Here is a 56,421-nt window from a genome sequence, read left to right on the forward strand (position 1 = left end):
CGTGCCCTGTCGGACGTTGCGGAGGGTCGCCTTGCGGTGGGCGGCGGTGCGCTTCTGTGCCGCGTTGGCGGCGGCGGGACCGTTCTCGGTCGTGGTGACGGCGGAGGTGACCGCGAGGAGGCCGAAGGCGAGGGCCGAGACGACGACCAGGCGGGTGGTGAGGTTCCCCAGGGCGCGCAGCGCCGAGGGCATGGCAGCAAGCTTCAAGACGTGAGTCCCTTCCACGCCTGTGAGGTGAGCTGTCGGGTTCGGGCGGAAAGGTGCCCGGCCGTGCACGCACGGCTTCACCCCGAGCGGTAGCCCGGTTCGTCGGGACCGCGATAGGTGGGTCCCCCACTCCTGCCCTGGTGGTGCTCGGCCGGCCGCGACGGGCCGGGTACGTGGACCGGTCGACAGGCGGGGCAAGGACTCGGCGTTCGCCCGTGGACCGGTGGTGCTCTTCGTTGCGATGTGTCCCGAGGACCGTAGGCAGGCTCCCTGAAGGGAACCCAAACCATCACGGGGGTTCTCACGTCTTCCTCACAGCCGGTTGCGGGGAAGACGGGGGCATCGCTGTGCATCCGTGCTGGTGAGAGCACTTCTGCACGATGCAGATGTGACTCCACGCACTTTTACCGAAGAGACCTTTCTTCACACGACTGCCGTGCGCTAGAGGCACGTCATGCGGACGGCCACGCCCGCCATCTGCGAACAGGGTGTGCTCGACCTCTTACGGACCGTCCACGTCCGCCGAGCGGACGCCCTTGCCGGCGTCCCCGCGCCCCGGGGGCTCGTAGGCGGTCTCCTGGCCCGTGAGGCGACGGACGATCGGCTCCACGTCCCCCAGCTCCACCCCGGCCCAGTGGCGGTGCATGCGCTCGGCCACCGCGAAGGTCGTGCCGCTGCCCCCGAACGGGTCCAGGACGAGGTCGCCGGGCTCGCTGGAGATCGTCAGCACCCGCTCCAGCAGTCGCTCGGAGAGCTGGTTCGCACCCCGGTTCTTGGTGCCGCGGTGCCGGACGGGGGTGATGTCGGTCCACACGTCGGAGAGGTTGATGCCGTCGGGGTGGATCTTGTCGCGGTGGCCGCCGTAGTCCTTCACGTCGCCACCGCAGTGCCGGCACGTCTCCACGGGCAGCCGTGGGCGCTCGAAGCGTGCCGGCTTGCCGCGCGTGTAGTAGAGGAGCGAGTAGTGGGAGGGGTAGAGGCGCCCCTGGATCGGCAGGCTCATCTTCAGGTCCACCGCGACCCAGTGGCGGAAGGTCAGGCCGAGGGTGTTGAGGACGTGGCCGAGCTCGATGTTCCAGCGCGGCACGTGGTAGAGCCACAGCGCGCCGCCGGGCTTGAGCACCCGGGCGCACTCGCGCAGCCACTGCTCGCACCAGGCGAGGTAGTCGGCGTCGTCCAGGCGGTCGGTGACGCCGGCGCCGTAGTCCTTGTCGAGGTTGAAGGGCGGGTCGGCGAAGACCACGTCGACGCTGGCGTCGGCGACCGTCGGCAGCCAGGCCAGGCAGTCGCCCTGGTGGAGGGTGCCGAGGTCCGTGGTGAGCACCGCGCGGGTCTCCCCGCGGGTCGGGCCGCTCACCGGATCGACGCCCGCCGGCGCGCCGCAGCCCGGTCGTGCTCGATCCACTCCTGCTCGGTGCGCCGCTGCACGTTCTCCAGGCGCTGCACGGCCCAGGCGTTGTACTCGGGCTCGAGCTCGCAGGCCAGCCACCGCCGCCCGAGCTGCTCGGCGACGACGGCGGTGGTGCCCGACCCGGAGAAGGGGTCGAGGACGAGGCCGCCCGCCGGGCTCGAGGCGAGCACGAACTTGCGCACGAGCTCCTCGGGCTTCTGCGTCGGGTGCGGGGTCTTCTCCCCCATGCCGTTGCAGGTGGTCGGGACCTCGATGACGTCCTTGGGCTTGGCGCCGAGCGGGTGCGGCTGCCAGGCCTCGGCCCGCTGCTCGCGCCCCTGGCTGAAGGCGCTGGTCTCGGCCTGGGCGCGGCCGGGGTACTTCAGGGTGTGCGCGCCGTAGGGGATGCGCACCGGGTCCTGGTCGATCCGCGTCGCGCGGGACTTGCGGAAGTGCAGGATCGCCTCGTGGCTGCGGCCCCAGTCGCTCCCCAGGTTCGCCTTGTTCCTGTAGTGCCACACCAGCCACCGCACGGAGTGGAAGTGCCGCATCGCGGGGTGCTTGAGGTCGGCCAGCACCTCGGGGAACCCGCACACGTACAGGCTGCCGGTGGGCGTGAGGACGCGGGACGCCTCGACCATCCACTCCATCGACCAGGAGATGTAGGCCTCGGCGGACTCGAACGAGTCCCACGCCGCCTTCTTGATGTTGTACGGCGGGTCGGCGAAGACGAGGTCGACGCTGCTGTCCGGCAACGTGCGCAGCCAGGCGATCGAGTCGCCCTCGAACAGGGCGCTCTCCCCGGTGCGGTGGACCTCGCGCGGGGCGGGCAGCGGTTCTGCCGGGGCGCTCATGCCCGCTCCTCCCGCTCCCGCTCGTCGGCTCTCGACGGCGCGGGCATCCTACGGTGCGCCCGCCTCAGCCGTCCGTGGTGGTGGACGCCGAGCCCTCCGCCGCGACCGTCGCCTCGCCGGGTCCGCCCGGCACCGTCAGCGGCAGGTCCAGCGGCGCGCGCAACCGCACCAGGACGGTGTCACCACTGACCGAGACCTCCGCGCTCAGACCCGGGTACTCCGACGTCGCCCCCACCTGGTCCAGGTAGGACGCCACACCCGCCCGCGCCGCGTCCGCGTCCACCGGCAACGCACCCTCCGGAACCCCCTCGGTGTACAGCGACGTGCCGGCCGCCCCCGCGTCCGCCCCGTACAGCGCCGCCCCGTCGGCCAGCGTCGAGAGCCCCGAGCGCTGCAGGTAGGCCGCGCTGGCGTCGGTCACGATCGCCACCGCCCCCAGCAGCACCACCAGGAACCCCACCACCAGCACCGTGGTCTGGCCGGCGTCGTCCTTCCTCCTCGCCCGAGGCTCGCCCACCGTGCTCACCCCACTGACAGAGTTCACCGGGTCACCTCCTGGTAGCGGCCCACCGGCACCGCGTGCGTGGCCGCCACCGCGAACGTGGGCCCGACACCGAACAGGTCGGGGAAGGGCAGGTCGACCCGGCTCTCCACCACCACCGTCACCACCGCGGTGCCCGAGTGGCAGTCGGCGTAGCCGCCGCAGTCGAAGGACACGTCCGCGCTGTTCTCCACGCCCTGGTCGGCCAGGGCCCGGACGGCGGCCGCCCGCCCCGCCTCGGCACCGGCCGCGTCGTCGCCCGCGAGCACGTAGGCGCGCGCCGACGAGCGCGCCGCGGACTCGACCGCGAACGCGCCGCGCTGCACCTCGAAGACCGAGAGCAGGAACCAGATGAGCGGCACCAGCAGCAGGATCACCAGCCAGGTCAGCTCGATGACGGCACTGCCGCGGTCGCCGCGGCCTCGACGCTCCCCGCGGGCGGTCACTGCTCCGTCTCCTGCACGGCGCTGCCCGAGACCTCGAAGGCCACGGCCGGCCCACCGATGCCCAGCGCGGGCACCTCGGCCCGCACGGTGACCACGACGGTGGGTGCGCCGTCGACGGACACGACGTCCGCGCTCACGTCGTCGGCGAACCGACCCGAGACCACCGACGACGCCTGGCTCACCGTCCGGGCGCGCGCGTCCTCGGGCCCGCGCCCCACCACGGCCCCGTAGCGGGCACCGTCGGAGGCGGCCGAGGCGAGCGTGTTGCGCACGAACAGCGTCAGCGCCAGCTGGAGGATGCCGAGCACGAGCGGGAGCACCACCGCGAGGACCAGCACGAAGTCGACGACGGCGGAGCCACGCTGGCCGCGCCGCCTCCTCGACGTGGCCCGGTCTCGGGCAGGGCGCCGGTCGTGCGGTGCGCTCACTGCACCGAGTCGAGCGCCGCCCGCACCATGTCGGCCATGACCGGGCCGGCGAAGGCGCTGATCGCTGCGACGATGCCGGCGGTCATGACCGTGACCATGACCCAGCCGGGCACGTCACCGCGGTCGTCGCGGCGGGCGCCGCCGTCGGAGGCTGCGGCCAGGACCAGCAGGCCGGCCAGGGCGACCCGCAGGCTGGTGAGGAACGCCGCGGAGCGGCGAGGGGCGGTGCGGTCGTCGTGCATGGGGGTGTTCCTTTCCCGAGAGACGCCCCGCGAGCGGGGCCGGACACAGGGAGCCAGGTCAGGTGACGCTGAGGCTCAGGCCGATGAGGCCGGGGTAGAAGGCGAAGAGCACCGTGACGGGCAGGACGAGGAAGACGACCGGCACCATCATCAGCACCTCGCGGCGTGCGGCTGACTCGATGAGGGTGCGGCGCCCGGACTCCCGCACGTCGGCGGCCTGGGCGTGCAGCACGTCGGCCAGCGGCGTGCCGCGCTCGACCGCGGTGGCGATGCCCTGGGCGAACCGGGCCACGGCCGGCAGCCCGGTGCGGGCGGCGAGCCGGTCGAAGGCCTGGGCGACGGGCGCGCCGGTGCGGATCTCGCCGAGCACCACGGCGAGGTCCTCGGAGAAGGCGCCGCGGGAGCGGGCCACCACGCGGGACAGTGCGCCGACGGGGCTCTCCCCCGCCGCGACCGCGAGCGAGAGCAGCTCGGCCAGCGTCGGCAGCTCCGCGAGCACCAGTCGCTCGCGCTTGGTGACCTGCTGCCCCAACCACCAGTCGCGGCCGAGCACGCCGAGGGCCAGCGCGACGGCGCACAGGGCCACCGCACCGAGCACCGAGCCGGGGTCCGCCAGGGTCCGCACGAGCCCGACGCCGGCCGCGACGGTGAACGCGGCCAGGCCCCACAGCACCTGCTCGACGCGGAAGTCGTGCACGCTCTGCTCCAGGCCCGCCCGGTCCAGGCGCCGCCGGACGGACGCGCTGCCACCGAGCACCCGCTCGACCAGCGCGGCCGCGGAGCGCACCGGCGGCCCGAAGACACCGACCAGGGCCGACGTCCGGGACGCCGGGGCGACGCCGGGCAACGGCGCGCGGCCGACCTGCGGCAGGTCGCGGACGTAGGGCAGCACCCGCACGGAGAGCTGCGGGCGGCGCAACGCGCGCACCCGGCCCACGGCGAGGATGACGCCGGCGGCGGCCGTGCCGCCGAGCAGGCCCCCGACGACGGCCGGGTCGAGCACCACCAGCGGAGCCAGCAGCGGGACCAGGAGGGAGTCGGTCATGCCAGCACCCGCTTCTCCCGGGCAGCCGGCCCACGCGCATCATCACGCGGTAGGCGAGCACGCAGGCGCCCGCCCCGACCGCCAGGATGATCGCGCCGGTCGGCGTGGAGTAGGCGCGCATGAGGTCGGGGTTGCCCGACATCAGCAGCAGCACCAGCCACGGCGCCGCGACCGCGAGGCGGGCGCCGTTGACCGTCCAGGCCTGGCGGGACTCCAGCTCGGACCGGGTCCGGGCGTCCTCGCGCAGGAAGGTCGAGAGATTGCGCAGCAGGCGACCCAGGTCGCCGCCACCCACCTCGCGGGCGACGCGCAGGCCCTCGAGCACCCGGTCGCCGACGGGGTCGGCGAGGTCGGCCTTCAGCCGGTCGAGGCAGTCCCCGAAGCGTCCGGAGACCTGGTAGTCGAGCGCGAAGGAGGTGAACGCGGGGCGCAGGGCCTCGGGCCCGCGGACGCCGAGCGCGCCGAGGGCGTCGGGCAGCGACATGCCCGCGCGGACGGCGGAGGACAGGTCGTCCACCGCCTCGGGCCAGACCTCGGCCAGCTCGCGCTGGCGGCGGGTCGCGCGCCCCGAGACGATGCCGACCGGCAGGTAGGAGGCCAGGGCGCCGAAGGCCAGCGCCACGGGCGGGGTGAGGGTGACGACCCAGACGACCAGGGCGACGACCAGGCCGAGCCCGGCGCACAACGCCACGAACCCGCGGGGCGAGACCTCCCGCAGGCCGGCGGAGGCCAGGAGCCGCTCGACGCGCCCCGGGCCCGGCGGCTCGCTCGGCTTCTCCGCGCGCGGCACGGCGAACGCCGACCAGACGAGCAGCAGACCCAGGCCGACCCCGAGACCGACGAGGGCGCCCATCAGCGACCACCCGCCAGCAGCGCGTGCACGTCGATGCCCAGCCGCTCGAAGCGCTCCGGACGCGGCGGGGTGCCGTGCGCCCGCACGAGCTGCCCGCCACGGCGGGTGAAGATCGGCTCGGTCTCGATCACGTCGCCCTCGGCACGGCCCGGCACCGCGACGATCTCGTTGACGTGCCGTCGTCCGCGGGGGTCGAGGCCGAGGTGGACGACGAGGTCCACCGACGTGGCGACCGTGGGGACCACGAACCGGCTGGAGATGTTCTCGCCGGCCAGCAGGGGCAGCGTGCACATCTTCAGCAGCGCCTCGCGGGCGGAGTTGGCGTGCAGGGTGCACATGCCGGGCAGCCCGGCGTTGAGCGCCAGCACGAGGTCGAGGCACTCGGCGGCGCGCACCTCGCCGACGATGAGTCGGTTGGGGCGCATTCGCAGCGCTTCCTTCACCAGGTCGCGCAGGGTCACCTCGCCGGTGCCCTCGAGCCCCGCCTGGCGGGTCTGCATCGCCACCCAGTCCGGGTGCGCGAACCGCAGCTCGAAAACCTCCTCGGCGGTGATGACGCGCTCCCCTCCCGGGATCGCGGCGCTCAGGGCGTTGAGCATCGTGGTCTTGCCTGCCTGGGTTCCGCCGGCCACCAGGACGTTCAGCCCCGCGCGCACGGACGCCTCGAGGAAGGCGGCGGCCTCGCTGGTGAGGCTGCCCAGCTCGACCAGGTCGGCGGTGCGCGCCGCGCGGAGCACGAACTTGCGGATGTTCACCGCCGAGAACCCGCGGCTGATGCCCTCCAGCACCACGTGCAGCCGGTGCCCCTCGGGCAGCATCGCGTCCACGAAGGGCCGGGACAGGTCGATCCGGCGCCCGGAGCTCTTCAGCATCCGCTCGACCAGCTCGTCGACCTGCCCGCGGGTCAGCCGCAGGTTGGTCAGCTCGTGGCGCCCCCGGCGGGCCACGAACACCCGGGAGGGGTCGTTGATCCAGACCTCCTCGACCTCCGGGTCGTCCAGCAGCGGCTGCAGCGGACCGAACCCGCTGACCCGCGCGACCAGCTCGGCCACCAGCGCCTCGACGTCGTCGACCGGCGCCACCGCTCCCGTCAGTGAACGCTCGTCGTGGGCACGCACCAGCGAGGTCGCGAGGCGCCGCACCACGGCGGACTCCACCTGCGGGTCCACGCCCTCACGGCGCACCAGCACCCGCAGCTCGGCGTCCAGCTGCTCCACCAGCGCCGCGTCCGTGCGCGCAGGGGCAGCCGCGGAGGAGGTGAGGTCGGTCGTGGTCGAGGGGGTCATGCGGCTCCGTCCCGAAAGGAGTCGTCGGTCGCCCCGTCAGGAACAGGGCGACGCCGTGCCCGACCCTTCTACCCCGGGTAAAGAACGCCTACACACCCGATCCCCAGGCCTGGGGACAACCCGCTCCGCAGGGATCGCGGAGCCCGGCACGCACCTGGTGCGTCCCGGGCTCCGCGATGACCACCTCAGTACTTCTCGGACTGCCCGCCGTCGACCGGGATGGTGGTGGCGTTGATGAACGCCGCGTCCTCGGAGAGCAGGAACGCCACCACGGAGGCGACCTCCTCGGGCTGGCCCCAGCGCTGCTTCGGGTTCACCTGCACGAAGGCCTTGCCGGCCTCCTCGGGGTTCTCCGGGTCGAGCTGGCGGAAGGACGCCTCAACCATCGGCGTGAGGATGACGCCGGGGGCGATCGCGTTCACGTTGACGCCGAACGCGCCGTACTCGACGCCCGAGTTGCGGGTCAGGCCGACCACGCCGTGCTTGGCGGCCGCGTAGCCCGACTGGTTGCCCACGCCGCGGATGCCGCCGACCGAGGCGGTGTTGAGCACCATGCCGGAGCCCTGCTTCTTCATCTGGGCGAGCACGTGCTTGAGGCCGAGGAAGACGCCGCGCAGGTTGATGGAGACGACCTTGTCGAAGACGTCGACGCCGAAGTCCTCGGTGAGGTCCTGCTTGCCCTCGATGCCGGCGTTGTTGAAGAAGCCGTCGATGCTGCCGAGCTCGGCGACGGTGCGGTCGACGTAGGCCTTGACCTGCTCCTCGTCGGAGACGTCGGCGGTGATCGTCAGGACCGTGGCGTCCGGGGCCACCTTGGCGACGGCCGCGGCGGTCTCGGCCAGGCCCTTCTCGCTGACGTCGACGAGGGCGAGCGAGGCGCCCTCCTCGGCCAGCCGGACGGCGGCCGCGCGGCCGAGGCCGGAGCCGCCACCGGTGATGAGGACGGCCTTGTGGGTGAAGCGCTGCATCGCTGGAACCTCCTGGGAAGACGGGCTCGTCACCGTGACGGGCCCCACACGGAGATATTAACGATACAGTCAGTCTCGATATTCCGGAGGTCCGGACCAGCGGCCGCCGGCACAGCGAGCGCCTAGGCTGACGTGCGATGCAGACACCACCCAGCGCCCGGCCCGGTCGAGGACGTCCCCGTGACGCCGCGCTCGACGAGAAGGTGCTGGAGGCGACCCGCACGCTCGTGCGCGACCTCGGCTACCACGCGGTGACCATGGACCGGATCGCCGCCGCCGCCGGGGTCGGCAAGGCGTCCCTCTACCGGCGCTGGCCCCACCGGGCGGCCGTCATCACCGCCGCGTTCACCCCGGAGCTGACCACGGTGCCCGCCATCGACACCGGCGACGTGGACGGGGACCTGCTGGCCCACCTGCACGACACCCTGGGCATGCTCCTGCTGCTCGGCGACCCCTCGGTGGTCGCGAGCGCGATCGCCGAGTGGGGCGACGAGGGCCAGCGCCACCTCGGCGACCTGCTGCGCCGCCGCAGCGAGCACGGCATCGAGGTCGTCCAGCGCTGGCGCGAGGCCGGCGCGCTCAGCGAGGGCTGGCGGGCCGACCTGCTCATGGACTCCTGGTCCGGCTACCTGCTGCTGCGCGTGCTGCTCGACCGGTGCGTGCCCACCGAGGAGGAGCTGGTCTCGCTCGTGCAGCAGGTGCCGCGGGGGTAGGCCGCAGGTCAGTCGTCGAGCTCGGCGCGGGTGGGCATCGCGGGCTGCGCACCGTGCCGGCCGACGCAGAGCGCGGCGGCGCGGGCGGCGCGGTCGAGGACGCCGGGCAGGTCCGAGGCGGCGTCCGCGCACCGGGCGAGGCCGTCGCACAGCGCCGCCACGAAGCAGTCCCCGGCGCCGGTGGTGTCGGCCACCTGGTCGGCGGCGACGGCGGAGAACTCACCGGCGACGACGCCGGCGTAGAGCCCGCCACGGCTGCCGAGGGTGACCACCGCCAGCTCGCGCACCTGGGCGGCGAGACGGGTGACCGCGCGGGTCGGGTCGGCCAGCCCGGTCAGCTCGCGCGCCTCGTGCTCGTTGACCACCAGCACGTCCACCAGCCCCAGCAGGTCGTGGGAGAGCTCGGTGGCGGGGGCGGCGTTGAGCACGATCCGCTGCGTCATGCCACGGGCCTCGCGGGCCACCTTCTCCACGGCGGCCACGGGCAGCTCGAGCTGGAGCAGCAGCACGTCGACGGGCCCGGCGCCGGCGAGCCGGCCGAGCACCTCGTCGGCGTCCACCTGGGCGTTGGCGCCCGGTGTCACCACGATGACGTTCTCGCCCGCCTGGTCGACCAGCACGGTCGCGCCGCCACTGGGGCCTGCGACCTCCTGGAGGCCCTCGACGTCGATCCGCTCCTGGCGCAGCGCCGAGCGCAGCAGCGTGGCGTCCGGGTCGTGGCCCACCGCCCCGAGCATCCGGACGTGGCACCCGAGCCGCGCCAGCGCCACGGCCTGGTTCGCCCCCTTGCCGCCGGGCAGGGTGCGGGTGCGCAGGGCGGTGACGGTCTGGCCGCCGCGCGGCAGGTCGGGCACGCGCAGCACCCGGTCCGCGTTGAGGCTGCCGACGACGGACACGACGGGGGCTCCGGTGCTCACGTGCCCCACCCTAGGCAGGGCGGTGGTGACGCACCGCACTCACCGAGGTGACCGGCGCGGCGTCACGACGGGGGTGTCCGCCACGTCCACGACACCCGCGTAGAGTCGTTGAATGTGAACGCACTTGATCTGTCGGTCCTCGGCTCCCCCGAGCACCCCACGCTCGGGCTGGACACCTTCGGCGACGTGGGCCGCGAGGCCGACGGCTGGCCCCAGCACCAGGCCGAGGCCATCCGCGAGACCGTCGCCGAGGCGGTGCTGGCCGACCAGGTCGGCGTCGACTACCTCGGCCTGGGCGAGCACCACCGCCCCGACTACGCGATCAGCGCGCCCGACGTCGTCCTGGCCGCGATCGCCGGGCAGACCGAGCGCCTACGGCTGGGCACCGGCGTCACCGTGCTCTCCTCCGACGACCCGGTGCGCGTCTACCAGCGTTTCGCCACCCTCCAGGCCATCTCGCACGGCCGCGCCGAGGTGCAGCTGGGCCGCGGCTCCTTCATCGAGTCCTTCCCGCTGTTCGGCTACGACCTGGACGACTACGAGGTGCTCTTCCACGAGAAGGTCGAGCTCTTCCACGCCCTCCAGCGCGAGCAGCCGGTCACCTGGAACGGCTCGAAGCGGGCACCGCTGAGCAACCAGACCGTGCACCCGCGCACCGAGGCCGGCGTGCCGGCGTGGATCGCCGTCGGCGGCTCCCCGCAGTCGGTCGTGCGCGCCGCGTCCTTCGGGATGCCGCTGGTGCTCGCCGTGATCGGCGGCTCTCCCGGCCAGTTCGTGCCGTTCGCCGACCTCTACCGTCGCGCGCTGGCCGAGTCCGGGCAGGAGCTGCTGCCGATCGGCATGCACTCCCCCGGCCACGTGGCCGCCACCGACGAGCTGGCCCGCGAGCAGCTGTTCCCGCACCAGAAGGACCTCTACGAGCGCCTCGGCCGCGAGCGCGGCTGGGGCCCCTACTCGCGGATCGCCTTCGAGCAGGGCGCCTCGCCCACCGGCGCCATGTTCGTCGGCTCCCCCGAGACCGTGGCCCAGAAGATCGCCTGGGCCTGCCGCGAGCTGGGGCTCTCCCGCTTCCAGCTGAAGTACTCCGTCGGCGCGCTGCCGCACGAGCAGCGGATGGAGTCGGTGCGCCTCTACGGCACCGAGGTCATCCCCCGGGTGCGGGAGCTGCTGGCCCAGGGCTGACCAGCCGCGGGTCGACCGGTCGGCCGGCGGCCCGCCAGAGGTAGCTCACGGACCAGATCACCTCGACCAGGATGAACGCGGCCGCGCCGAGGCCGACCACGACGTTGCCGCCCAGGCCCAGCGGGGCGACGGCGCCGTCCAGCAGCACCACCGGTGACAGCAGGACGAGGGTGCCGACCGAGTACCAGCGCAGCACCCGCCCCTCCCCGGCGAGCGGCGGCACCAGCGCCACGACCGCCGTCGCCGTGGTCCACACCAGGGCGGTCTGCGCGAGCGAGTCGAGCACCCCGACCAGCGCCCCGCCGTCGAGGCCGACGTACTCGAGCAGGCTGAGCGCGCCCGCGGTCAGCGCCACCCACCCGGCGGCGGTGAACCAGGCCTGGAACGACCCGAGCGAGAGCAGCAGCGCGCCCGCGACGAACCAGCCCAGGGCGTCGGGCAGCAGGTCGAAGCCGTTCACCCGGAAGTCGGCGACGACGAGCAGCAGCCAGGCGAGCACCCAGCGCAGGGGCGTCAGGACCATCATGTCGAGCACGGTAGTGCACCCGGGGGCGACGCCGGGTGCACCGGGCGCACCGGGTGTCAGTCGGTGGGGAACGGCTTCCCGACGAGGTCGACGAGGTCGGCCACCGAGTCGAAGACCCGGGTGGCGCCGTAGGGGTGGATGTCGGCCTCCTCCTGGGTGGTCGATCCGGAGAGCACCAGCACGGTGCGCAGGCCCGTCTCCAGGCCGGCCTTCACGTCGGTGTCCATCCGGTCGCCGACCATCACCGTGGTCTCCGAGTGCGCGTCCAGCTTGTTCAGCGCCGAGCGCATCATCATCGGGTTCGGCTTGCCCACGTAGTAGGGCTGACGACCGGTGGCGGTCGCGATGAGCGCCGCGACGGACCCGGTGGCGGGCAGCTTGCCCTCGCGGCTCGGGCCGGACGCGTCGGGGTTGGTGGCGATGAAGCGGGCGCCCTTCTCCAGCAGCCGGATCGCCCGGGTGATCGCCTCGAAGGAGTAGGTGCGGGTCTCGCCGAGCACCACGTAGTCCGGGTCCTCGTCGGTGATGACGTAGCCGACCTCGTGCAGCGCGGTGGTCAGGCCGGCCTCGCCGACGACGTAGGCCGAGCCACCGGGCCGCTGCTCGTGCAGGAACTGGGCGGTGGCCAGCGCGGAGGTCCAGATCGCCTCCTCGGGCACCTCGATGCCGCTGCGCGAGAGGCGGGCGCACAGGTCGCGCGGGGTGAAGATCGAGTTGTTCGTCAGCACCATGAAGGAGCAGTCGGACTCGCGGAGCCGGTCGATGAAGTCCGCCGCCCCGGGGATGGCCTCCTCCTCGTGGACGAGCACGCCGTCCATGTCGGTCAGCCAGGTCTCGACCGGTCGGGTGCCGCGGTCGCTGCCGTCGTCCTTCTTCTCGCTCTTCGTCACGGGCGCGACGCTAGCGACTCCGCGCGCGGCGCAGGCATCACCCCGAGGTGGCCTGGACCTGCCCCGCCTCGAGCCGGAAGCCGACCCCGCGGACCGCGACCACCTTGTCGGTCACGCCGACCGACTCGAGCTTCTGCCGCAGCCGCCCGATGGTGACGTCGAGGGTCTTGGTGGAGCCGTACCAGTTCTCGTCCCACACGTCGGCCATCAGCCGGCCGCGGGAGACCACCTTGTCGCGGTGGGAGGCGAGGATGCTGAGCACCTCGAACTCCTTGCCGGTCAGCGGGACCTCCTGGTCGCCCGCGTACACGCGGCGCGCGGCCGCATCGATGCGCAGGCCGTTGGGGTCCTCGGGCACGGCGGGCGCGAAGCCGTTCTGGGTGCGGCGCAGGAGCGCGCGCACGCGCGCCTGGAGCTCGGCCAGGCCGAACGGCTTGGAGAGGTAGTCGTCGGCGCCGTAGTCGAGCCCGACCACGCGGTCCAGCTCGGCGGCGCGGGCCGTGACGATCATGATCGCCCCACCGAAGCCGCTCTCGCGGGCGCGGCGGCAGACCTCGAGGCCGTCCATGTCGGGCAGGCCGAGGTCGAGGATCACCACGTCCGCGGCGACCCCCTCGAGGTCGGCCAGCGCACGCTCGCCGGAGTCGACCCAGGAGACGTCGTAGCCCTCACGCTCCAGCGTCCGGACGAGGGGGAAGGCGATGTCCTCCTCGTCCTCCACCACGAGCACCCGCTGAGCCATGGCCCGAGCATAGAGGCACGCGGCGTCGGCCGGGCCACGTACGCCCGATCCGAGACCGCCTCCGACGCCGTTGCGACGTCGCATCGTGCCTGGTCAAGACGCCCTTGCCGATACTTTCCACCGCCGGGCGGGGTCTGCTAGCACCACCTCTCAGGAGGTCGTCCCGAGGGTGTAGCGGACGACGGCGGGGGCGTCGTCCTCGGTGAGCGCCGGTGCGCTCTCCGGCAGCGAGACGGTGAAGGTGAACGTGGCCTCCGCGCCCGCCGCGAGCGTGCCCTGGTCGGTGGTGAAGTCGGCCATCGCGCCGAACGCTCCGGCGTACACCTGCTGCCCGTCGCGGCGGATCTCCAGCCACAGCGCGCCGTCCGCGGCGTCCGTGGCCGCACCACTCTCGGTGAGCGAGAGACGGGCCTCCTCCGGGCCGGCGTTGCTGATCGAGACCGACCGCGTCATCGACTCCCCCGGCTGGAGGGCCGCGACGGTGAGGACGGCGGCGGAGCCCTCCGTCGCCAGGGTGACCGCGCCCTCGGGCGACCCGGGGGCGCGCAGCGGGGTGCCGGAGATCCACACGGCCAGCGCGAACACCGCGACGACGGCCGCCGGGACGGCGAGCACCCGGAGCGTGCGGGCGTGGAGGACCTGGCCGGGAACGGGCACGGTGGTCATGGGGGGACACCTCCTGCGGCCGACCTCGCCGGGCGTCTCCCGGTCTGCTGCCTGGTCGGTACGACCACGCTAGGAGCCGACCCCGCACAGCGCCGCCACGTTGGCGCCACCACCGGTCCACGGTTCGGTAACACGTGTGCGCAGGTGTGCTCCGAGCTGCGCGAGCGGCCCGCGCCGCACCGCCGCCTCAGCGGGTGGGGACGAGCGCCGCGGCGAGGTCGCCGTGCTCGGCGACCCGGGCCAGCGTCTCGCCGAGCGTCACCTGCTCCAGGCCCAGCGGGTCCTCGGCGCCGGCCTCCACCTCGGCCCACGTGACGGGGGCCGCGACGGTCGGTCGGTCCCGCCCGCGCAGCGAGTAGGGGCTCACCGTGGTCTTGGACGCGGCGTTCTGCGACCAGTCCAGGAAGACGCGCCCGACTCGGCGTGTCTTGGTCATCGTGGCCGTCACGAGGCGCGGGTGGTCGCGGGCGAGACCCTCGGCCAGCTCCTTGGCGACGGCCGTGGCGTCCTCGGAGGCGCGGCGCGGCCGCAGGGGGGCGTACAGGTGCAGGCCCTTGCTGCCGGAGAGCACCGGCACCACCTCCAGGCCCGCGCCGTCGAGCCGGTCGCGCACCTCGAGAGCCACCTGGCAGCACTGCTGGAGGCCGGCGTCCTCACCGGGGTCGAGGTCGACGACCAGCCGGTCCGCCCGGCGGGGACGGCCGGTGGCGGAGACCTGCCACTGGTGGGCGTGCAGCTCGAGCGCGGCCAGGTTGGCCAGCCAGGTCAGCGTGGCGAGCGAGTCGACGACCGGCATCTCCAGGGTGTCGCCGTGCCGGGACTCCCCGCGGGAGCCGGTGGTCGGCACGCTGACGACCCGGACCCACGACGGCGTCCCGCGTGGCGCGTTCTTCTCGTAGAAGGAGGCGTCGCCGACGCCGTGCGGCCACCGGATGCGGGTGATCGCGCGGCCGGCCAGGTGCGGCAGCAGCACGGGGGCGACCTGGGCGTAGTAGTGCAGGACCTCGCCCTTGGTGGTGCCGGTGCGCGGGTAGAGCACCTTGTCGAGGTTGGAGATCCGCAGGGTGCGGCCCTCGACCTCGACGTGCACCTCCTCGCCACCGGCCACGCGTCAGCCCCCGATCGCGATCACGGGGGTGCCGCGGTCGTCGAGCCGGGCCAGGGCGCCGCGCAGGAACCAGCGGGGGGCGCTCACGCAGCCGGCCGTGGCGCCGTCGCCGTTGACGTGCAGGAAGATCCCGGCGCCGCGGTGGCGCACCTTGCCCGCGTTGTAGTTGACCACCACGGCGTACTCGTACTCGGTCGGGTAGTCGGCCAGCCGCTCGGAGCAGTCGGGGTCGGAGCAGCTCAGCCACCAGCGGAAGCCACCGCGGCGCTTGTTGCGGTACTCGTTGTAGTAGTCGGACTCGTTGTCCTGCACCCAGTAGTCGCCGGCCTTGATCCTGCGGTAGTCCAGCTGCCAGTTGTCCCGCTCCTTGCGGGTGCCGAACGCGAACGGCAGCCGGTAGGTGCCCACCGGGGTCGTGCCGGTGCCCTGCTCACGCTTCGTCGGGCCGACCAGGCCGCCGTAGCCGATGCGGCCGTCGCGGGCCTTCATCCGCCGCTGCCAGCCGTCGTCGGTGCGGCGCCAGAACGCGACGGTCGCGTGGATGCCGGAGCGGCGGTTGACCGTGATCACCTGGGTCGTGCCGCGGCGCAGGCGCACGCGCACCCCTCCCAGCCGGACCGTGCGGTTCTTCCTGGCCGACGTCAGGGTGCCGGCCGCGGCGAGGTCCGTGGCCGCGAGGTCGGTGGCCGCGACCGTGCCCGAGGGCGCGGTCGGGGCGGCGGAGGTCGGCGCGACGGGGCCGGCGCCGAGCAGGCCGAGCACGAGGGCCAGCAGGACGACGGCCCGGCCGGTGCTGCGGCCGGTGCCGGACCGGTGGCCGGGGTGGCTGGTGCGGGGGGTGCTCATCGTGTCTCCCGAGATCGGAGGTGGGTCAGAGGTCGTCGGGCGTGAGGTCGGTGCGGACCGCGACCAGCGACGGCTGGCGCAGCCGGGTGTGCCCGGACCCGTGGGTCTCGACGTCGACGACCAGCACCGGCTCGACCCAGGTCGTGCCGGTCGCGTCGACCCGCGGGACCTCGTCCGCGAACGGGCTGGCGCCTCGTCCGAGCCCGGTGACGAGCTCGGTCAGTAGCCGGCTCGCCCGCGGTCCGATCCCACTGCCCACACGCCCACGGTAGGCCAGTCCGTCGGGCGTGGGCTCGCCCACGAGGAGCGCGGCGAGCCGGTCGGTGCTGCCCTCCTGCGGCCGCCAGCCGCCCACGACGTAGCTGCCCCGGTGCCGGTGGGCGAGCTTGCGCCAGTGCGGGCTGCGCTCGCCGGGGCGGTAGGTGCTGGTGCGGCGCTTGGCGACGACGCCCTCCAGGCCCTGGCTGCGCGTGGCCTCGAGCAGCATCGCGCCGTCGTCGTAGTGCTCGGGCACCGCCCAGCCGCTGCCGGCCAGCGCCTCGGCGAGCAGCGCCCGGCGCTCCAGCAGCGGGCGGCCGGTGAGGTCCTCGCCCTCGAGCCGCAGCAGGTCGAAGACCATGAACGTCGCCGGCAGCCCGGCGGCCAGCCGGGCCGCCGTCGCGGCACGGCGCACGTGCATGCGCTCCTGGAGCACCCGGAAGTCCGGCAGGCCCGCCCCGTTGAGGGCGATCACCTCGCCGTCGACGACGAGATCGGCGTCGGGGGCGGCCGCGACGACGTCGGGCCAGGCGAGCGTGGAGGAGTTGCCGTTGCGCGTCCACGTCGCCACGCCGTCGTCCGCGCCCGGGCCGGAGGCCCCGACCTGCGCGATGGTGCGCACCCCGTCCCACTTGACCTCGTGCACCCACTCCTCGCCGACGGGCACCGGGTCGGCCTTGGCGGCGAGCATGGGCAGGTACGGGATCACCCGCCCATCCTGCCCCTCCGCCCCGCCCTCCCCGCAGCGGCCGGGAGGGCGAACCCCTCGGGTGGACGGTGACGTGGTCGGCGGGACCGGGCAGACTGCCGTGCATGCGAGCGATCTGGAAGGGCGCGGTCTCCTTCGGCCTGGTCAGCGTGCCGGTGAAGCTGTACTCGGCGACCGAGAGCCACGACGTGTCCTTCCGGCAGGTGCACGCGAAGGACGGCGGACGCATCCGCTACCAGCGGCTGTGCTCGCTGGACGGCGAGGAGGTCGCCTACTCCGAGATCGCCAAGGGGTACGAGACCGAGGACGGCGAGATGGTCGTGCTCACCGACGACGACCTGGCCGACCTGCCCGTCACGTCCTCCCGCGAGATCGCGGTGGAGAAGTTCGTGCCCAGCGACCAGATCGACCCGCTGCTGCTGGAGAAGTCCTACTACCTCGAGCCCGAGAAGACGGGCGCCAAGCCGTACGCGCTGCTGCGCGAGGCGCTGCGCGAGTCCGACCGGGTGGCGGTGGTGACGGTCGCGCTGCGCCAGCGCACCACCACCGCGGTCCTGCGGGTGCGCGAGACGGACGCCGGCGACGTGATCGTGCTGCAGACGATGATGTGGCCCGACGAGATCCGCACCCCCGACTTCTCGGTGGAGACCGGCGAGGTCAAGGACGCCGAGGTGCAGATGGCTCGGATGCTCGTGGAGACCCTGGCCGGCGACTTCCACGCCGAGGACTTCTCCGACGACTACGCCGAGGCGGTCGAGGCGGTCGTGAAGGCGAAGATCGAGGGCGGCGAGGTGCAGCGCACCGAGACGTCCACCAAGACCTCCGGCGAGGTCGTCGACCTGCTCGCGGCGCTCCAGCGCTCCGTCGACGCCGCCAAGGCCTCCCGCGGGGAGGACGACACGGCCGACTCCTCCGAGGACTCCGCCGACGACGGCGCCGACGAGAAGCCGACCGCGAGGAGGAGCACGACCAAGAAGGCCGCCACGAAGAAGACCGCCGCCAGGAAGACCACGGCCACGAAGGCGGCGGCGAAGAAGACCCCGGCCACGAAGTCCACCTCCAAGAAGTCGACGACCAAGAAGGCGGCCAGCTGATGCGGCACACCGACCCGGGGCCCGGCGCCCCCACCTGGATCGAGCTGTTCACCACCGGCGCTGACGAGGCGGCCACCTTCTACGCCGACCTGTTCGGCTGGACGGTCGGCGAGGCGTCCCCCGACTTCGGCGGCTACCGGATGCTGCTCCTCGACGGCGAGCCGATCTGCGGGCTGATGCCGCACGACGGCAGCGACGCGAGCGCACCCAACGCCTGGACCGTCTACCTGGCCACCCCGGACGTCGACGCGACGCTGGCGAAGGTGACCGAGACCGGCTGCCCCGTCCTGATGGGTCCGGTCGACATCGCCTACCTGGGCCGGATGGCGATGGTCCTCGACCCCTCCGGGGCGGCGTTCGGCCTCTGGCAGGCGGGCACGTTCGCCGGTTTCTCCCGCGTCGCGGAGCCCGGAGCCCCCGGCTGGTTCGAGACGCTGACGAAGGACTACCCGATGACGGTGGCGTTCTACCGCGACGTGATCGGCTGGCCGACGCACACAATGGCCGACACCGACGATTTCCGCTACACCACGCACGGCAAGGACGAGGCAGCGGCCGCCGGGATCATGGACGCCTCCGCGTTCCTCGTCGACCAGACCTCCCGCTGGCAGTTCTACCTGGTGGTCGAGGACACCGACGCCACCGTCGCGCGGGCCCTCGAGCTCGGTGGCTCCGAGGAGCAGCCGGCCGAGGACACGCCCTACGGCCGCATCGGCTCGCTGCTGGACCCGAACGGGGTGCCGTTCCGCGTCATGCAGTCGCTCGCCTGGCCTCTCCTCCCCCACCCACCACCAGCGAGTCGGCAGCACAGTGCTGCCGACTCGGCGGTGAGTCGGCAGCACCTTTCAGGTCAGCGCAGGAGGGGCCAGGGGCGTGCCCGCTCGAGCTGCGCCGCCAGCGAGAGCAGCACCGGCTCCCCGTCCGTGGGCCCCACGAGCTGCACGGCGAGGGGCAGCCCGTCGGCCCCGAGCCCCGTGGGCACGGACGCGGCGGGGTTGCCGGCCACGTTCCACAGCGCCGCGTAGGCGATCGACGGGGTGGAGGCCAGCGAGGCCCGCAGGGGCCCGACGCCGTCGAGCACCCCGACCTCGCGGGGCCGGTGGGCGACGGTGGGGGTGAGCAGCACATCGACCTGCTCGAAGACGGCGTTGGCGCGGCGCGAGACCTCCTCGCCGCGGCGGATGGCCCACTCCCGGACGCCGGGTCGTACCCACGCCCCCAGCCGGACCGTCGCCCGGGTGCGACGCTCGAGCCTCTCGGGGTGCTCGACGCCGGCCGCCTCGCTGCGGATGCCGGCGAAGAACTGCGGCACGAACGCGAGCGTCGGGTCGGGGTAGCCCGGGTCGACCTCGCGGACGTCGTGGCCCAGCTCCGCCAGCACGGCGGCGGTCTCGGTGACGGCGCGGACGTGGGCCGGGTCGGGCTTCACGCCCTTCGTCACCGGTGCCGTGGACCAGCCGATCCGGAGCCGCCCCGGCTCCTTCTCGGCGGCCTCGACGAAGGAACCCACGTCGCCGGCGCGGAACCGGTCGACCTCGGTGTGGCCGCGCACGACGTCGTAGATGAGCGCGCTGTCGGCGACCGTGCGCGCCAGGGGCCCGGCCGTCCCCAGTGCCCACCACAGGTGCTCGTGCGGTGCCGTGCTGACCCGGCCGCGCTGGGGCTTGAGGCCGAAGAGCCCGCAGGCGGCCGACGGGATGCGGATCGAACCGCCCCCGTCCCCGCCCATCCCGACGGGCACGACGCCGGCCGCGACGAGGGCGGCCGTGCCGCCCGAGGAGCCGCCCGGGGTGCGGCGGGGGTTCCACGGGTTGCGGGTGATGCCGCGGGAGACCGACTCCGTGAAGGGCCACGCGCCGAACTCGGGCATGGCGGTGCGGGCGAGGATCACCGCGCCGGCCTCGCGCAGCCGCCGCACCACCTCGGCGTCCGCGGGCGCGGGGGTGCTGTTGCCGTCCCCGCCGAAGGTGGTGACCTGCCCCGCGGTGTCGATCTCCTCCTTGATCACCACCGGCACGCCGTGCAGCGGGCCGGGGGCCTCCCCCGCCGCCAGCGCCACGTCGCGACTCGCGGCCTCGGCCCGCGCCTGCTCGGCCAGCAGGACGCTGATCGCGTTGAGGTGCCCGGCCCGCCCCGCCCGCACCAGCGCCGCCTCGGTCACGGCCGCCGCCGTGACCTCTCCGTCGACCACGGCCGCACGGGTGCGCACCGCGCTCCAGGTCTCCGTCTCCGCCACCAGCTGCTCGCTCACGTCGGCCATGCCGAGCAACCTAGCGAGCGGGCCCCCCTCCGTCAGGGGAAGCGGTCCGTGGGAACCAGGGCGCGACGCACCGCGTCCCACCTGCATGAGAACCCGGCTCCGCTCCCTCGTCCTCGTGCCGGCCGTCGCGCTCCTCGCCGTCGGGTGCGGCACGCAGCAGGGGCAGACCGACGGCGGCCTGGGCACCGACCCGCGCCTGTGGGTGACGCTCGCCGACCTGGACGGGAGCACCTGGACCAGCACCCGCGTGCGCGCCGACGAGGCACCGGCCGACACCGAGGTCCGGCTGACGTTCGAGGGCGAGCAGCTGGGCGCGAGCGTCGGCTGCAACAGCCTCGGGGGTCAGGTCTCGCTGGTCGAGGGCGTCCTCGAGGTCGGCGACCTCGCGATGACCGAGATGGGCTGCCCGGCCGACCTCGCCGCGGCCGAGACGTGGCTGGTCGACGTGCTGTCCTCCGGCCCGTCCCTCGCCCTGGACGACGGCCTCCTGACCGTCACCTCGGACGCCGGCGTCGTGGAGCTGACCAACCCCGCCGACGTCGCCCTGGAGGGCACCACCTGGCGGCTGGACGGCATCGGCAGCGGCACGGGCGAGTCCGGTGTCGTCAGCAGCCTCCCCACCGGGGTCACCATGCCCGAGCTCACGCTCGAGGACGGCCGACTCACCGGCAGTGACGGCCTCCACGACATCAGCTCCGACTACACGCTCGACGGCGACACCCTGTCGCTCGGGGGTCTGGTCAGGACGCAGGTCGGCACGACCGCCTCCGCGCAGGCCGAGATCAGCGAGGCCGTCCAGGGCGTGCTCGGCGCCGGGACGCTGACCTGGGAGGTCACCGAGTCCTCCCTGGTGCTCGACGCGGGCTCCGCGCAGCTGTACCTGGTGGCGGTCGGCTGAGCCGTCCGGACGCCACGGCGCCCGCCCCACCGTGGTGGGACGGGCGCCGCAGGTGGGACCGGGCCCCTACTGGAGCAGCTTCACGTCCAGGTCGTCCGGGAAGCCCCGGTAGATGTTGTTCCGGAGCTGGAAGATGCGGGCGTACTTGTGCTTGAAGTCCGCGTTGCACTCGATCGTGCACCCGCTGCCCTCGACGTCGCCGAAGAACCCGGCGGCGACCAGCTGGATCTTCACCTTGCCGTTCGCGTCCGGCATGGTGGCCACGCCCATGCCGGCACCGATCGAGAACGACCTGCCGACCCGGGACACCAGCTGGTTCTTGCGCGGCTTGGTGCACGTGCGCGTGGGCATCGCCTTGTTGCCGCAGACGATGTAGCCCATGCCGTAGTTGTCGCTGCGCCAGTCTCCGGCGGAGTAGAACATCACCCAGTAGCCGCTGGGCAGCCGCAGGAACGCGGGGCCCTCGATGGGGCAGTTCTTTTGCGGCCGCTCGTCGGCGCCCGAGCAGCGGGCGTCCTCCCACGTGCGGGTCGAGCTGATGTCGACCGGGACCCAGCTGGAGCCGCGCTCGAAGCGCAGCAGGCCGGCGCCCATCTTGCGGTAGGCGATACCGGTCTTGCCGATGGTGGCACCGCCGGCCGTCTTCTTCCCGTGGGTCTTCGCGAGCAGGTACAGACCCTTGGACGACTTGAACCACTGCGGGGCGTAGGCGTCACAGACGAGGCGACCATTGGTCTCGGTGGACGTCGTGTAGGGGCCCACGGCCTTCTCGGCAGTCGCCACGAACAGGCACCGCTCCGACTTCAGGCAGGAGCCGTCCTTCTTCAGGTTCGACTGGTAGACCATCACCCACGGGTCCTAATCCGAACCACGTCCGACCTTCCGCTTGACGATGGCCGGGTTCCACAGGTTGCCGCAGGCGGAGGGGGCCCGTGCCGTCTTGCGGTCGAGGGCGATCTTGATCTCGTCCTCGCTGTCCTCCTCCCACCGCAGCGCGTCGGGTGCGGAGGTGTAGACCCGTCCGTCGCCGGTGCAGAACATGAGGCGCTTGGCCTTCCAGATGAAGACGGTCGCACCTCCACACTGGGCCACCTTCCCGGCGTTCGCCGGCACCTCCTCGTAGTCCGAGGCCGTGTCCGCGGCGCTGGAGGCCTGGAACAGCGGGACCAGGCCGCCGGCCAGCACCAGCGACAGCAGCAGGCTGAGCAGACTTCGTCGTGTCCTCACACGTCACTCCCGAGAGCTCGATACGTCAGGTTCGGCCTGATGGTGCCACGGAGGGTGGAACGAGCGCGACCCACCCCGACCGCTGGGCCGGGGTGGGTCGCGGGGTGCCGTGCCACCGACTCAGGGGGGCGAGGCAGCAGGCCCTCAGGCCAGCGACGCCTCCCAGGCCTCGTGCAGGCCGGCGTACCGACCCTCGCCGGAGGCCACCAGCTCGGCGGGCGAGCCGTCCTCGACGACGACGCCCTTCTCCATGACGAGCACGCGGTCGGCGATCTCCACGGTGGAGAGGCGGTGGGCGATGATCACCGCGGTGCGGCCGGCGAGCACGGTGCGCAGCGCGTTCTGCACGAGCCGCTCCGAGGGCACGTCCAGCGACGAGGTCGCCTCGTCCAGGATGAGGACCGCCGGGTCGGCCAGGAACGCGCGGGCGAACGCGACCAGCTGACGCTGACCGGCGGAGAGCCGGCCGCCCTGGTTGGCCACGTCCGTGTCGTAGCCCTCCGGCATGGCGGCGATGAAGTCGTGCGCGCCGAGCGCCTTCGTGGCGGCGACGACCTCCTCCATGCTCGCCTCGGGACGACCGAACCGGATGTTGTCGGCGATGGAGCCGGAGAAGAGGTAGTTCTCCTGCGTCACCATGACGACGTGCCGGCGCAGGGTGTCGGAGTCGAGCTCGCGCACGTCCACGCCGTCGAGCCGGACGGCGCCGGCCGTGGGGTCGTAGAACCGCGTGGCGAGCTTGGCCAGCGTCGTCTTGCCGGCGCCGGTCGTGCCGACGACGGCGACGGTCTGCCCCGCCGGCAGCGTCAGCTCTAGGCCGGGGATCACCGGCCGGCCCTCGACGTAGGAGAAGCCGACCCCGTCGAAGTGCAGCTCGCCGCGGGCCTCGGGCAGCGGGCGGGGCTGCTCCGGCTCGGGGACGCCGGGCTCCTGCTCGAGCACGCCGGCCAGCTTCTCCAGCGCGGCGGAGGCCGACTGGAACGTGTTGTAGAACTGGCTGATCTCCATCATCGGCTCGAAGAACTGCCGCAGGTAGAGCAGGAAGGCGGCCAGCACGCCGACGGTGACCTCGCCCTGGGTGGCCAGGTAGCCGCCGTAGCCGAGCACCACCGCGATGGTGACGTTGCCGATCAGCCGAGTGCCCGGCATGAACCAGGTGACCAGCCGGAACGCGCCGAGGTTGGCGACGCGGTACTGGTCGTTGACGTCGTCGAAGATCTCCTGGTTGCGGGGCTCGCGGCGGAACGCCTGGACGGCGCGGATGCCGCCCATGGACTCCACGAAGTGGACGATCACCAGCGCGACCTTCTCGCGGGTGGCGCGGTAGGACTTCGCCGAGGCCTTGCGGAACCAGTTGGTGAGCAGCACCAGGAACGGGAAGCACAGCAGCGAGACCAGGCCGAGCTTGAGGTCGAGCCAGAGCAGGATGCCGGCGGTGCCGAACAGCGTCAGCGCGGCCTTCACCAGGCCGTCGAAGCCGGTCTCGAGCATCTCGTAGATGGCCTCGACGTCGGAGGTCTGACGCGAGATGACGCGGCCCGAGGTGTAGGTGTCGTGGAAGGCCGGGCTGAGCGCCTGGAAGTGTCGGAACACCCGCCGACGCAGCTCGTAGAGGACGTCCTGGCCGATCCGCCCCTGGAGCACCAGGAACCGGTTGCGGCTGATCGCCTGGATCACGGTGGCGACCAGCACCACGCCGACGATCTCCGTCAGCGGCCCGATGTTGCCGTCCTCGGTGATCGGCGGGATGCCGACGTCGATGCCCTCCTTGACCAGGTACGGGATCGCGAGCCGGGCGGCGTTCTCGATCACGACGACGCCGGTGAGCAGCCACAGCATCCTCGTGTACGGACGCAGCAGGTCGATCAGCAGGCGCTTGGCCCCGCCGCCGAGGGTGCCGGCGGTGAGCCGCTCGGCGGCCTCGTCGGCGTCCACGGAGGCCTCCCCGCGCCACGCCTTGGTGCTGTCCTGGGAGTCGCGCTGGGGGGTGCTGGTGCTCATGCGCTCATCTCCTCGGCGCGCTCGTCCTCGGCGGCCAGCAGCTCGCGGTACTGCGGCACGTCGGCCAGCAGCTGGCGGTGGTCGCCGACGTGGGTGATGACGCCGTCCTGCAGGAGGGCCACCTTGTCGGCCAGCAGGACGGTGGAGGCGCGGTGGGCCACGATCAGGCCGGTCGTGTCCGCCAGCACCCGGCGCAGGGCCGCCTCGACCAGGGTCTCGGTGTGCACGTCGAGCGCGGAGAGCGTGTCGTCGAGGACGATCACGCTGGGCCGGGCCAGCACCGCGCGGGCCAGGGCGAGGCGCTGGCGCTGACCGCCCGAGAGCGACATGCCCTGCTCGCCGATGCGGGTGTCCAGGCCCCAGGGCAGCTCGTGGACGAACTGCGCCTGGGCGACCTCGAGGGCCTCCTCGATCTCGGCCTCGGTGGCGTCCGCGCGACCGAGCGTGAGGTTCTCGCGCGCGCTCATCGAGAACAGCGTCGGGTCCTCGAAGGCGGTCGCGACGAGCGTGCGCAGGTGGGTCAGGTCGAGGTCGCGGACGTCCTCCCCGTCCAGGGTCACGCGGCCGCCGGTCACGTCCCACAGCCGCGGGACGAGGGCCGTGAGCAGCGTCTTGCCCGAGCCGGTGGCGCCGACCAGCGCCACCGTCTCCCCCGGCTCCAGCTCCAGGTCGACGCCCTTGAGCACGTCGTCGGAGGGGTTGTCGGGGAACGCGAACCGCACGCCCTCGAACCGCAGGTGGCCGCGCGGGGCGGGGATCGTGCGGGTGCCACCGACGATGGCGGGCTCGGTGTCGAAGATCTCCAGGATGCGGGCCGAGGCGGTCATCGACTCCTGGGCCATCGCGAGGATGACGCCCAGGGAGGAGACCGGCCAGACCAGGCTCAGCATCAGGGTGATGAAGGCGACCAGCTGGCCGGGGGTGAGCCGGTCGGTGCCCACGCCCCACGCGCCCAGCGCCAGCACGATCACGACGGCCACGTTGGGGATGCCCTCGAGGAAGGTCCAGAACGTCGCCGGCATCCGCACCTTGCGCATGGACGTGGCGCGCAGCTGCTGGGCGGCGCCCTCGTACTGCGAGGAGACGTGCTCGCTGCGCCCGAAGGACTTGATGACGCGGATCGCCACCGCCGCCTCCTCGGCGCGGGTGGCGAGGTCGCCCTGCTCGTCCTGCACCTGGCGGGAGACCACCACGTAGGACTTCTCGAACCGCATCGAGAGCCAGATGATCGGCACCGAGACCGCCGCCACGACGAGGCCCAGCGGCCAGTACATGAACAGCAGGATCACGGTCGTGACGACCAGCTGGACGATGTTGGTGAGCAGGAACAGCAGCCCGAAGCCCGAGAACCGGCGGATGAGGCTCAGGTCCGTGGTGGCGCGCGAGAGCAGCTGGCCCGACTGCCACCGGGTGTGGAAGCTCATCGGCAGCTGCTGCAGGCGCGCGTAGAGGTCGTGGCGCAGCGTCGTCTCCAGGCCGAGCACCGCCTTGTTCTGCACCCAGCGCCGGGCGAAGATCAGCACCGCCTCGAGCACGCCGAGGGCCAGCGCCAGGCCGGCCAGCGGCACGAGCAGCGACACGTCGCCCTCCGCCACGGGGCCGTCGATGATCGCCGCGGTGACCAGCGGGATCGCGAGGGCGAGGCCGACGCCGCCGAGCGCGGCGACCAGCATGAAGAGCAGCTGCCAGCGGTAGGGGTACAGGTACCCGCGCAGGCGCCACAGGGAGCGGACGCCGGCGGGCGGCGCGACGTCCGGGTCGGGGCCGAGCAGGCGCTGCTGCTCGGGCTGGGCAGGGGTGTCCGCAGGGCCGGCGGACGCGGGGGGAGCACTCGATGACATCAGCAACGAGCCTAGGCCCACCCTCCGACACCCGCGAACGATAAAGCGCATCCCTACATCTGCGAGGGAACCCCCGTGAAAGTTGCTGCCGACTCACCGCCGAGTCGGCAGCAACTTACTGCCGACTCGGCGGTGGGAGGGGTGGGCGGGGTCAGCGGGCGGCGGTGAGCGAGCGGACCGTGCGCAGGCCCACCGAGAGGCGCGCCAGGTCGGCGCCCTCCTCCGCGCAGAGCTGGGTGACGGTCGAGGAGGCCCGGTCGACGAGCCCCTCCCGGCCGGCGCGCCAGGCCTCGACCCGCTCGTCGGCCGAGCGACCGTCGTCGGAGGCGGCCAGCACCTGCGCCGTGAGCTGGAGGTGGACGCCGGCGAGGTCCTCGCGCAGCGCGGCGCGCGCCATGGACTGCCACCGGTCGTGCCGCGGCAGGGCGAGGATGCGCTGCTCCAGGCTGGAGAGCCCCAGCCGCTCGGCCAGCGCGAACCAGACCCGGGTCACCTCGGCCGGGTCGCGCTCCTGCTCCAGCGCCAGCTCCACCAGCGCCGGGACGGCGGCGGCCGGCCCGAGCACCGACAGCGAGCGGGCCAGCTCGTCGGGGACGCCCGCCTCGGTCAAGCGGGACAGGTGCTCCTCGCAGCTGGTGCGGACGTGGCCGCTGACCAGCTCGGGCAGCGCGGCCATGGTCGCGCGGACGGGCTCGGCCAGCCCCGCCACCACGGCCTCGGCTCCCCCGCCGCCCTCGCCGACCCGGTGCTGGCCGACGAGCCAGCGGGTGGTCCGCTCGACGAGGGTGCGCAGCTCGATCCGCAGCCGCGTCTGCAGGCCGGCGTCCACCGTGAAGTCCAGCGCCCGCACCCCGTCGACCAGCGCGCGGCTGCCGACGACCTCCTCGGCCACGAGCATCGCCACGACGAGCTCGGGCACGGTGGCGCCGGTCTCGGCGGTGAGCCGGTGCACGAAGGTGATGCCGGCGGCGTTGACCACCTCGTTGACCACCTGCGTCACCACGATCTCGCGGCGCAGCGGGTGGGCGGCGATGGCGTCGGTGAACTTCTCCCGCATCGCGCTCGGGAAGTAGCCCGGCAGGCCACGGTGCAGGAAGTCCTCGTCCGCGACGCCGGAGGCCAGCAGGTCCTCGGCGAGCACGATCTTGGTCCAGGCGAGCAGCACGGAGAGCTCCGGGGCGGTGAGCCCCTCGTTGTTCTCGGCGCGGCGCTGCACCTCGGCCGTGGTCGGCAGGCCCTCCACCTCGCGGGAGAGCACGCCGTCGTCCTCGAGCCGGAGCATCTGGTCCTCGTGGACGTTGACCAGGGCCGGGGCCCCGAGCAGCGAGTTGGCCAGCGCGAGGTTCTGCTCGCGGTTGTCGCGCAGCACCAGGGACGCGACCTCGTCGGTCATCTGCGCGAGCAGCTGGTTGCGCTGCTTGCCGGTCAGGTCGCCGTCGGCGACCACCCGGTCGAGCAGGATCTTGATGTTCACCTCGTGGTCGGAGGTGTCCACGCCCGCGGAGTTGTCGATGAAGTCGGTGTTGATCGCCCCGCCGGCGCGGGCGTACTCGATGCGGCCGGCCTGGGTGAGGCCCAGGTTGCCGCCCTCGCCGACGATCTTGGCCCGCAGCTCGCGGCCGTCGACGCGGATCGCGTCGTTGGCCTTGTCGCCGGCGTCGGCGTGCGACTCCGTGGAGGCCTTCACGTACGTGCCGATGCCGCCGTTCCACAGCAGGTCCACGTCCGCGGTCAGGATGGCGCGCAGCAGGTCGTTGGGAGCGAGGTGGGTGACGTCGTCCGCGAGCCCCAGCAGGGCCCTGACCTGGGCCGAGACCGGCACCGACTTGGCCTGGCGGGAGAACACGCCGCCGCCCTCGGAGATGAGGGAGGCGTCGTAGTCGCGCCAGCTGGAGCGGGGCAGCTCGAAGAGCCGCTTGCGCTCGGCGTAGGAGACGGCCGCGTCGGGGCGGGGGTCCAGGAAGACGTCGCGGTGGTCGAAGGCGGCCACCAGCCGCGTGTGCTCGGAGAGCAGCATGCCGTTGCCGAAGACGTCGCCGGACATGTCGCCCACGCCGACGGCGGTGAAGTCCTCACGCTGGCAGTCGACGCCGCGCTCGCGGAAGTGCCGCTGCACCGAGACCCAGGCGCCACGGGCGGTGATGCCCATGGCCTTGTGGTCGTAGCCCACGGAGCCGCCGGAGGCGAACGCGTCGCCCAGCCAGAAGCCGTAGTCCTGCGCCACGCCGTTGGCGATGTCGGAGAAGGTGGCCGTGCCCTTGTCGGCCGCGACCACCAGGTAGGAGTCGTCGCCGTCGTGGCGCACCACCCGCGGGGGCGGCACGGTGGCGCCGTCGACCAGGTTGTCGGTGATGTCGAGCAGGCCGGAGATGAAGGTGCGGTAGGCGGCCTTGCCCTCGGCCATCCAGGCGTCGCGGTCGACGGACGGGTCGGGCAGGTCCTTGGCGTAGAAGCCGCCCTTCGCGCCCACGGGCACGATGACGGTGTTCTTCACCATCTGCGCCTTCACCAGGCCGAGGACCTCGGTGCGGAAGTCGTCGCGCCGGTCCGACCAGCGCAGGCCGCCGCGGGCGACCGGCCCGAACCGCAGGTGCACGCCCTCCACCCGCGGGGAGTACACGAAGATCTCGAACCGCGGCCGCGGCTGCGGCAGGTCGGGGATCGCCTTCGGCTCCAGCTTCAGGGACAGGTAGCTCTTCGGCCGGCCGTCCTCGTCGGTCTGGAAGTAGTTGGTGCGCAGGGTCGCCTGCACGTGGGTCAGGTAGGAGCGCAGGATGCGGTCGTGGTCGAGGCTGACCACGTCGTCCAGCGCCCGCTCCACGTGCCCCGCGATCGTGCGGGCGGTGTGCTCGCGCTTGTCGGGGCTCGGCCCACCGGCCTCGCTGGGCTCGAACCGGCAGGTGAACAGGCGCACCAGCAGGCGCGTGATGTCCACGTTGACCGCGAGCGCCTCCTGGATCGTGTCGCCGCCGAACGGCGACCCGCCCTGGCGCATGTACTTGGCGTAGGCGCGCAGGATCGCCACCTCGCGCCAGGTCAGGCCGGCGGCCAGGACGAGGCGGTTGAACCCGTCCGTCTCGGCGTGCCGGTCCCAGATCGCGCGCAGCGCGTCGGTCACCAGGGTCTTGGCCGACTCGGGCAGCTCCGCGCCGTAGCGCAGACCGAACTCGTAGACGTAGGTCGGCTCGTCCAGGTCGTCCAGCTCGTAGGGCCGCTCGTCGACGACCTCGACGCCCAGCGACGAGAGCATCGGCAGCACCCGCGAGAGCGAGAGGCCGGGGCCGACCCGGAAGACCTTCAGCCGCACCTCGCCACGGCCGGCGTCCAGGCGCTCGTACAGCGCCAGGTCGAGGCCCTGGCTCACGCCCGCGGCGGCGTTGGCCGCGCGCACCTCCTCGAGGCGGCCGAGGTCCACCGCCGCCGTCCGCGGGGAGAAGTCCTCCTTGTAGGCCTCGGGGAAGGCGTCGCCGTAGCGACGGACGAGGCGGGAGCCGGCGTGCTCGCCGTGCTCGGCCAGGACGGCGGCCACGAAGTCGTCGCGCCACGAGCGCGAGGCGTCGACCAGCCGACGCTCGAGGTCCGCGGGGTCCAGGACGCGCAGCGTGCCGGTCACCGTGGGGTCGTGCTCGCCCTGCGGCAGGTGCACCACGAAGTGCACCCGGGCCGTGGTCGACTCGTGGATGCGCACGGTGAACTCGACGCTCGAGCCGCCCAGCTGGTCGAGCAGGATCTGGCTGAACCGCTCGCGGACGGCGGTGTTGTACCGGTCGCGCGGCAGGTAGACGAGCACGCTGACGTAGCGCCCGTAGGTGTCGGCGCGCGTGATGGCGCGCACCGAGCGCCGCTCGCGGGCGTGCATGGCGGCGGTCGCCATCGAGGCGAGCTCGGCGACCGGGGTGTGGAACAGCTCGTCGCGCGGGTAGCTCTCGAGGGTGTCCATGAGCGCGCGACCGGCGTAGGAGCGCGGGTCGAAGCCGCTGCGCCGCAGCACCTCCTCGGCCTTGTCGCGCAGCAGCGGCACGCGCATCAGCGACTCCGCGTAGGCGCTGGAGGAGAACAGGCCCAGGAAGCGGCGCTCGCCGGTGACGTTGCCGGCCTCGTCGAAGGTCTTCACCCCGACGTAGTCGAGGTAGGCGGGGCGGTGGACCGTGGCGCGGGAGTTGGCCTTGGCCAGCACCAGCAGGGTCTTCTCGCGGGCCTTGGCGCGCACCGGGCCAGGCATCCGCGCGAAGCTGGTGCTCCGGTCCTCGTCGGCGCGCAGGATGCCGAGGCCGCTGCCGTCGACGGCGCGCAGCACGTCCTCGCCGTCCACGACGTCGAGGTCGTAGTCGCGGGCGCCGAGGAAGGTGAAGTGGTCCTCGGTGAGCCAGTCGAGCAGGTCGGTGGCCTGGCGGACCTCGTCGGCGTCGATGCCGGTCGGCGGCTGCTCGCGCAGGGTGAAGGCGAGGTCGCGCAGCCGTGCGCGGCTCGCGCCCCAGTCCTCCACGGAGAGCCGCACGTCGCGCAGCACCCGCTGGAGCTGGGCGACGATCGCGCCGGCGCCCTCGTCGGGGTCGTTCTCGGGCACCCGGTCGATCTCCAGGTGCATCCAGGACTCGCGCCGCCAGCCGTCGTCGGGCGCACGGCCGCTGTCGGCGACCGGCACGACCTCGAGCAGCGTGCCCGCCTCGTCCCGGCGGACGTCCAAGTGGGGGTGGACGACGAGGTGGACGTCGCGCAGCTGGCGGGCCAGCTCCATGGTCACGGAGTCGACCAGGAAGGGCATGTCGTCGGTGACGATCTCGACCACGCTGTGCCCGCCGGCGGACCAGCCCTGCTCGGCCAGCGTGGGGGTCAGGACGCGGATCCGGGCCTCGCCCTCGCTGCGTCGCGCGGCCAGCCGGTGGTGGCTGGCGAGGGCGCCGAAGACGTCGGCGTCGCTGCGTTCCCCGAGGTCCTCGGGAGCCACGTAGCGGAAGTACGCGCGCAGCAGCGCGCCCACGGTCTCGTGCGGTGGCCCGCCCGTGCCCTTGCCCGCGCAGGCGAGCTCGGTGGCCCGCGCGAGGAGGTCGGACTTGCCCTGGTCTGAGGTCTGCGTCGCCGTTGACACACTCCGACACTAGGGGGCCTGCGCGTGGCCGCCAACACCACCCGCCCGGGCTTGCGTCACTCTTGCCCGGACGGGTGGATCACGGCCTGGTCAGCGCCAGCCGAGGGCCGGGGCGACGTGGGTCATCAGCGACTCCAGCACGTGCGCGTTGTACTCCACGCCGAGCTGGTTGGGGACGGTGATGAGCAGCGTGTCCGCGGTGGCGACGGCCTCGTCCTCGCGCAGCTCCTCGATGAGCTTGTCGGGCTCGCCGGCGTAGGTCTTGCCGAAGCGGGACCGGACGCCCTCGAGCATGCCCACCTGGTCCTGCGAGGAGCCGGTGCCGAAGTAGGCGGCGTCGGTCTCGTCGACGATCGGGAAGATGCTGCGGCTGACCGAGGTGCGCGGCGTCCAGTCGTGGCCGGCGTCCGCCCACGCCTTGCGGAACCGCTCGATCTGCTCGGCCTGGAGGGCGTGGAAGGGCACGCCGGTGTCCTCCGAGAGCAGGGTCGAGGACATCAGGTTCATGCCCTGCCGGGCGGTCCACTCGGCGGTGGCGCGGGTGCCCGCGCCCCACCAGATGCGCCGGCGCAGGCCCGGGCTGTGCGGCTCGATCCGCAGCAGGCCCGGCGGGTTCGGGAACATCGGCCGCGGGTTCGGCTCGGCGAAGCCCTGGCCCTCGAGCACCTGGAGGAACACCTCGGTGTGCTGGCGGGCCATGTCGGCGTGGTCGGACCCCTCGCTCGGCTGGTAGCCGAAGTACCGGTAGCCGTCGATCACCTGCTCCGGGCTGCCCCGGGAGATGCCGAGCTGGAGCCGCTCGCCGGAGAGCAGGTCGGCCGCGCCGGCGTCCTCCGCCATGTACAGCGGGTTCTCGTAGCGCATGTCGATGACGCCGGTGCCGAGCTCGATGGTCGACGTCCTGGCGCCGGCCGCGGCCAGCAGCGGGAACGGCGAGGCGAGCTGGCGGGCGAAGTGGTGGACGCGGAAGTACGCGCCGTCCACGCCCAGCTCCTCGGCGGCGACCGCGAGGTCGACGGACTGGGTGAGGGCATCGGCGGCCGACCGCGTCTGGGACTGCGGCGACGGCGTCCAGTGCCCGAAGGACAGGAACCCGATCTTCTTCATGTCTCTCCCAACAACGTTGAGGCTTCAATAATCCCGAGGACGGTGGACGGGTGCGGCGATCTCGAGGCTCGTCGCCGGAGCTCCTCACACCTCGATCACCGGATTGCCCCGGAGCTCCTCACACCTCGATCACCGGTGGGGCAGGATGCGCCCATGACGACGCACATCTCCCACTCGATGACCTACAACGGCGACATGGAGACGGTCCGCGCGATGGTGCTGGACAAGGGCTTCCGCGAGGAGGTCTGCGAGGCCCAGCGCGTGCTGCGTCACGAGGTCAGCGTCACCGAGGACGCGGAGGCGACCATCGTCCGCGTCGAGCAGGTGCAGGGTGCCGCCGGGCTGCCGTCGTTCGCCACCAAGCTCGTCGGCGAGGAGATCACGATCATCCGGACCGAGACCTGGCGCGGCGTCTACGCCGACGTCGAGGTCGTCATCCCCGGCAAGCCGGGCGAGATCCGCGGCACCGCCACGTTGGTCGAGGACGGCGCCTCGATCACCGAGGACGTCGAGCTGGACGTGAACGTCCGCATCCCGCTGGTCGGCGGCAAGGTCGAGAAGCTGATCGCCGACATGCTCATCAAGGCGCTCAACAAGGAGGAGAAGGTCGGCTGCGCCCGCCTCTCCTCCTGAGCAGCACCCCGACACGAACAGCGCCCCCGTCGTCCACCTGTGATCAGGGGCGACGGGGGGGCTGTGCGTACCCGGAGGGCTCAGCCCATGTACGGGTAGCGGTAGTCCGTCGGCGGCACGAACGTCTCCTTGATGGAGCGCGGGCTCGTCCAGCGCAGCAGGTTGACCGCGGCGCCGGCCTTGTCGTTGGTGCCGGACGCGCGACCGCCGCCGAAGGGCTGCTGGCCGACGACGGCGCCGGTGGGCTTGTCGTTGACGTAGAAGTTGCCCGCGGCGAAGCGGAGCGCGTCGCTGGCCCAGGCGATGGCCTGGCGGTCCTGGGAGATGACCGCGCCGGTCAGGGCGTAGGGCGCCACCGACTCCAGCTGGCCGACGATGGTCTCGAAGGCGTGCGGCGCCGAGTCGTCGTAGACGTGGACGGCGAGGATCGGCCCGAAGTACTCGGTGGAGAAGATCTCGTCGTCGGGGTCCTCGACGGTGATGACGGTCGGGCGGACGAAGTAGCCGACCGAGTCGTCCGTCTGCCCACCGGCCACGACCTCGAGGCCCTCGGTGGACCGGGCACGGGCGATGGCCGCCTCGTGCTTGGCGAAGGCCCGGTCGTCGATGACGGCACCGAGGAAGTTCGAGAAGTCGGTCGGGTCGCCCATGGCGATGCCCTCGACCTCGGCGACCAGCTCGTCCTTCATCTCGGCCCACAGCGAGGCGGGCACGTAGGCGCGGGACGCGGCGGAGCACTTCTGGCCGGAGAACTCGAACGCGCCGCGGACCATGGCGGTGCGCACGACGTCCTTCTGGGCCGAGGGGTGGGCGACGATGAAGTCCTTGCCGCCGGTCTCGCCGACGATGCGCGGGTAGGACTTGTAGCCCGAGATGTTCTCGCCGACCTGCTTCCACAGGTGCTGGAAGGTCGGGGTCGAGCCGGTGAAGTGGATACCGGCCAGGTCGGGGCTGGAGAGCACCACGTCGGAGACGTCGAGGCCGTCGCCGGGCAGCATGTTGATGACGCCCGGGGGCATGCCGGCCTCCTCGAGCAGCTCCATCGTCAGGGACGCGGCGAGCTGCTGGGTCGGCGAGGGCTTCCAGATGACGGTGTTGCCCATGAGCGCCGGAGCCGTGGGCAGGTTGCCGGCGATGGCCGTGAAGTTGAACGGCGTGATCGCGTAGACGAAGCCCTCGAGCGGACGGTGGTCCGTCCGGTTCCACACGCCCTTGCTGTTGGCGATGGGCTGGTCGGTGAGGATCTGCTTGGCGTAGTGGACGTTGTAGCGCCAGAAGTCGATGAGCTCGCACGCGGAGTCGATCTCGGCCTGGAAGGCGGTCTTGCTCTGACCCAGCACGGTCGCGGCGTTGAGCTTCTGCCGCCACGGGCCGGCCAGCAGGTCGGCGGCCTTGAGCAGGATGGCGCAGCGCTCGTCGAAGGGCATGTCGCGCCAGGCGGGGCCGGCGGCCAGGGCCGCGTCGACGGCCTTCTGCGCCTCGTCCTTGGTGGTGTTGCGCAGGGTGCCGAGCACCTTGGCGTGGGCGTGCGGCTGCACGACCTTCATCTCGGCGCCGCCACCGGTGACCCGCTCGCCGCCGATGTGGGCGGGGAAGTCGCGGGGGCCCGCCGCCTGGAGCTCGGCGATCGCGGCCTCGAGCTCCGCGCGCTCGGGGCTGCCGGGGGCGTAGTGCAGGTTGGGCTCGTTCAGCGGGGCCGGGGGAAAGCTGATGGCGTCCATGGGCGGTCCTCTCCATAGGTGGGCCGGCGGTCTGGTCCCACGCTAGGAGCGTGGACGTCGCGGCCACATCGGACAGATGTCACGCACTCATGCGGACGGTGTCATACGTCTGACACCCATCTCACACAGGCTCAGCGCGAGTCGACAGCACGTTGCTGCCGGCTCGACCGTAGCGAGGTCCAGCGGAGCAGGCACATCCCCCTGAGGAGAGGAGCAGGCTCAGAGGAGGTGCTCGACCTCCTGCGTGGCATACCAGAGCAGCTCGTCGTCCAGGTCGGCGTAGGGCTCGGCGTCCACGTGGACGGCGGCCACCTGACGCATCTGCGCGACGTCCCCCTCGGCACCGACCTCGGCGACCACCACCACCCGGCGGCGGTCGTCGCCGGCCAGCGCGGCGGAGGCGTCGGCCGCCCCCATCAGCGCGCCGTACTCGGCCTCCTCGCCGTCGTCGACGGCCACCAGGCCGCCCTCGGTCGGGACCCGGCCGGACTCGTGCCACTGCCGCAGCAGCCCGTAGCTGCCCGGCACGTAGACGCGCACGCTCACTTCTTCTTCTCCTTCTCGCCGGCGGGGCCTCGCCCGCCGCTGGGCTTGCGTCGGCTCGGCCGCCGGCCCCGCGGGGCCCGGGGGCGCAGGCCGGTGGCGGTGTCCACCAGCTCCGCGAGCGCCTCGGTCAGGCACTGGCCCAGCACGTCGGCGTCGGGCACGTGGTCGCGGTCCGCGGTGATCCCGTAGGCGACCTGCCCGTCGTAGGAGGTCACGCCGACGGCCACGAGGTGGTGCGGCAGCAGCGGCGGCACCGGGTACGTCGCGACCATCCGGGCGCCCGCGGCGTACAGCGGGGACTGGGGGCCGGGCACGTTGGTCACGGCGATCTGGAAGCCCCGCTGCGGCTCCCCCGCGGCCACGCGGCCGGCCACGGCGTGGAAGGTCGTGGGCGCGAAGCCGGACAGCCCGGCGAGCCGCTCGGCCGCCACGCCGCGTCCCGTCTCGTGGTGGGCGGTGAAGGAGTAGGAGACCTGGTGCAGGCGGACGACGGGCGAGGGCTCGCCCACGGGCAGGTCGACGTAGTGCGGGGCGATCTGGGAGCCGAGGATGGTCGCCTCCATCTCCTCGTCGATCACCGAGACCGGCGCCACCGCGCGCACGCGGCGCAGGCCGCCCAGGGACTCGTGCCGCGTCATCAGCCACGAGCGCAGCGCCCCGGTGACCGTGGCCAGCACGACGTCGTTGACGGTGCCGCCGTGCACCTCGCGGACGAGGCGGTAGTCGGCGAGGTCGGTGAAGACCGGCACCACGCGACGCTGGGAGGAGTGCCGGCCGCTGATCGCCGTCTCCCGGTCGGGGCGGCCGGCGGTGACGGCGTCCAGGAGCACGCCGCTGCGCTGGAGGCCGGTCTCCAGGGCGCGGCCGGCGTCGTCGACCCGCGACTGGAGCGTCTGCACCAGGGTGCGGGCGTCGAGCAGGTTGTCGGTGACGGCCTCGCGCACCAGCGAGACCGCGCTGCGACGGGGCGCGGGGCGCCACTCGTCGCCGCCGAGGTCGCGGTGCTCGGGGTCCGGGTCGAGCAGCACCTGCCCGAGGTCGACGGTGGTCACGCCGTCGACGAGGGCCTGGTGGCTCTTGCTCAGCAGCGCCACCCTGCCGTCCTCGAGGCCCTCGACGACGTAGAACTCCCACAGCGGCTTGGAGCGGTCCAGCGGGCGGGAGACGATGCGGGCGACGAGGTCGCGCAGCTGGTCCTGGGTGCCCGGGCGCGGCACCGCCGAGCGGCGCACGTGGTAGCCGAGGTCGAAGTGCGGGTCGTCGACCCACATCGGGTTGGCCAGCATGCCGGGCACGCGCTGCACCCGCTGCCGGTAGCGGGGCACGAAGCTGATCCGCTCGGAGACCAGGGCCAGCAGCCGCCCGTAGTCCAGCCCGCCCTCCCCCGGCTCGACCACCTGCACCGTGGCGTGGTGGCGCGGGGTCGACGAGGTCTCCCCCGCCAGGAGGGCGAGGTCGCGGGCGCGGAGCCGGTCGGGCACGGGGGCATCCCTTCTCCAGCGGTCCTCGGTTCGCGGGCCCGTCCGCCGATGGGTGAGGACGAGCCACGCAGCCGCCCCGGTGGTGCTCACCGGTCGGTGGCTGCGTGCGATTCTGTCAGAGCCCGGCCACCCCTGAGCGCCGCGGCGCACCGTCGAAGGACCCGGGACACCACGATGCCAGCTCTCCGCCACCGCCACGCCGCCCTCCTCGCGCTCCCGCTGCTGGTCGGGTTGGTCGGGCTGTCCGGCTGCGGCGAGGGATGGTCGGCACCCGTGAACACCTCCGACCTCGCACCCGAGGTCGTCAGCGTGCGGATCACCGCGGACTCGGTCGAGCCGAACGGCGACCGGGTCGTGGTCGAGCGCGGCCAGACGGTGGTGCTGGAGGTGGACGCCGACGAGGCCGGCGAGCTGCACGTGCACGCCGACCCCGAGCAGCACCTCGACTACCCTGCCGGTGAGAGCGAGCAGGAGGTCGTGATCACCATGCCGGGCATCGTCGAGATCGAGTCGCACTCGCTGGAGCAGACCATCGTGCAGCTCGAGGTGCGGTGACCCTGCTCCCCCTCTCCCTGCTTCCCGGCTCCCCGCTGACCGTCACCGCCCACGGCCTCGGCGGCACCCAGGACCTCCCGCTGCCCGCCGGCCTGGCCGTGCTGGGCGGCGCCCTGGCGCTGCTGGCGTCTTTCGTGGTGCTCGCGCGGGCCTGGCGCACCCCACGCTGGCACCCCTCCCGCGTCGGGACGCCGGCCCCGCGCCCGCTCCCGACGCTGGTCGCCTCCCCCGCCTGGCGGTGGGGACTGCGCGGCCTCGGGATGCTCGGGCTGGCGTGGGCGGCGCTGGCCGCCTTCGGCGGGCCCGACCAGCTCACCAACCCCCTCTTCGGGATGGTCTACGTGTGGTGGTGGGTCGGCGTCCCGCTGGCCTCGCTGCTGCTCGGGCCGGTGTGGCGGGCGATCAGCCCGCTGCGCACGCTGGTGGAGCTCCTGGCCCGGGCCTCCGGCACCGACGCCGAGCGCGGGCTCGTGGACCTGCCGGGCTGGGTCGGCCGCTGGCCGGCCGCCCTGGGGCTGCTCTCCTTCACCTTCCTCGAGCTGGTGCACCCGCACTCGACCGAGCTGGTGCCGGTGCGCGTGTGGTGCGCCGGCTACGTCGTCGTCCTGGTCCTCGGCGGGGTGGTGGCGGGCACCCGCTGGCTGGACGCGGCCGACCCGATGGAGGCGTTCTCGGGGCTCCTGGCCCGGCTCTCCCCCTGGCTGGTGCGTGAGGGACGGCTGCACGTGGTCTCGCCGCTGGCCAACCTCAGCGCCGCGCCGAGCGGGCCCGGCGTGCCGGCCGTGGTGGCGGTGCTGCTGGGCAGCACGGCGTTCGACTCGCTCTCCGACACCCCGTCCTGGCTGCGGCTGGTGCAGGACCCGGCGGTGACCGGCACCGCGGGCGGCGCCGTGCTGCTGGGCACCGTGGGCCTGGTGGGGCTGTGCGCGCTCGTGGGCGCCCTGCTCGCGCACGGTGCGCGGGGCCTCGGCACCACCTACCTCGCGCCCGCCGCGGTGCCCCTCGTGGCCGGGTACCTGGTGGCGCACTACCTGACGTTCTGGTGGGTCGTCGGCCAGGCGACCCTGGTGCAGGCCTCCGACCCGCTGGGCACCGGCGCGAACTGGCTGGGCACCGGCACGCTCGGCGTCGACCGCTGGCTCCAGTACCACCCCGTGCTGGTGGCGAACGTGCAGCTGCTGGCGGTCGTGGCCGGCCACGTGCTGGCCGCCGTGGCCGCGCACGAGCGCGCCGTGCGGGTGCTGGCCCCCGGACGCGCGGTGCGCGGTCAGGTGCCGATGCTGCTGGTGATGCTCGTGCTGACCGTCGGTGGCCTCAGCCTGCTGCTCGCCTGAGCCGACCCCGCGCCCGGCGGCGGGCGCCGCCACGGCCGGCCACGGTGCGCGCTCCCGCGCCGGAGTGGATGGCCCCGGTGGGGGCGGCGCACAGCGCGTCGTCGGCCAGCCCGGCCAGCGCCTGCGTGAGGGCCGCGTCGCGCTGCTCCGCCACGGACCGGCCCGCGACGAGGGCCCGGTCGACCGCCTCGGTGTCGGCCGGCAGGAAGTGCAGCGAGGACAGGTGCCCGAACCCGCGGACCATGTCGGCCAGCTCCTCGCGGGACCAGCCGAGGCTGCTGCGCACCCGGTTGACGGCCACGTGCGGGCGCACGCCCGGCCGGACCTCGGCCAGGTCGACCAGCCCCCGGGCCAGCCGCGAGAGCCCCACCGGGTCGGCGGACCCGACGACCACGATCTCGTCCGCCGCCTCCAGCGCGGCCAGGGTGGTCCCGTTGCGGGCACCGCGGCCGGCCAGCTCGGCGCCGGGGTCGTCCTCGAGGCTGGCGCCGGTGTCGACGACCACGTCGCCGACCGTCGAGGCGGCGGTGAGCAGCTGCTCGAGCACCCCGGACCGCACCTCCACCCACCGGTCGGCACGCGGCAGGCCGGTGAGCACCGACAGGGTCGGCGAGAGCGCCCGGGCGGCGGTGCGCCACCGCTCGGGCAGCGTGCCGGCGGCGGCGAGCCGGGCCGTCGCGAGCAGCCCGGAGACCTCGTCGAGCACGCCCAGGTGCTGGGCCACGGCCCCGCCCCAGGGGTCGGCGTCGACGAGCAGCGTGTCGGTGCCCCGGGCGGCGCCGAGGGTGGCCAGACCGGCGGCCACGGTGGTGCGGCCCGGCGCACCCGTGGGTCCCCAGACGGCCACGACGCGGCCCGGTCGCCCGGGGCGCGTCCCGCGGCGCGGCGGCTCCTCGTCGAGCAGCCGCTCGAGGTCGTCCAGGTCGCCGACGCCCCTGCCGGCGGCGGCGCCGTCGTCCGCCGCTCCGTCGAGGGCCGGGCCCGGGTCTCCCGGGGCTCCCGTGTCTCCCGGGGCTCTGGCGCCCTCGGCCGCCTCACGCTCGCGGGCCGCGGCGGCCAGTGCCACCAGGTCCAGGCCGGGCGGCAGCCGCGGGCCACCGACCGTGGGGGCGGCGCCCGGCTCCCCCGGCCCCGAGCCGGGGTCGTCGCCGGGCTCGTCGCCCGGCTCGGGGGCCGTCACGGCGTCGGCGACGTCGGCGACGGACGCCTCGGCCACCAGCCGGCGCAGGCCGACCCGGCCCGCCCGGAGCCGGGCGGACTCGGGGTCCACGCCGGTCGGGACGACGGCGACCGGGCGGACGCCGTACCGGCGCAGCAGGTCGACCGAGCCGGCGTCGAGCCCGTGCGCGTCGAGCCCCAGCACGGCGGAGTCGGCCTGGCCGGAGGCCGCCGAGGCGAGCAGGTCCTCGATGTCCATGCAGCGCTTGAGGACGACCACGCCCGCGCGCTCGTCCAGCGCGGCCAGGGCGGCGTCCTCCCACTCGGCGCCGGCGGCCGCGACCAGCACGACCCGCGGGCTCACGGGCGCACCGCCACGGAGACGACGGCGTCGGTGAACGTGGCGCGCAGGGCGAACCAGCGCTCCGCCTCGTCCTCCTCGACGCGGAGGACCAGGCCCGACTCGGCACCGGCGAGGCCCGAGGAGCCGGACTGCTCGACCACCAGCGCGTCCGCGAGCACGGGGGTTCCGGGACGCCAGCCGGCGGCGCGGGCGTCGGCGACGGCCGCCTCCGTGGCCCCCGTGCCCGGAGCGAGGTGCACGTCGACCCGGGCGCCGGCGCGGACGCTCGCGGGCAGCAGCGCCCCGCCGACGCTGACGGGCACGTCCACCAGGCCGGACTCGATGCCCTCACCCACGGCGGCGCGGGGCAGCAGCTCGCCGGCGCCGACGTCGCGCAGGAGCACCCCCTCGGCCGGCAGGGCGGCGTCGGCGGTCCAGTACGCGTCCAGGTCCTCGCCGTCGGCGAAGCGGACCTGCACCGGGATCAGGTCGTCCGGGTCCAGCGCGGAGCCGGCCGCAGCCGTCGAGCCGGCGGCCCAGACGGTCACCGTGTCGTCGGCGGCGGCCAGGACGCGGGCGCCCAGCAGGACGGACGCGGCCACGATCGCCACGCCGACCCACAGACGCGGGTCGCGCCAGCCGGGGCGGCGGGCGCGGGTGGCCGGCGGCGCGGCCGGCATCGCGGGGTCGACGGTCGGGTGCTCGCGGGAGGAGGTCTGGAGTGCCACGAGGAGCAGCCTTCCCCGTCTGCGTCAGTTCTCACCTGTCGTCCACAGGGCCGTCCGGACCGCTCCGCGACGCGCTCGTCCACAGGCCGCGGCGGTGCGACGCACGGGTCCGGGCCGTCGATGACACCATGGGGGCATGCCCGGCAGCCCCCGCTTCCTGACCCTCGCCGACGTCGCCGAGGTCCTCAACACCTCCAGCGCACAGGTCTACGCCCTGGTGCGGCGAGGCGACCTGCCGGCGATCAAGATCGGCGGACGCGGCCAGTGGCGCGTGGAGGCCGAGCAGCTGGAGTCGTTCATCCAGCGCATGTACGCGCAGACCCGGACGTTCGTCGACGAGCACCCGTTCGTCGAGGTCGACCAGCCGGAGGCGTAGCCGCCGGCCGGGCCGCAGCCGTCAGCCGACGACGCCCGTCAGGATCGTCAGCCGACGACGCCCATCAGCGTCACGTCCGCGGTCGCCTCGTCCCCGTCGCGACGGTAGGTGAGGGTGACCGTCTCGCCCGGCTGGTAGGTGCGGATCGCGACGATCAGCGAGATCCCGTCCGTCACGCGGACGTCGCCGACCCGGGTGACGAGGTCGCCGGCGCGCAGCCCCGCGTCCTCGGCCGGGCTGCCGCCGTTGACGCCGCGGATGCGCGCGCCCGCGCCGGTCGCGCTGGCCGTCTGCACGTCGGCGCCGATGATCGGGTAGCGGGCCTCGCCGGTGCGCAGGATCTGGTCGACCGTGACGCGCACCTGCTCGACGGGGATCGCGAAGCCGACGCCGATGCTGCCGGCCTCGCCGGTGAAGCTGCCGCCGGCCGTGGCGATCGCGGAGTTCACGCCGACGACCTGGCCGACGAGGTTGACCAGCGGGCCGCCGGAGTTGCCGGGGTTGATCGCCGCGTCCGTCTGCACCGCGTTGATGTAGGACGAGGCGTCCTCGCCGCCGCCCACGGTGACCGGTCGGCCCAGCGCCGAGACGATGCCCGAGGTGACGGTCGAGGAGAGGCCCAGCGGCGAGCCGATCGCCACCACCGTCTCCCCGACCTGGAGCGCGCTGGAGGCGCCGAGGCTGGCCGGGGTGAACGCGCCGGCCATGTCGGGGGCCAGCAGCACCGCCAGGTCGTAGACCGCGCTGCGCCCGACCAGCTCGGCCGGGTAGCGGTTGCCGTTCGCGTCCACGACGACGATGCGGCCGTCGTCGACCGCGGCGTCGATGACGTGGTTGTTGGTGACGACGTGCCCGTCGCGGTCGAGCACGAAGCCGGAGCCCGTGCCGCCGCTCCCGGCGCCGTCGCTGGCCACGATCTGCACCGTCGAGGGCAGCAGCTCGGCGGCCACCGCCGCGACGCTGCCGTCCTCGGGGGCGATCGGGGCGCCGGTCACCACGTCGACCGGGGGCAGGCCGCCGGACACGGTGCCGCCCCCGACCACCAGTGCCCCACCGAGCACGCCGCCGACGGCGCCGAGCACGAGCGCCAGCACGCTGACCAGCGGCCAGGTCCACCGGCTGGCCCGCACGCGACGGGGCTTCTCCCCCGGTGCGCCCGGAGCCGGTGCAGCGGCGGGGTACGGCTGGGGGTAGGCCTGGGCGTACGGCTGCTGACCCGGCTGCTGACCGGGCTGGGCGGGCCCCTGCTGCGGCGCACGCACCGGGTACGGCAGCGGGCCGTGCGACGGCGGGACCCAGGAGTCCCGCGGCGCCGGCGCCGGAGTGGAGGCCGGGCTGGACGCCGGGGAGGGGCCGGACGAGGGATCGTCGGCGGGCGGCGGGGTCGGCTGCTCGTCGGTCACCACGCCATCATGGCGGAGACCTCCTGAAACGGGTTCCCCGACGTGGGTGGCCTAGTCGCCGGCGGAGGCCTGGCGCACCGCGCCCGAGGTGCGGGCGAGGTGGTGGAGGACCGGCAGGCTGGCCGGGGAGACCGCGGTCGACGACCCGGTCGGGGTGGTGCTGGACTGCGAGACCGGCTGGTTCACCGACGTGGCCGGGGTGGGCTGCCCACCGGGCACGACCCCCATGGTGACCGCCGCGAAGCCGAAGACCGCGGCGCCCGCGGCACCACCGACGCCGGCCGCCAGGCCCACGTGGCGCCACGGACGCGGCGGGCGGCCGTCATCCGTGCGCGGGGGCAGGCCGGCGGACATCGCCAGCAGGGCCTCACCGGACGGCGGGGCGAGGTGCGCGTCGACCCCGAAGCCGGGCCGCGGCGCGCAGGCGCCGCCCTTGAGCAGGCCCTTGAGGGAGTCCGAGGCGCCCATGCCGGTCTCGGTGCGCGCCAGGCCGGAGAGCCGGTCCTTGACCCAGCCCTCGCGCTCGACGAGGTCGCGACAGGCGTGGCAGCCGTGGACGTGCGTCCACCACCGCTCGGCCTCCGCCTCGGGCAGCTGGCCGTCCAGCAGGGCGCTGGCCCGGTTGCCCAGGTGGCCGCCGATCACGTGGTCCCCCGCACGACCGGCTGCGCGCCCGTCAGCGGGGGCAGCAGCGGCCCGGAGTAGCGCAGGCGGCCGGCGCGGGGCGCACGGTGGGCCAGGGCGGAGCGCAGCATCGAGCGGCCGCGGTGGATGCGCGAGCGCACCGTGCCGAGCTTCGCGCCCAGGATCTCGGCGATCTCCTCGTAGGAGAGGCCCTCGACGTCGCACAGGACGACGGCGGCGCGGAAGTCCGGCGGCAGGGTGGCCAGCGCGCTCTCGACGTCGTCGTCGAACTGCTGGTCGGCGAAGGCGACCTCGGGGGCCGGCGCGCTGCTGGTGAGGCGCTCGGCCCGCTCGTCGGAGAGGGCGTCGAAGCGGATGCGCTGCTTGCGGCGCGCGCCGTCGAGGAAGAGGTTGGTGGTGATGCGGTGCAGCCAGCCCTCGAAGGTGCCGGGCGTGTAGGTGTCCAGCGACCGGAAGACGCGGACGAAGACCTCCTGCGTGAGGTCCTCGGCGTCGTGCCGGTTGCCCGTCAGCCGGTAGGCCAGACGGAAGACGCGGTCGGAGTGCTCCTCGACGATCTGGTCCCACGAGGGCGTGGCCGCACCCGGGTCCGTGATCGTCGTGGTCTGCGTGCTCATCGTGCTCCTGGGTCAGGTGCGGTGTGGTGGCGGCCCCGGAGGGGTGCCGCGTCCTCCCTCACGCTAGTGCAGCGTGCTGAGAGAAGCCTGTGACCTGGCCCGGAGGTGCCGGCAGGTCGAGGGCTCTCCCGGTGGGCGGCTCTCGACCTGTGCAACGCCACGCGCGGCGCGGAAGTTCCCGACCTGGGGCCCGCACGCGTGCCGGGGCCCGGGCGCGCCGGGCGAAGGTATAGGTTGACCAGCAACGATCCACGCCGGTGGACGACGGAGGAGGACGTCATCAGCACGCCGATCTCGCCCACCGCCTGGGCGTTCACCGAAGGATTCGTCCCCGAGGACGAGATCCTCGCCGAGGCCCGCTCGCGCGCCCAGGAGATGGGCGTCGGCGCGATCGACCCCGGCACCGGGGCCGCCCTGCGCTTCCTCACGGCCGCGCTCGACGCGCGTGCCGTCGTCGAGATCGGCACCGGCACCGGCGTCTCCGGGCTGTGGCTGCTGCGTGGCATGCGTGCCGACGGCGTGCTCACCACCGTCGACGTGGAGGCCGAGCACCAGCGCCTGGCCAGGCTCGGCTTCACCGAGGCAGGCTTCCCGGCCCAGCGCGCCCGCACCATCCCGGGCGCCGCGCTCGAGGTGCTGCCCCGGCTCACCGACAGCCACTACGACCTCGTCCTGTGCGACGCCGACCCGCACGAGGCCGGCGCCTACCTGGACGAGGCGCTCCGGCTGCTCCGCCCGGGCGGCGTGGTCGTCGTGGTCGACGCCCTCTCCGCCGGCCGCGTGCCGGACCCCGCCCAGCGCGACGAGCTCACCGTGACACTGCGCGACCTCGGCCAGCGCGTGCTGGACGACGAGCGGCTCCTGCCCGTGCTCCTGCCGGTCGGCGACGGCCTGCTCTGCGCGCGCCTCGTCGGCTGACGCAGCCAGCTCGGAAGCAGCACCCGGACACAGCACCCCGACACAGCACCGGCCCGGACGGAGTCCCCGTCCGGGCCGGTGTCGGTCCTGGTGGTGCCGGTGGGCGCTCAGTCCTGCCCGACGCCCGCGAGCGGGTCCTGCGAGCCGAGCCAGGTGAGCAGCGTGCGAGCGCCCCAGCCGGTCGGACCGGTCGTCCACTCGTGGTTCTCCACCGGCGAGTCGCCGACGGAGGCCACGTCCAGGTGCGCCCACGGGAGGCCCCCCGTGAACGGCTTCAGGAACAGAGCCGCGGTGATCGCGCCCGGGCCGCCGCCGGCGTTGTCGGCGTCGGCCACGGTGGAGCGCAGCCGGTCGGCGTAGGTGTCGTCCAGCGGCATCCGCCACAGCGGCTCCCCCGCGGCACCGCCGGCCTCACCGAGCAGGTCGGCGAGGGCGTCGTCGGAGGCGAAGTAGCCGCCGGTGCGGAGCCCGAGCGCCACCTTCATGGCGCCGGTCAGCGTGGCGACGTCGACCATCGCGGCCGGCTTCACGTTCTCCACCGCGTAGGCGAGGGCGTCGGCCATGACCAGGCGTCCCTCGGCGTCGGTGTTGGTGACCTCGGTGGTGCGCCCGCCGTAGTGGCGCAGCACGTCGCCGGGGCGCATGCTCGCGGCACCGACGGCGTTCTCGGCCGCCGCGATCAGGCCGACGACCTTGACCGGGCAGCCGACAGCCTCGAGGGCCGCCATCGTCGCGAGGACGACGGCGCCGCCGGTCATGTCGCGCTTCATCGAGACCATGCCCTCGGCGGGCTTGATGGACAGCCCGCCGGAGTCGAAGGTGATGCCCTTGCCGACCAGCACCACGGTCGGGGTGCGGCGGGTGGCGCCGGGCGGGGCGTAGTCGAGCCGGATCATCCGCGGCGGGGTGACCGAGCCCTGGCCGACGCCCAGGATGCCGCCGAAGCCCTCGGCGACCAGGCGCGGCTCGTCCCAGACCGTGCAGTCCAGCCCGGCGGCGTCGGCGACGGCCTCGGCCTGCGCGGCCAACCAGCCGGGGTTCTTCAGGTTCGAGGGCACCGTGGCCAGGAAGCGCGCCGTCCAGCCGGCCTCGGCGAGGGCGAGGCCGCGACGCAGCGCGTCGGCCCGCTCGTCGGGGCAGCCGGCCAGCACGACCAGCGGCGGCGGGAGGAACGGCGGCGGGCCCGAGCGCCAGGTGAAGGCGAACGAGCCGAGCACGAGGCCGGTCACCAGGGCCTGGAGGCCCTCGTCGTCCACGGCGGCGGCCAGGGACGTGGCCACGGGCCCACCGTCGCGGGTCGCGCGCGCCAGCGTGGCGCCGGCGCGGCGGACGTCGGTGGGGGCCCCGGCGCCGAGGCCCACGAGCAGCACGCGCCGCAGCGCGGGCTGGGCGGTGCTGCCGCCGGGCACGGGGACGCTGACGACCTCGCCGACCGCGCCGGTGGCGCGCTCGGACTCGAGCACCCCCAGCAGGTCGAGCCCGAGGGCGTCGGCGACGGTCTCGCCGTCGGGCCCCAGCAGGGGCACGGCGGGGCCGTCGCCGTCACCGGCCACGGGGGCCGGGAAGGTGGGGAGGGCGATGACCTCCGCCTCGTCCACGCCCAGCACGGAGGCGGGGTCGAGGACGACGGCGGGAGGCGTCACCTGGGTGGGCAGCTCCGGGATGTCAGGAAGCATGCAGTGCGGCGTCAGCCGACGACGGCGTTCAGGGCCTCGCCCAGGGCGCCGGCCTCGTCCGCGTTGAGCTCGACGACCAGACGGCCGCCGCCCTCCAGCGGGACGCGCATCACGATGCCGCGCCCCTCCTTGGTGACCTCCAGCGGGCCGTCGCCGGTCCGCGGCTTCATGGCCGCCATCTCGTACCTCTTCCCTCATCGGCAGATGGTTCGTGGCCGGACCTCCGGCGCACGGCGGTCGACACCGCCGGACCATTATCCCCCATCGCTGGTCGTGCGCTTGCACGGCGCCGCCGGTCGCGGCGCGTCGGGGCACCCGCGGGCGCTGTCGGACGCGGTCAGGCCGCCTCGTCCGCGCCCCACTCGAGCCCGCCGTAGGCGGCCCCGAAGATCCGTAGCACCTGGCGCGGCGCCCGCTTCACCAGCCGCTTGCGGGTGGGCGTGCGGCCGTACTCCACGGTGAGCGCCGAGCCGTCGAAGTGGTGGTTGTACCAGGACGTCATGGTGCCGTAGCAGGTGCCGCCGCAGTCGAAGGTCTTCTCCGGCAGGTGCAGCTTCTTCGCCACGCGGCGGGCGAAGGCCCGGTCCTTGGTGTCGGTGTCGACGCCCTTGAGCGGCTGGTGGAAGGAGAGGATGCGCTGCGGCTGCACCTTCTTCAGGAACGCCATCACGGCCTGGGTCTCGGGCTCGCTGGCCGGCCCGCTGCCGGACTCGTAGCGGCCGTCGAGGTCGCGCCACCGGTAGGGCCAGTTGCGGTTGAGGTCGACGCCGTTGGCGTTGGCGCGGGTGTCGGCGGCGAGGCCGTCGGGGTTGAAGGTCGGCACGACCCACAGGTCGATCCCGACGACCGGGTCGCCGTCGCGCAGGGTCTGGAGGAGCCAGCGGGTGCGGCGCTCGTCCCCGTGCATGGTGGCGATGAGGACGACGCTGGGCACGCCGCGCCGGGCGGGCTCGCCGAGCCGGTAGGCCATGATCGGGCGGCCCTCCACGGACTCGCCCAGCTTGCGGCGCGCCACGACGGCGGGCTGGTCCTCCCGGGCCAGTGCCGCGGCGAGCACCTGCCCGGTCCGGGTGGTGTCGGCGGTGGCCGGCGCCGGGAGCGCCAGCAGCGTGGCGGTCAGCAGCAGCGAGACCAGGACGGCCGTGCGGGTGGTCGGTGTCGGCATGGGTACTCCCTCGTCGCGGGGGCGACTCGTCGGCGGTGCGGCCTGGCGGGGAGAGCGGGACGGTCGGGCGCCCGAGCCCTCAGACCAGAGCCAGAGCGTAGGCGACGGTGAGGGCCGTCACGGCGAGGACGGTGCCGACGTGTCCCACCCGGGAGAGGGCGCGGCTCTCCTGCCCGGCGGCGTGCCGGGCGACCCGCCTGCCGACCTCGGGGCGGCGCCAGCGGGCGAGCAGGGCCAGGCCCGCCAGGGCCGTGAACCAGTAGCAGCCCAGGCCCACGATGCCGACGCCCGCGCTCCCGGGCGCGCTGTCGGCGGGGAAGGCCAGGAAGACGGCCCAGACGAGGGTGCCGACCAGGCCGGTGACGGTGTGCAGGAGCAGCCAGGAGCGGGTGCCGGGACGACCGGCGAGCCGCACCCGGGTCACGAGCACGACCACCGCGACGAACGCGGTGAGGACGGCGGCGGCGACGGGGGCGAGCACCGGGCGAGTGTGCCTCATCCCCCCTGAAGGGGTGAGGTCGGGCCGTCGGCCGGGTCGGGCTCGTCAGGGTCTCGTTGCGGCTCCTCGGTGCCCTCGACCGGAGCGGCCGGCGCCTCGTCACGGGCGTGGTCGAGGGCCTCGACCCGAGCCTGGTCTCGGGCCTGGTCCCGTGCCTGGTCCCGCTCGGTGGCCAGGCGGTCCAGGAGCGCGTCGACCTCGCTCATCCGGTAGCCGCGGAAGGCGAGGGAGAAGCGGACGCGACGCAGGTCGTCGCCGGTGACCTCACCGGCCGGGACCGAGGCGTCGGGCCGGTCGTCGAAGGCCGGCGCCAGGGGCTCGCCCTTGCCGGCTGCCAGCAGGGCGACCCCGCCCATGGCGAGCACGACCAGGGCCGCCAGGAACCACATCATTGCGGTCGCTCACTCCCCCAGCAGGCCGCCGAGCGGGGCGCTGGCCTCGCGCATGAGGCTCACCGCCAGCTCGACGTCGTCGGTCACGGTCATCATGTCCAGGTCGGACTGCTTGATCTTGCCGGACGCCAGCACGGAGCCGCGCAGCCACTCCACCAGCCCGCCCCAGAACTCGGTGCCCAGCAGCACGATCGGGAACTGCGTGACCTTGCCGGTCTGCGCGAGGGTCAGCGCCTCGAACAGCTCGTCCAGGGTGCCGAGGCCACCGGGCAGCACCACGAAGCCGCGGGCGTACTTGATGAACATGGTCTTGCGGACGAAGAAGTAGCGGAAGTTCACGCCGTGCTCGACGAACTCGTTCATGCCGGTCTCGTACGGCAGCTCGATGCCGAGCCCGACGCTGAGGCCGCCGGCGGTGCGGGCGCCCTTGTTGGCGGCCTCCATGGCGCCGGGCCCGCCGCCGGTGAGCACCGTGAAGCCCTCCTCGGCCAGACGCCGGCCGACCTCCTGGGCGGCGGCGTAGGACGGGTCGTCGACCGCCGTCCGGGCGGAGCCGAAGACGGCGATGGTGGGCCCGAGGTCGGAGAGCTGGCCGAAGCCCTCCACGAACTCCGCCTGGATCTTCAGCACCCGCCACAGGTCGGTGTGGGTGTCGAGGCGGGCCCCGGGGTCCAGCAGCCGCTGGTCGGTGGTCCCGTCGCCGCGGCTGCCTCGCCGGGGAGCCTGCCGCGCCGGGGACATCCCGCTGCGCTCGATCTTCCGCTCCTGCTCACTCACCGCTCAGCCACCCCCGCAGCGCGTCCTCGCACCGGTGCAGGTCGGCCAGCGGCACGTGCTCGTCGGCCTTGTGCGCGAACAGCGGGTCTCCGGGGCCGTAGTTGACCGCCGGGACGCCCAGGTCGGTGAAGCGGGCCACGTCCGTCCAGCCGAACTTGGGCGCCACCCGGCCGCCGATCGCCTCGACGAACGCGGCGGCGGCCGGGCGGTCCAGGCCCGGCAGGGCGCCGGGTGCCAGGTCGGTGAGGGTGACGTCGTAGCCGGAGAAGAACTCCCGCACCCACGCCTCGGCCTCCTGCGTGGAGAGGTCCGGGGCGAAGCGGTAGTTGACGGTCACGACGCACTCGTCGGGCACGACGTTGCCGGCCACTCCCCCGCTGATCCGCACCGCGTTGAGGCCCTCGTGGTACTCGAGGCCGTCGATGACGGGCTTGCGCGGCTGGTAGGCGTTGAGCCGGGCGAGGACCTCGGCGGCGCCGTGGATGGCGTTGACGCCCTTCCACGACCGCGCGGAGTGCGCCCGCTCGCCGCGCGTGCGGACCTCGACGCGCAGCGTGCCCTGGCAGCCCGCCTCGACCGCGGCGTTGCTGGGCTCCATGAGGATCGCGAAGTCGGCCTCGAGGAGGTCGGGCCGCGCCTCGACGAGCCTGCGCAGACCGTTGTGCTCGGCCTCGATCTCCTCGGCCTCGTAGAAGACGTAGGTGACGTCGCGGACGGGCTCGGGGACGCTCGCGGCCATCCGCAGGATGACGGCGTCGCCGCCCTTCATGTCGCAGGTGCCGAGGCCGTGCAGGAGACCGGCGGCCTCGTCGAGCCGGCTCGGCAGGTTGCCGTTGACCGGCACAGTGTCGAGGTGGCCCGCGATCACCACGCGCTCGCCGCGCCCCAGGTCGGTGCGGGCGACGACGTTGTGGCCGATCCGGGTCACCTCCAGGTGCGGCAGCGCGCGCAGGGCCGCCTCCACCGCGTCCGCGATGCGGGCCTCGTCGAGGCTGACGGACTCGATGTCGACGAGGCTGCGGGTGAGGGTGACGACGTCGGTGGTGAGGTCCAGCGCGTCGAGGGCCGCGCCGGCGGGGGTCGTGGAGCCGGTCATGGGATCAAGTCAACCAGCCTCCCCGCCCCGTCGGCCCGGAGGACGCGCGTGCCGGACGCGGGCGACCCGGGCCGTCCCTCGCAGCGGCAGCAGGGACGACCCGGGTCGCGTTCGTGGCCAGGCGGGGGCAGCCCCCGGTCACCGGGGCGGGTGGCCGGGGGCTGCGGGGCCTGGGAGCCCACCCGGCCCGGGGCGGAGGAGGTCTCCACCCCGGGCGCGGGGTCGGGGGGTGTGGACGCGTACCGGTCAGCGCACCCGACGGATGCCCGTCTTGGCGAACGACGTGGTGTCGGTCTTGGCGACGCGGATGAAGTACGCGGTCTTGCGGCGACCGTTGAGGTCCTTGACCTTGAAGATCGCGAGGCCGGAGGCGTTGACGGCCTTCGACTTCAGGATGACCTTGCGGCCGTTCTTGCGGACCTTCACCAGGGACGCGGTCGCGCCCTCGGCGGCACCGGCCGGGCGGGTGCGGACGGCGAGCTTGTCGGCCAGGCGGCCGGTGTTCTTGCCGCGGATGACCGCCGAGATCTTCGTGACCGGGTCGTCGGTGCGGAAGGTGACCACGTCCTCCACGGTGACGGCCTGGCCGTCGTAGGTGACGGTGGCGGTGACGGTGGCGTCACCCTCCTCGTCCGAGGTGAAGGTGTAGAACGCCTTGCCGGCGGCGCCGGTGGTCTTCTCGTCCGAGGAGTCGTTGCTCTCCGAGCCGGCACCCGAGCGGACGAAGTTCACCGTCGCCCCGCGGACCGGGTTGCCGTTCTGGTCGAGCACCTGGACGGTCTCGGTGACGGTCTCGCCGACCACCGGGTCCGCGTCGGAGCCGTCGGAGAGGGTCACGGTGCCCGCCTCGAGGTCGGGGGCGTACCAGTTGACCGTGTAGTCGTCGGTGACGTCCTCCGAGGCGTCGACGCGGGAGCCGCCGGCGCCGAACTCGGTCGTGGGGGCGTCCCACGTGGCGGTGACGGTCTGCTCGACCTCCTGGCCCGAGTAGTTGTAGGCGGTGCCCTCGTAGTCGCCGTCGTCGTAGTCGGTGTCGCCGTCGACGCTGGTGTCCGCGAAGGGCACGTCGTCGGAGAGCATGAAGCTCTCGTCACCGACCCGGTTGCCGAACTGGTCGGTGGTCACCACGGAGAAGAAGACCTCCTCGGTGGAGCCGACGACCACGTTCGGCAACGTGCTCGGGTTGAACTTCGCCGTCGGCTCGAGCATCACCTCGCCGGCGTTGAGCGGGTCCTCGCTGGTCCAGTCGACGTCGCCCTCCTCGGTGACGTCGCCGGCGGTGGCGGAGACCGTGCCCATGACCATGCCGTCGTCGTCGAGGTCCTCGTCGCGACCGATGGAGACCCACGCGGTGCCTCGCCGGACCCGTCGGTGGTGACGGTCATGGTGTCGCCCTCGTCGGCCCACTCGCCGGCCATGGTGCCCGCGGCGCCGGCCTTGCCGTCGGTGAAGTAGCCGTGGTCGAGGGAGAGCTCGACCTCGGTGTTGGCCAGCGGGTCGTCGGCGTCGCCGTTCTCGTCGGCGCTGGAGACGGTGACGGTGATGCGCTGGAGCTCACCGGCGCTGTCGCCGCCGAAGGCGCCGGGCATGTCGACGTCCACGTCCACCACGCCGGGGGTGAGGTCGAGGAGGAACTCGACCGAGACGGCCTCGTTGTCGAACTGCGGGTCGCGGAAGGTGAGGGTGCCGGACTCCTCGGTCTGCGGGTCCGTGACCGGGTCGCTGACGGTCGCCGTGGCGACGCCGTCGGCGTCGGTCGTCAGCGCCACGCTGGCCTGGGGGTCGCCGTCGGCGTCCAGCACCATCGCGTCGTCGCCGACGTAGTCGGCGGACAGGTCGCGCTTCGGGAGGGGGGTGCCGTCCTCGAGGGCCAGCACGGCGTCGACGTCGACGTCGCCGCCGGCCATCGCCTGCACGGTGTCGGGGTCGCTGGTGAACGCGGCCTCGCCCGCCTTGACGGTGAGCACCTCAGAGGCGGCGATCGCGCCGTTGCCGAAGCCGTCGCCCTCGAGCTCGGCGACGAGCGTGTAGGAGCCGGAGGGGCCGCCGGTCGGGAAGGCGATGGTGGCGGTGCCGGTGCCGTCGGTGGTGGCGGTGGCCTCGGTGGTCTCGCCCGGGTCCACGGCGCTGTCGAACAGCGTGTACTCCCAGTGGTAGGTGACCGTGCGGCCCGCCTCGTCCACGGGGTTGCCGTTCTGGTCCTTGACCTGCACGGTCACGTCGCCGGGCGCGTACTCGTCCATGTCGAACGCGGCGCCGTCGGCGCTGGTGGCGTCGAGCTCGGTCTCGGCGGGCAGGTACTGGTCGACGGTGACGGTGTCGGACTTCTTGTCGCCCAGCACCGACTGGTAGCCGGCGGCCGCCGTGGCGTCGGCGTAGTAGTAGGCGTTGGAGCCGGCGGCCTGGGAGAAGGTCGCCTGGCCGTCGGCGTCGGTGAGGAAGGAGTCCACGTCGGAGGAGTCCGAGACCCGGGCGCCGGCGATCGGCATGCCGTTCTGGTCGGTGACGGTGACGGTGACGTCGGTGCTCTCGCCGGTCGGCAGCACGTCGTCGGCGGCCTCGGCGGTCACCGTGGTGATCGTCTGCTCGTACAGGCCGAACGCCTCGGTGTCCTCGGTGGCGCCGGAGGCCCGCAGCAGGAGCTGGTTCGGCGCCCCGTAGACGTAGGGCGAGGCCATGGTGGCGGTGCCGGAGATGTCCACGACGCCCGTCCAGCTGCCGGTGGAGGCACCGGCGGCGGTGGTGTCGTCGGCGGTGCCGCCGTCCTGGAACATGCCGTCGGCGAAGTAGGCCAGGTCGGGCGCGGACGAGGTGGAGCCGGTGCCGTGGACGATCACGTGGTCGCCGCCGTAGGGGGCGCGGAAGACGCCGAGCGCGCCGCCGTCGGTGATGTTGGTGGTCTCGGCGGAGTTGAGCACCGTGACGCCGGGGACGGCGTCGTCGGTGGTGCCGCCGCCGGCCAGGGTCGCGGTCGCCCGGACGGTGAGCAGCGCGCCGGAGAGGGCGCCGGGGCTCCACTCGTAGGCGAAGGTGCCGTTGTCGCCGGTCGCGGTGCCGATCGTGGTCCACGAGGCGCCGCCGATGGAGTACTCGAACGTCACGCCGGTGACGTTCGCGCCGCCGATCGCGGTCAGGCGCACCGAGGTGTTCTGGCCGTCGTCCTTGGTGGAGACGACGCTGCCCGGGTCGACCATCATCACGTCGTCGGCGGTGACGCCGGCCGAGGTGGCGACCGACTCCGCGCTCGCGCTGCCGGCGAGGAGCGGGAGACCCGCGATCGCCAGGGCGGCGACGGCCGTGGTGGCCAGCCCCCGCTTGATGCCGCTGCTGTTCATGTCTGAAGACCTTTCGCACGTGGAACGCACCTCGGCCGGAGGGGATCGGAGAGCGATCCCGGCGAGGTGGTCACCGGCACCGGAGCCGGCGAACGCGGAGAACGTAAGGAGACCCCGACGTTGCACGAGCGTTTTGTGTTCTTTACCTTTAGCCCGGCAACAAGTAATCCCTGACACTCTCGACGTGAGAGACAAGTCACGCGTTTCGCCGACGCCCGCACCGCGCGGGCCGCGTCGTCTCGCCGCCGGCAGGCGCCCCCAGCGCCCGCCCGGAGCCACGGACCGCCCCAGCGGCCCGTCGTTCCCGCCAGCGACCGAGACACCCCCGAGGAACCGTGAGCATCACCGTGCGCCGACCTCTGCCCGGACCCGACGGCAGGCCGCCCCTGGTCCCCGCCGCACCGAGGTCCCCACCCGAGCCCGACGTCGCCGTGGCCGACCGCCGCAGCTGCCGGTCGACACCACCGGCCCCACCTCGTCCGGCCTGGACGCCGGCGTGCGCGTGGCGTGGCTGCTGGCCACCACCCGCAACCTGCACCCCGACGGGGCCCACGACGACCGGTCGGCGTTCAAGCAGGCCGTGGTCGCGCAGGGCGTGCCCGCCGACCTCTCGCGGCTCTCCCGGTGGGAGTCCGGCCAGCTCCACGCCCCCGAGCGGCTGCTCGCCGCGTACGAGACGGTGCTCGGCACCCGACCGCTGGGCCTGCGGGGCCCGGACCGGCTGCTGCACCGCTACGACCTGGCACAGCGTCCGCCCGCCGACCGCCGCTCCGGGCGGCCGGAGCCCCGCCCCGAGGCGCTCGTGCCGCTGCTGGAGCAGATCACCGACGCACCCCGGGTCACCGGTGTGGACTGGCTGGCGGTGGCCCGCGAGCTGTCCCGCTTCGACTTCGTCTTCCTGCGCCCGGAGGAGTGGACGGGGCTGACCTCCCGCCTCGTCGCGGAGACGGTGAGCAGCCGCGGGCTCGACCAGGCGCTGCGCTTCGAGGCGCTCGCCTCGCTGCTGGAGGTGCCCTCCACCCGCCGCCAGGTGCTGCACGCCCTGGGCCTGCGGCTCACCGACACCTCCACCAGCACCGCCGGCCCCCTCCTGGCCCTGCTCGCCCAGGTGCCCGATCCCGCGGCCGCCCGCCTCGCCCTGCGCTTCCTGGACGACCCCCGCCCGGCCGTGCACCGCGCGGCCGTGGACGTCGTCGCCGACCTGGTGGCCACGGAGCAGGTGGACGCGGTCGGGCTCGGCGTGGCCGAGCAGCACGCGGTCCGCGGCCTGCTGTCGGAGGAGGACCGCGGCACGGCCGAGCTGGCGAACCTGCTCGCTGCGCTGCCGTCGTCCCGCTTCAGCCGGGTGCTCGAGCCCGTGCGCGGGCAGCACGTGCGCACCTGGGCGCTCACCGCCCGCGAGACCGGCCTGCTGCTGCCCGAGGAGGTGGTCCGGGTGCTGGTGCGCCGCGTGGCCGGCGAGGTGCAGGTGGCGACGCCCAGCCGCTACGTCACCGAGCCCGACCAGATGCTCGCCACGCTCGTCACCGAGGTGCTCGTCCACGTGAGCGGCCAGCGGCGCCGGCTCGCGGCGTGGACCCTGGCCGCCAGCCCGTACGCGCCGGCCTGCGTCGAGGTGCTCGCGGCACTGGCCGACACCAGCGCCGAGCCGGTCCGCGAGCGCGCCCGGGAGGCTGCCCGACTGCTTGCCGGGCCCGAGGCTGCGTGCGGCCGAGGCCTGGTGGACGGCACCCGGTGCGACCGGCAGTCGGACCTGGTGACGACACCCCTGGTCTGTGGGCTGTTCTCACCGTCCACCCGGGACGTCATACGGAGCGGACGCAGTGTCCCTCAGAGGTATGACGTCCCGGGTGCCGGTGCGCGGTCAGGCCTTGGCGACGAGGACGGCGGCGGTCTCGCCGTCGCCCACGGCCACCTCGGTCGCGCCGGCCGGGGCGGTGCCCGTGACCTCGAAGGAGGTCGCCAGCGTCTCGGAGGTGAGCAGGTCGCCGTGCGCGGTCGCGGCGGCCTGGACGGCGTCGCCGCCGGCCACGGTCAGCGCGATCCGGTCCGAGACCTCCAGACCGGCGTCGCGGCGGGCCTGCTGGACGGCGCGCACCAGGTCGCGGGCCAGCCCCTCGGCCGCCAGAACCTCGGTCACGGTGGTGTCCAGCACGACGAAGCCGCCGCCCGGCAGCACGCCCACGGCCACGCCCTCGTCGGCGGAGCCGGCCACGGTCTCGAGCGTGTACTCGCCCTCGACCAGCGCGATGCCGCCCGCGGTCACGACGCCTGCCGCGTCCACGGACCAGTCGCCCGACTTCGAGCCCTTGATCGCCTGCTGCACCTGCTTGCCCAGGCGCGGGCCGGCGGCACGCGCGTTGACGGTGAGCTTCTGCTCCACGCCGTAGGCGGCGGCCTCGTCGGCGTCGGCCGCCAGGAGCCGCACGGACTTCACGTTCAGCTCGTCGGCGACGATGCCGGTGAAGTCGGCCAGCGCCGCCTCGTCCGGCACCACGACGGTGAGGCTGGACAGCGGCAGGCGGGTGCGGTGGCCGGCGGCCTTGCGCAGCGCGGAGGCGGCCGAGCAGACCTCGCGGACGGTGTCCATCGCGGCCACGAGCGCGTCGTCGGCGGGCAGGTCGTCGGCGGACGGGAAGTCGGTCAGGTGCACCGAGCGTCCGCCCGTGAGCCCGCGCCAGATCTCCTC

52 protein-coding genes, 2 pseudogenes and 1 riboswitch (2 of these 55 running past the window's edge) are annotated in these 56,421 nt (G+C 73.8%); of the genes and pseudogenes, 10 read left to right on the plus strand and 44 right to left on the minus strand.

Going from position 1 to position 56,421, the window contains the following annotated elements; genetic code table 11:
* The 11 genes and pseudogenes from M8330_RS09390 to M8330_RS09440 form a co-directional block, all read right to left on the minus strand.
* Positions 1–192, minus strand: the beginning of a protein-coding gene (locus M8330_RS09390; RefSeq protein WP_250054093.1) for a C40 family peptidase. The gene continues 351 nt to the left of window position 1, outside the view; 192 of the gene's 543 nt are visible here — the first part of the coding sequence; it begins with the start codon at positions 190–192; its stop codon lies off the left edge, out of view.
* A gap of 23 nt (positions 193–215) precedes the next feature.
* Positions 216–360: riboswitch (cyclic di-AMP (ydaO/yuaA leader) on the minus strand.
* 349 nt (positions 361–709) lie between these two features.
* Positions 710–1,564 carry a DNA-methyltransferase gene (locus M8330_RS09395; protein WP_250827106.1) on the minus strand — a complete coding sequence of 285 codons (855 nt, stop codon included), beginning with the start codon at positions 1,562–1,564 and terminating at the stop codon, positions 710–712.
* On the minus strand, positions 1,561–2,451 hold the full coding sequence (locus M8330_RS09400) for a DNA-methyltransferase (RefSeq protein ID WP_250827107.1): 891 nt from the start codon (positions 2,449–2,451) through the stop codon (positions 1,561–1,563). Before M8330_RS09400 ends, M8330_RS09395 begins: the two co-directional genes overlap by 4 nt.
* Positions 2,452–2,515: 64 nt before the next feature.
* The gene (locus tag M8330_RS09405; protein WP_250827108.1) at positions 2,516–2,995 is read right to left on the minus strand and encodes a pilus assembly protein TadG-related protein; all 480 of its coding nucleotides are present in this window, start codon (positions 2,993–2,995) and stop codon (positions 2,516–2,518) included.
* Positions 2,992–3,438, minus strand: coding sequence for a hypothetical protein (locus tag M8330_RS09410; RefSeq protein WP_250827109.1), 447 nt, complete (start codon positions 3,436–3,438; stop codon positions 2,992–2,994). Before M8330_RS09410 ends, M8330_RS09405 begins: the two co-directional genes overlap by 4 nt.
* A complete protein-coding gene (locus tag M8330_RS09415) occupies positions 3,435–3,866 on the minus strand; it encodes a TadE/TadG family type IV pilus assembly protein (RefSeq protein WP_250827110.1) in 432 nt (143 codons plus the stop codon). Before M8330_RS09415 ends, M8330_RS09410 begins: the two co-directional genes overlap by 4 nt.
* Entirely contained in the window at positions 3,863–4,108 is a 246-nt protein-coding gene (locus M8330_RS09420; protein ID WP_250827111.1) for a hypothetical protein, read from the minus strand. The genes M8330_RS09415 and M8330_RS09420 overlap by 4 nt, the downstream gene beginning before the upstream one ends.
* A 58-nt stretch (positions 4,109–4,166) precedes the next feature.
* Complete coding sequence (locus M8330_RS09425; protein WP_250827112.1) at positions 4,167–5,153, minus strand: type II secretion system F family protein; 987 nt, start codon at positions 5,151–5,153, stop codon at positions 4,167–4,169.
* 199 nt (positions 5,154–5,352) lie between these two features.
* Positions 5,353–6,006 (minus strand): annotated as a pseudogene (locus M8330_RS22420) (type II secretion system F family protein); the annotation flags it as partial.
* Positions 6,006–7,292 (minus strand): TadA family conjugal transfer-associated ATPase, encoded by a 1,287-nt coding sequence (locus tag M8330_RS09435; protein WP_250827113.1) that lies wholly within the window; start codon positions 7,290–7,292, stop codon positions 6,006–6,008. The pseudogene M8330_RS22420 and the gene M8330_RS09435, both read right to left, overlap by 1 nt.
* Positions 7,293–7,477: 185 nt before the next feature.
* Positions 7,478–8,260, minus strand: a complete 783-nt coding sequence (locus tag M8330_RS09440; RefSeq protein WP_250827114.1) for an SDR family oxidoreductase — start codon at positions 8,258–8,260, stop codon at positions 7,478–7,480.
* A gap of 137 nt (positions 8,261–8,397) precedes the next feature.
* Here M8330_RS09440 and M8330_RS09445 point away from each other — a divergent pair, with 137 nt between their 5' ends.
* Positions 8,398–8,973 carry a TetR/AcrR family transcriptional regulator gene (locus M8330_RS09445; protein ID WP_250827115.1) on the plus strand — a complete coding sequence of 192 codons (576 nt, stop codon included), beginning with the start codon at positions 8,398–8,400 and terminating at the stop codon, positions 8,971–8,973.
* Positions 8,974–8,981: 8 nt separating this feature from the next.
* On the opposite strand, the gene M8330_RS09450 is transcribed toward M8330_RS09445, so the two are convergent.
* Positions 8,982–9,890 (minus strand): ribokinase, encoded by a 909-nt coding sequence (locus tag M8330_RS09450; RefSeq protein WP_250827116.1) that lies wholly within the window; start codon positions 9,888–9,890, stop codon positions 8,982–8,984.
* Between the two features lie 114 nt (positions 9,891–10,004).
* Between M8330_RS09450 and M8330_RS09455 the strand changes: the two genes are divergently transcribed.
* On the plus strand, positions 10,005–11,072 hold the full coding sequence (locus M8330_RS09455; protein ID WP_250827117.1) for an LLM class flavin-dependent oxidoreductase: 1,068 nt from the start codon (positions 10,005–10,007) through the stop codon (positions 11,070–11,072).
* On the opposite strand, the gene M8330_RS09460 is transcribed toward M8330_RS09455, so the two are convergent.
* The 7 genes from M8330_RS09460 to M8330_RS09490 form a co-directional block, all read right to left on the minus strand.
* The gene (locus M8330_RS09460; RefSeq protein ID WP_250827118.1) at positions 11,035–11,598 is read right to left on the minus strand and encodes a hypothetical protein; all 564 of its coding nucleotides are present in this window, start codon (positions 11,596–11,598) and stop codon (positions 11,035–11,037) included. The two genes, M8330_RS09455 and M8330_RS09460, sit on opposite strands and share 38 nt — an antisense overlap.
* Positions 11,599–11,654: 56 nt before the next feature.
* The gene (locus M8330_RS09465; protein WP_250054200.1) at positions 11,655–12,416 is read right to left on the minus strand and encodes an HAD-IIA family hydrolase; all 762 of its coding nucleotides are present in this window, start codon (positions 12,414–12,416) and stop codon (positions 11,655–11,657) included.
* 109 nt (positions 12,417–12,525) lie between these two features.
* Complete coding sequence (locus M8330_RS09470) at positions 12,526–13,230, minus strand: response regulator transcription factor (protein WP_250827119.1); 705 nt, start codon at positions 13,228–13,230, stop codon at positions 12,526–12,528.
* 150 nt (positions 13,231–13,380) lie between these two features.
* Positions 13,381–13,896, minus strand: coding sequence for a COG1361 family protein (locus tag M8330_RS09475; RefSeq protein WP_250827120.1), 516 nt, complete (start codon positions 13,894–13,896; stop codon positions 13,381–13,383).
* A gap of 187 nt (positions 13,897–14,083) precedes the next feature.
* Positions 14,084–15,004 (minus strand): non-homologous end-joining DNA ligase, encoded by a 921-nt coding sequence (gene ligD, locus M8330_RS09480; RefSeq protein ID WP_250827121.1) that lies wholly within the window; start codon positions 15,002–15,004, stop codon positions 14,084–14,086.
* Between the two features lie 3 nt (positions 15,005–15,007).
* Positions 15,008–15,850 (minus strand): hypothetical protein, encoded by an 843-nt coding sequence (locus M8330_RS09485; RefSeq protein ID WP_250827122.1) that lies wholly within the window; start codon positions 15,848–15,850, stop codon positions 15,008–15,010.
* 25 nt (positions 15,851–15,875) lie between these two features.
* Positions 15,876–16,817, minus strand: coding sequence for an ATP-dependent DNA ligase (locus tag M8330_RS09490; protein ID WP_250827123.1), 942 nt, complete (start codon positions 16,815–16,817; stop codon positions 15,876–15,878).
* 104 nt (positions 16,818–16,921) lie between these two features.
* On the opposite strand from M8330_RS09490, the gene ku reads away from it, so the two are divergent.
* Entirely contained in the window at positions 16,922–17,911 is a 990-nt protein-coding gene (gene ku, locus M8330_RS09495) for a non-homologous end joining protein Ku (RefSeq protein ID WP_250827124.1), read from the plus strand.
* A pseudogene (locus M8330_RS09500) lies at positions 17,911–18,651 on the plus strand (VOC family protein); the annotation flags it as partial. The gene ku and the pseudogene M8330_RS09500, both read left to right, overlap by 1 nt.
* Positions 18,652–18,761: 110 nt before the next feature.
* On the opposite strand, the gene M8330_RS09505 reads toward M8330_RS09500, so the two are convergent.
* Complete coding sequence (locus M8330_RS09505; RefSeq protein ID WP_250827125.1) at positions 18,762–20,171, minus strand: amidase; 1,410 nt, start codon at positions 20,169–20,171, stop codon at positions 18,762–18,764.
* Positions 20,172–20,256: 85 nt separating this feature from the next.
* Here M8330_RS09505 and M8330_RS09510 point away from each other — a divergent pair, with 85 nt between their 5' ends.
* Positions 20,257–21,069, plus strand: coding sequence for an META domain-containing protein (locus M8330_RS09510; protein ID WP_250827126.1), 813 nt, complete (start codon positions 20,257–20,259; stop codon positions 21,067–21,069).
* Between the two features lie 66 nt (positions 21,070–21,135).
* Here the strand turns inward: M8330_RS09510 and M8330_RS09515 are convergent, their stop codons facing one another.
* From M8330_RS09515 to M8330_RS09540, 6 genes are all read right to left on the minus strand, one after another.
* Entirely contained in the window at positions 21,136–21,918 is a 783-nt protein-coding gene (locus M8330_RS09515) for a glycoside hydrolase family protein (protein ID WP_250827127.1), read from the minus strand.
* Between the two features lie 9 nt (positions 21,919–21,927).
* Positions 21,928–22,296: a hypothetical protein gene (locus M8330_RS09520; RefSeq protein WP_250827128.1), complete on the minus strand. Its 369-nt coding sequence runs from the start codon at positions 22,294–22,296 to the stop codon at positions 21,928–21,930.
* Between the two features lie 144 nt (positions 22,297–22,440).
* On the minus strand, positions 22,441–24,297 hold the full coding sequence (locus M8330_RS09525) for an ABC transporter ATP-binding protein (protein ID WP_250827129.1): 1,857 nt from the start codon (positions 24,295–24,297) through the stop codon (positions 22,441–22,443).
* Positions 24,294–26,138, minus strand: coding sequence for an ABC transporter ATP-binding protein (locus M8330_RS09530; RefSeq protein ID WP_250827130.1), 1,845 nt, complete (start codon positions 26,136–26,138; stop codon positions 24,294–24,296). Before M8330_RS09530 ends, M8330_RS09525 begins: the two co-directional genes overlap by 4 nt.
* Before the next feature lie 151 nt (positions 26,139–26,289).
* Positions 26,290–31,227, minus strand: coding sequence for an NAD-glutamate dehydrogenase (locus M8330_RS09535; RefSeq protein ID WP_250827131.1), 4,938 nt, complete (start codon positions 31,225–31,227; stop codon positions 26,290–26,292).
* Positions 31,228–31,317: 90 nt separating this feature from the next.
* Positions 31,318–32,334 carry an LLM class flavin-dependent oxidoreductase gene (locus M8330_RS09540; protein ID WP_250827132.1) on the minus strand — a complete coding sequence of 339 codons (1,017 nt, stop codon included), beginning with the start codon at positions 32,332–32,334 and terminating at the stop codon, positions 31,318–31,320.
* A 153-nt stretch (positions 32,335–32,487) separates the two neighbouring features.
* Here M8330_RS09540 and M8330_RS09545 point away from each other — a divergent pair, with 153 nt between their 5' ends.
* Positions 32,488–32,967 (plus strand): DUF2505 domain-containing protein, encoded by a 480-nt coding sequence (locus tag M8330_RS09545; protein WP_250827133.1) that lies wholly within the window; start codon positions 32,488–32,490, stop codon positions 32,965–32,967.
* Between the two features lie 80 nt (positions 32,968–33,047).
* On the opposite strand, the gene pruA is transcribed toward M8330_RS09545, so the two are convergent.
* From pruA to M8330_RS09560, 3 genes are all read right to left on the minus strand, one after another.
* Positions 33,048–34,688, minus strand: coding sequence for an L-glutamate gamma-semialdehyde dehydrogenase (pruA, locus tag M8330_RS09550; protein ID WP_250827134.1), 1,641 nt, complete (start codon positions 34,686–34,688; stop codon positions 33,048–33,050).
* A 219-nt stretch (positions 34,689–34,907) separates the two neighbouring features.
* Positions 34,908–35,234: a DUF6912 family protein gene (locus M8330_RS09555; RefSeq protein WP_250827135.1), complete on the minus strand. Its 327-nt coding sequence runs from the start codon at positions 35,232–35,234 to the stop codon at positions 34,908–34,910.
* Positions 35,231–36,715 (minus strand): WS/DGAT/MGAT family O-acyltransferase, encoded by a 1,485-nt coding sequence (locus M8330_RS09560; RefSeq protein ID WP_250827136.1) that lies wholly within the window; start codon positions 36,713–36,715, stop codon positions 35,231–35,233. Before M8330_RS09560 ends, M8330_RS09555 begins: the two co-directional genes overlap by 4 nt.
* Before the next feature lie 174 nt (positions 36,716–36,889).
* Between M8330_RS09560 and M8330_RS09565 the strand changes: the two genes are divergently transcribed.
* Positions 36,890–37,270 carry a hypothetical protein gene (locus M8330_RS09565; RefSeq protein ID WP_250827137.1) on the plus strand — a complete coding sequence of 127 codons (381 nt, stop codon included), beginning with the start codon at positions 36,890–36,892 and terminating at the stop codon, positions 37,268–37,270.
* Positions 37,267–38,604 carry a hypothetical protein gene (locus M8330_RS09570; RefSeq protein ID WP_250827138.1) on the plus strand — a complete coding sequence of 446 codons (1,338 nt, stop codon included), beginning with the start codon at positions 37,267–37,269 and terminating at the stop codon, positions 38,602–38,604. The genes M8330_RS09565 and M8330_RS09570 overlap by 4 nt, the downstream gene beginning before the upstream one ends.
* On the opposite strand, the gene M8330_RS09575 is transcribed toward M8330_RS09570, so the two are convergent.
* Positions 38,585–40,126, minus strand: coding sequence for a CpaE/TadZ family protein (locus tag M8330_RS09575; RefSeq protein ID WP_250827139.1), 1,542 nt, complete (start codon positions 40,124–40,126; stop codon positions 38,585–38,587). The genes M8330_RS09570 and M8330_RS09575 overlap by 20 nt on opposite strands.
* Positions 40,123–40,833, minus strand: coding sequence for a hypothetical protein (locus tag M8330_RS09580; RefSeq protein ID WP_250827140.1), 711 nt, complete (start codon positions 40,831–40,833; stop codon positions 40,123–40,125). Before M8330_RS09580 ends, M8330_RS09575 begins: the two co-directional genes overlap by 4 nt.
* 136 nt (positions 40,834–40,969) lie before the next feature.
* Here M8330_RS09580 and M8330_RS09585 point away from each other — a divergent pair, with 136 nt between their 5' ends.
* Positions 40,970–41,209 carry a helix-turn-helix domain-containing protein gene (locus M8330_RS09585; protein ID WP_250827141.1) on the plus strand — a complete coding sequence of 80 codons (240 nt, stop codon included), beginning with the start codon at positions 40,970–40,972 and terminating at the stop codon, positions 41,207–41,209.
* A 47-nt stretch (positions 41,210–41,256) separates the two neighbouring features.
* Here the strand turns inward: M8330_RS09585 and M8330_RS09590 are convergent, their stop codons facing one another.
* From M8330_RS09590 to sigE, 3 genes are read right to left on the minus strand one after another with little or no spacing between them, the layout of a single operon-like run.
* Positions 41,257–42,612: a S1C family serine protease gene (locus tag M8330_RS09590; protein ID WP_250827142.1), complete on the minus strand. Its 1,356-nt coding sequence runs from the start codon at positions 42,610–42,612 to the stop codon at positions 41,257–41,259.
* Positions 42,613–42,663: 51 nt separating this feature from the next.
* On the minus strand, positions 42,664–43,257 hold the full coding sequence (locus M8330_RS09595) for a hypothetical protein (RefSeq protein ID WP_250054169.1): 594 nt from the start codon (positions 43,255–43,257) through the stop codon (positions 42,664–42,666).
* Positions 43,254–43,874: an RNA polymerase sigma factor SigE gene (sigE, locus tag M8330_RS09600; RefSeq protein ID WP_250054171.1), complete on the minus strand. Its 621-nt coding sequence runs from the start codon at positions 43,872–43,874 to the stop codon at positions 43,254–43,256. The genes M8330_RS09595 and sigE overlap by 4 nt, the downstream gene beginning before the upstream one ends.
* A 234-nt stretch (positions 43,875–44,108) precedes the next feature.
* On the opposite strand from sigE, the gene M8330_RS09605 reads away from it, so the two are divergent.
* The gene (locus M8330_RS09605) at positions 44,109–44,792 is read left to right on the plus strand and encodes an O-methyltransferase (RefSeq protein WP_284704478.1); all 684 of its coding nucleotides are present in this window, start codon (positions 44,109–44,111) and stop codon (positions 44,790–44,792) included.
* Positions 44,793–44,899: 107 nt separating this feature from the next.
* Here M8330_RS09605 and M8330_RS09610 read toward each other — a convergent pair whose 3' ends face one another.
* The 10 genes from M8330_RS09610 to ileS all read right to left on the minus strand — a co-directional run.
* Complete coding sequence (locus M8330_RS09610) at positions 44,900–46,468, minus strand: leucyl aminopeptidase family protein (RefSeq protein ID WP_250827143.1); 1,569 nt, start codon at positions 46,466–46,468, stop codon at positions 44,900–44,902.
* An 11-nt stretch (positions 46,469–46,479) separates the two neighbouring features.
* A complete protein-coding gene (locus M8330_RS09615; RefSeq protein WP_250054175.1) occupies positions 46,480–46,647 on the minus strand; it encodes a DUF3117 domain-containing protein in 168 nt (55 codons plus the stop codon).
* A gap of 158 nt (positions 46,648–46,805) precedes the next feature.
* Complete coding sequence (locus M8330_RS09620) at positions 46,806–47,633, minus strand: M14 family zinc carboxypeptidase (RefSeq protein WP_250827144.1); 828 nt, start codon at positions 47,631–47,633, stop codon at positions 46,806–46,808.
* Positions 47,634–47,712: 79 nt separating this feature from the next.
* A complete protein-coding gene (locus M8330_RS09625) occupies positions 47,713–48,114 on the minus strand; it encodes a hypothetical protein (protein WP_250827145.1) in 402 nt (133 codons plus the stop codon).
* Between the two features lie 14 nt (positions 48,115–48,128).
* Complete coding sequence (locus M8330_RS09630) at positions 48,129–48,524, minus strand: DivIVA domain-containing protein (protein WP_250827146.1); 396 nt, start codon at positions 48,522–48,524, stop codon at positions 48,129–48,131.
* A 9-nt stretch (positions 48,525–48,533) separates the two neighbouring features.
* A complete protein-coding gene (locus M8330_RS09635) occupies positions 48,534–49,265 on the minus strand; it encodes an LOG family protein (RefSeq protein WP_250827177.1) in 732 nt (243 codons plus the stop codon).
* A gap of 28 nt (positions 49,266–49,293) precedes the next feature.
* The gene (dapE, locus tag M8330_RS09640; protein ID WP_250827147.1) at positions 49,294–50,397 is read right to left on the minus strand and encodes a succinyl-diaminopimelate desuccinylase; all 1,104 of its coding nucleotides are present in this window, start codon (positions 50,395–50,397) and stop codon (positions 49,294–49,296) included.
* Positions 50,398–50,643: 246 nt separating this feature from the next.
* Entirely contained in the window at positions 50,644–51,702 is a 1,059-nt protein-coding gene (locus M8330_RS09645) for an Ig-like domain-containing protein (RefSeq protein WP_250827148.1), read from the minus strand.
* Positions 51,606–53,732 carry a hypothetical protein gene (locus M8330_RS09650; RefSeq protein ID WP_250827149.1) on the minus strand — a complete coding sequence of 709 codons (2,127 nt, stop codon included), beginning with the start codon at positions 53,730–53,732 and terminating at the stop codon, positions 51,606–51,608. Before M8330_RS09650 ends, M8330_RS09645 begins: the two co-directional genes overlap by 97 nt.
* A gap of 1,864 nt (positions 53,733–55,596) precedes the next feature.
* Positions 55,597–56,421, minus strand: the 3' end of a protein-coding gene (gene ileS / locus M8330_RS09655; protein ID WP_250827150.1) for an isoleucine--tRNA ligase. Its footprint extends 2,526 nt past the window's final position; the window shows 825 of its 3,351 coding nt (coding positions 2,527–3,351); its start codon lies beyond the right edge, outside the window — the gene reads right to left on this strand; its stop codon occupies positions 55,597–55,599.

Source organism: Nocardioides bruguierae, assembly GCF_023656415.1.
GTDB lineage: Bacteria > Actinomycetota > Actinomycetes > Propionibacteriales > Nocardioidaceae > Nocardioides > Nocardioides bruguierae.

Coding starts and splice junctions, on each gene's coding strand:
- M8330_RS09400 (WP_250827107.1), bottom strand. CDS start 2,451: ATGAGCGCCCCGGCAGAACCGCTGCCCGCCCCGCGCGAGGTCCACCGC.
- M8330_RS09420 (WP_250827111.1), bottom strand. CDS start 4,108: ATGCACGACGACCGCACCGCCCCTCGCCGCTCCGCGGCGTTCCTCACC.
- M8330_RS09425 (WP_250827112.1), bottom strand. CDS start 5,153: ATGACCGACTCCCTCCTGGTCCCGCTGCTGGCTCCGCTGGTGGTGCTC.
- M8330_RS09435 (WP_250827113.1), bottom strand. CDS start 7,292: ATGACCCCCTCGACCACGACCGACCTCACCTCCTCCGCGGCTGCCCCT.
- M8330_RS09440 (WP_250827114.1), bottom strand. CDS start 8,260: ATGCAGCGCTTCACCCACAAGGCCGTCCTCATCACCGGTGGCGGCTCC.
- M8330_RS09445 (WP_250827115.1), top strand. CDS start 8,398: ATGCAGACACCACCCAGCGCCCGGCCCGGTCGAGGACGTCCCCGTGAC.
- M8330_RS09460 (WP_250827118.1), bottom strand. CDS start 11,598: ATGATGGTCCTGACGCCCCTGCGCTGGGTGCTCGCCTGGCTGCTGCTC.
- M8330_RS09465 (WP_250054200.1), bottom strand. CDS start 12,416: ATGGACGGCGTGCTCGTCCACGAGGAGGAGGCCATCCCCGGGGCGGCG.
- M8330_RS09470 (WP_250827119.1), bottom strand. CDS start 13,230: ATGGCTCAGCGGGTGCTCGTGGTGGAGGACGAGGAGGACATCGCCTTC.
- M8330_RS09475 (WP_250827120.1), bottom strand. CDS start 13,896: ATGACCACCGTGCCCGTTCCCGGCCAGGTCCTCCACGCCCGCACGCTC.
- M8330_RS09485 (WP_250827122.1), bottom strand. CDS start 15,850: ATGAGCACCCCCCGCACCAGCCACCCCGGCCACCGGTCCGGCACCGGC.
- ku (WP_250827124.1), top strand. CDS start 16,922: ATGCGAGCGATCTGGAAGGGCGCGGTCTCCTTCGGCCTGGTCAGCGTG.
- M8330_RS09505 (WP_250827125.1), bottom strand. CDS start 20,171: ATGGCCGACGTGAGCGAGCAGCTGGTGGCGGAGACGGAGACCTGGAGC.
- M8330_RS09510 (WP_250827126.1), top strand. CDS start 20,257: ATGAGAACCCGGCTCCGCTCCCTCGTCCTCGTGCCGGCCGTCGCGCTC.
- M8330_RS09525 (WP_250827129.1), bottom strand. CDS start 24,297: ATGAGCACCAGCACCCCCCAGCGCGACTCCCAGGACAGCACCAAGGCG.
- M8330_RS09530 (WP_250827130.1), bottom strand. CDS start 26,138: ATGTCATCGAGTGCTCCCCCCGCGTCCGCCGGCCCTGCGGACACCCCT.
- M8330_RS09540 (WP_250827132.1), bottom strand. CDS start 32,334: ATGAAGAAGATCGGGTTCCTGTCCTTCGGGCACTGGACGCCGTCGCCG.
- M8330_RS09545 (WP_250827133.1), top strand. CDS start 32,488: ATGACGACGCACATCTCCCACTCGATGACCTACAACGGCGACATGGAG.
- pruA (WP_250827134.1), bottom strand. CDS start 34,688: ATGGACGCCATCAGCTTTCCCCCGGCCCCGCTGAACGAGCCCAACCTG.
- M8330_RS09565 (WP_250827137.1), top strand. CDS start 36,890: ATGCCAGCTCTCCGCCACCGCCACGCCGCCCTCCTCGCGCTCCCGCTG.
- M8330_RS09585 (WP_250827141.1), top strand. CDS start 40,970: ATGCCCGGCAGCCCCCGCTTCCTGACCCTCGCCGACGTCGCCGAGGTC.
- sigE (WP_250054171.1), bottom strand. CDS start 43,874: ATGAGCACGCAGACCACGACGATCACGGACCCGGGTGCGGCCACGCCC.
- M8330_RS09610 (WP_250827143.1), bottom strand. CDS start 46,468: ATGCTTCCTGACATCCCGGAGCTGCCCACCCAGGTGACGCCTCCCGCC.
- M8330_RS09615 (WP_250054175.1), bottom strand. CDS start 46,647: ATGGCGGCCATGAAGCCGCGGACCGGCGACGGCCCGCTGGAGGTCACC.
- M8330_RS09620 (WP_250827144.1), bottom strand. CDS start 47,633: ATGCCGACACCGACCACCCGCACGGCCGTCCTGGTCTCGCTGCTGCTG.
- M8330_RS09630 (WP_250827146.1), bottom strand. CDS start 48,524: ATGATGTGGTTCCTGGCGGCCCTGGTCGTGCTCGCCATGGGCGGGGTC.
- M8330_RS09635 (WP_250827177.1), bottom strand. CDS start 49,265: ATGTCCCCGGCGCGGCAGGCTCCCCGGCGAGGCAGCCGCGGCGACGGG.
- dapE (WP_250827147.1), bottom strand. CDS start 50,397: ATGACCGGCTCCACGACCCCCGCCGGCGCGGCCCTCGACGCGCTGGAC.
- M8330_RS09645 (WP_250827148.1), bottom strand. CDS start 51,702: ATGGTCATGGGCACGGTCTCCGCCACCGCCGGCGACGTCACCGAGGAG.
- M8330_RS09650 (WP_250827149.1), bottom strand. CDS start 53,732: ATGAACAGCAGCGGCATCAAGCGGGGGCTGGCCACCACGGCCGTCGCC.